The following is a 57,671-nucleotide window of genomic DNA, read 5'->3' on the forward strand; positions in this document are numbered from 1 at the left end:
CAGAAAAAGCGATAACAGCTTTAAAAGGTTCCCCTTTCTCTTTTAGTATTTTTTGAATGGCAAAAAAATATTTTATTGCTGATTCTATACTTTGCGTCACAACCATTGCCTTGGCTTTCCCTTTTAGCTTTTTAGTATTTACAATTCGATTTATAAAATGATCAACAATGATATCTGCTTTTATGGCAATAGTTTGCTTGTGTTGCTCAACAAATGCCTTTAGTTTTTTTTGAGCTTTATTAGTGTCAAACAAAGGATTATCTTCTATAGATTTCTCAATCTCATAGTAGCTTTTATAGGTGGTATAATTAGCTAAAACATCAAGAATAAAATTTTCTTCAATAGCTTGTTTCATTGAGTATAAATGAAATGGCTTGAATTTTCCATCTTCTTGTTGCTCTCCAAATTTTTCCAGAGTATTTGATTTAGGAGTAGCTGTAAAGGCTAAATAAGAAGCATTCTTGCTCATCTTGCGAGAACGCATGATTTCGATGATCTTATCTTGAGGGTCTTCACTTTCTTCTTCATTGTTGCTTCCCATAGCACGGTTCATATTGTCCGCAGCTGAACCACTTTGACTACTGTGAGCTTCGTCTATAATTACAGCAAAACGTTTATCACTTAAATCGGCAATTCCGTCAACAATAAAAGGAAATTTTTGTATAGTAGTTATAATAATTCGCTTTCCGCTTTCTAAGTTTTCTTTTAATTCTTTTGAAGAGTAGGCGGGAGCCACAATGTTTTTTACTTCTGAGAATTCTTTGATATTATCTCGCAATTGTTTGTCTAATAATCTTCTATCAGTTACTACAATTACGGAATCAAAAAGCGGATTTGTCGTTCCTCTACTTCCAGGAGTAGTTTCACTTTCAGGATATGTTTCTATTAGTTGATATGCCGCCCAAGTGATAGAATTAGATTTTCCAGAACCTGCGGAGTGTTGAATTAAATATGTTTGTCCGACACCTTTTTTACTAGCATCTGCTATTAATTTGCGAACTACATTCATTTGATGATAACGAGGGAAAAATAAATTCTTTTTATTAAGAGGATCATTTTCTTTACCATCAAAACGAACAAAATGCTGAATGATATTGGCTAAGCTTTCACGGGTTAAGACTTCATCCCATAAGTAAGATGTTTTATGACCAAAGGGATTTGGAGGATTCCCTTTTCCATAATTATGCCCTAAATTGAAAGGTAGGAAGAAAGTGTTTGCACCATCTAGTTTTGTGGTCATATATACTTCATCTGTATCAACAGCAAAATGAACAATACAACGACCAAAATTTAATAAAGGCTGTGTAATGTCTCTTTTGGTTTTGTATTGGTTTTGTCCGTGAACTTTGGCATTTTGCCCTGTCCAATGGTTTTTAAGTTCCATTGTTGCCAAAGGAATGCCATTTACAAACACTATCATATCAATTTCTTCCCTCTGATTGAGTAAAGAATATCTAATTTGTCGAGAAACGCTAAATTCATTATTTTCAAAATTAGCTTTAGCAGAGGCACTACTGCTGGCTAGAGGCAAGACATATAATAATGTAAAATGGGCATCATCTACTTCTAAACCTTTACGAAGTAAACGCAAAATGCCGTACTTTTTTACCAAACGATCAAAACGTTCCAGAATTTTGAGTTTCCAATCATTTTGTTTTTGCAGTTTAGCAAGTTCTTCTGGTTGTGTAGTTTCTAGAAAATGCCAAAAACGAACTTCATCAAGAGCATATTTTGTATTGAAATCTGAAGCATAGCCAATGTAATAGCCATTACCTGAACGATACAATTCTCTACGGTCTTGTATATCTCCTTCTTCCTTTAAATCTTCCAGACAAGAACCTGTGAGTTTTTTTTCTATTGCAGATTCTAATGCTTGTTCGTTGGTTTGGCTAGGCATGGTATTTTAATTTTTTGAAATTTCTAGATAAACTAAAAAATCATTTGTTACAACTTCATATTTACTGTTAGTAAAGAAATCTTTAATAGGAATGATGTTCTTTTTATCATTTACTAACCAAATTTCATAATCCTCTTTATTGTTAAATCCGAAATCAAATTCGGATTTAGTAAGATGAAAATAACTGTTGTCAAACGTTTTAACTTCAACATATTTTACAATGTTTTGATTATCAGTATATCTAATATCATAATGTAAACCTTCATTATCTTCACTTGCGAGATATACATCTTTATAATCAGAGCTATTTAAAAGGTAATTATAAACAAATTTTTCTGAAGTGTTTCCTATCTCCTTAAGTTTCTTTTCATCTTTAAATTGTGGTGTATAAACGCCTTTATTTTTACCTTTTACTTTATTGTTATTGTTTTTTGGTTTTAGCATTGCACTATCAATGATGATTGGATCTATTTTGACTGCTAATTCATTATTAGTTTTTTCCTTGTTTGCGTCCAAGATTTGTTTAGCCTTTAATTCATCTTTTTTAAGCTCATTTTTTAAAGTTTCAATGGCAGATTTAAAATAAATCAAACTTTTATATCTCTCACTCTGCGAAATTGCAAGCTTTTGAGTATCATTAAAATTCTTAAGATTCTGATTTTTATAATTATCAATATTAATTTCCTCGCAAATTTTAATTTCACCATAAATTGAATTTATATATTCTTGAAATATGGTTTCTGGATTTAATGTAAACTTCAACTCATTTTCCACGGAATAATTAATTGCAAAATCTTCGAAATTTTCGAATTTATTAATTTCATTTAAAAATTTCGCTTGATTTTCGACCTCGTTATCACTAAGAAGTTTCCAAATAGTACTTTTAAGGATCTTTTTTTTAGATAATAGACAATTTTTTATAAAACTGAAGTGTATCTTTTCCATTGAAATTTTATAAAAGAATTTCTTAGAGAAATCCTCTAATTCTATACCCAACGATTCAAAAAGAGATTCTACTTTTCTTAATTGAACTTCTTCATTTATATTCTCATAATCTAAATCAGATAGATTAAAAACAATCCCGAAATTTTCATTAATCAAACTTTCTAATGATAAATCATCAATGTGTTCAAGATATTGAAAATCTTTAACTTCAAATAAGGCTTGCCAAAACGCATGTTTGTAGTCTGTAAGTCCCAATAATTCTCTTGCTTCTAGCAATGTATCATCGCCATAATCATTTTTTACATTTTGTAGAACATAATCGAAATCATCTCTAATAATATGTTTGAATTCATTTTTTTCACCACTTATATCAAAAGATAATGATAAAATATCTGAAAAACTTTCGATAAAACTGAAGTTCTTACGGAGATTATTTATTGAATCAAAATCTTTAATCTTTATGAAATATGTATCATCATCATGGTGTAAAAATTCATAATCTGCTACGTTATATACATTCTCTTGAACTTTGTATTTTATTTCAGAACATAAAATGATTTTAATTTTATTACAAATTGAAGCTTGTGTTTTTCTTTGTTTATTATCTTCTATTACATTGATTCTATGTGTTAGAATTATAGGCTTTAATTTATCTAAATAGTTATTGAAATTATTTGAGATTTCCTCTAATGGGCTATGAGATAAAATTTCAACGTGTACGATTTTTAAATCATTAATGCCGAAAAATTTAATAGCTTCGACACCGCCAGCTCTAACAGGAAAGTTAAATATTGGATAATTTTGTTTTAGGCGTTTAGGCAGTTTTATTTTATCATTAAAATACACTTCTTTTTGAGGATACAACTTCAAACCAGAACCATTATCTGCAAATAAATTTAATGGTTTTCTTAAAATTTTGTTATTAGCTTTATAATGATTTAAAGCTTTTTTATAAAATGATTGCGACTTTTTGCCGTCAGGAAATTGAACTGCAATTTTGTTGATAATATCAGCAACTTTAGATGTTGAAATATAATTGAAATCATCTTTTGCTCCCAATAAAACCAATATTTCATTAATATTGGTTTTGGTTAATCCATTCTCTGTAAATTCTTTATCTCTATGATTGATATTGATGTCATTAACCCAATAGTAACGTTCATCAATCAATAAATTTTTAAAGTCAACATTATACTTTGTGTTAATAATGAATTTAATATAGGAGGGCTTATCATTAACTGGATAAGAGCTGTAGTAGAAATTTTTTACAACATCCTCGTTTAATATATCACTAACTTGTTTTTTTAATTCCTCATCATAATGAATCCAAAGTATCAATTTGTTTAACTTTATTTTGTTCAAAATAACTTCTAGATTTTCAATGGTTTTGAAATTAATATTTCCGCCTGTTGAATCGTTAATATTTTTACTTTTCAGAACAAAGTTGAAATACCCATCTAAGTTTCTGGTATTATCTTTATTATACTTCACGAACTTGTTGACACCTAACCATAAGAAGAAATTTTCTACTTCTTGAATATCGTCAAATTCATCTATTCCATTTTCTTTTGGTGAACCTAAATAATTGTTCCTATCAAAAACATTTTCAAAAATCAAAGTTGTTTTTACACCGGTTGGGTAATCATTTGAAAGCGATAACTCCTCCGCAACTTTTATCTTTTTACTTTTTGCAATTGTATGCACTTTTGCCTGAATAGGTAATTTCTTTGAATCATCATCTGTCTTTTTGTAATTGAAATATAAACAATTGTTCATCTCTCTTACGAACTCTGGGGCTTTATTAGGAACTTCTTTTATTACATTATTAGTTTCACTAATTATTTTTAAAGCAAGCGTAGTTGGCTCGTAACTATGAATGTTACAATATCCTTTTAATTGGTCATAAAAAAACCTGCTTTTGTTAGAATTTTCTTTAGAATTATAATTAAGTAACCCTATCAATAAGTTATATAAATTTTTGTTGACAAACTGAATCTTGGTGAATTCTGGAATTTTTAATTCGTTATTTTGTGTAATTGGCGTGTAAATATATTCATCACTTTGAATGACTTGACCACTTTCATTAACCAATAAATTTATTTTCTTTTCTATATTGTTTTTTAAGAATTGACATTCTTTTACAATTTGGCTTACGAATAATGCTCTTTCATAACTACTTAAATTTAAATCACTTATTGTGTTGATAATGTCCGCAACATTATCAAAGACATTTAATGATTTATCAATTTCTTTTTCTATTCCGAAATCTGAAAGTTTATTGTCTCCTAAAGGTAATAAATGAACCGAAATTATATTATTAGCTTTTATCCGGTTAAGCATGTTTGCAAAATCATCACTAATGTAAATTACTTCATCAAGCTTTTTATAGGTGTTATTTAAACAAGGAAAAACATCTACTGTTCGGATGGCTTTTTCAACTAAATCATAATATCCTAAATTATCTAATGTATCTGCTTTGTGCTTGTGATTTAGTATTTCTAATGGTTTATAACTTACTGTATCTTTTGTATAATATTTAGCGACATCGATTGTAAAATCTACAATTTTGTCAAGAATGAATTTGTTTTTTCGTGAATTGTTTACCTGATTTCTTGTTGCATCCAAATCGAATGTTGCATGTAGTACATATGGTTGGTTGAGCTTTATATTTGTTGGGAAAAATGAATATAAATAAGACGATGTTTGTTTTAAATTTTCTTCAATTGCAATTTTTATTTGATAAAATTCCTGTTCATCTTTATTAGATTCGGATAGTTCAACGGGGACTTCTTTTTCTTCTTCAAAAATGAACCAAGTATTGTCTCTGAATGTTATTTTTTCTTTTGGTGTAAAATCAGTGCTTGTTTGATTTATAGTTTCTCTCTTGCAATTGATATTGGCTTTATCTTCAAAACCTTCAAATATAATTTCTTCTATATTTCGTAAAAATAAAAATGTTTCTGGAGTAATATTATCGATTTGTTTTTGGATGTTTTCAAACTCTGATTCTTTGTAATGAATCATAATTGTTGTTACATATCCATTTTCAATTGCTTCACCAAAAACAGGCATACTTAAAAAAGGCATTGGAATAATGTCTTTTTTGAAATTTCGAGTTTTAATAAAATGCTTTTGTTCTTCTTGATTGAAAAGTTCGTCAAAGACACCTTTTCTATTTTCCTCTGTATAGGTTAGTGAAATTGAGTTGCTGTGAATTTCTATTGCATTGCTCCAATTTATGATAGATCTAAAACCTAAACCTTTATTACCTATGTATTTTTTAGAAACTTTTGAAGAATAATCTGACGTAAATAAAGATTCATATCCTTCTTTAGAAAAAGGAGTTCCGTTGTTACTTATGCTAATTATTTTTTTGGAAGTGTCTAATTTTATGAATACTTCTTTTGAACCTTCATCATCGCAATTTTGCAACAATTCTAATAGCTGCCTACCATTGTAGCCCGAAATTGTTTTTAACTCTCTGTCATAAGAAGCAATCATCTCTTTAGAATGATTTTTAAAAAGTTCTTTTTTTTCAGTTATTAAGTGTTTTACAAATTCTTCCATACTAACAAACTTTTACCTTACCAGTTACAACTGCATCTATCAAACTCGTCTTATACTCCTTCAATTTCTCAATTTCTTGTTCTTTTAAGGAAATGGCAGTGTTGATTTTTTTGCTCATTTTTTCGATAAATTTTACAATTTCTTTTTGTTCTGAAAGTGATGGTAAACTTATATGATAATTCCCTAAAGACTCTTGAGATATACCTGAAAATGTTGCCCCTGTACCGTTGATTTTTACATAGTCTTGAAATTTTTGACACATCATATGGTAGAACATAAACTTTGGAAAATAAATTGGTTTTTCACCTTTCTGTATTGGTCTAAATAGTAACAAATGACTATTTAAACAAGCTAAACCTGGTAAACTTTCTACAAATGCTAATTTGCCCATATTTGCACCATCCTTCATTAAAAGGATGTCTCCAATCTTTAATTGAATGTTTTCATCCATTAAATAGCGTTTTATTGAAACTCTGGGACATTTAGACCAATCTATAATATGATTATTATAGTGCGCACTACTCAAGACATAAGGTCCTTCATCAGTGTATTCATTAACTTTTAATCCTTGCCAACCTTGTCGAGCTTTCATTGATGAAATAAATTTCATTTTAGAAACAATCTCCCAATGTTCTGGAATTTCTCCAATCCATTCAATGTTACTATTTTTTAATTTTACATTTGGATTTACACCTTTAATAACTGCTTTATTAATTAAAGAATGTTTATGTTCTTTTAGAAGTTCTATTTGTTTTTGTTTGATAGTAATTGCTTGATCTATTTTAGCTGTTTTGTTGTTAAGGAAATTAGCTATTATTATTTGTTCGTCGATTGGAGGAACAAATGTTTTGAAAGAAAAGAACTTGTCTTTTGAAATAGTATTTCTTAAACCAGTATACAATGATTTCATTCTTTTTCCTTCATCTAAATTTAAATAGAAATAGTATAAAAAAACTTTATCAAATTGTTTGTTGACTTGCATAACCGTGTAGGCACCGGTTATCATTCCCTCAAAATTTGAAAGTCCCACTGTTCTGGGAGTCTCGTCGACATCAAATAAACAGAAAATAAAATCTCCTTTTTTAACTTCTTGATAGGTATCAAATTCGGCAGGAAATTTTCCTTGTGGATTTTCCATGTCACGTTTGATGACACCATTTAAAGTCAATGAAAGTAAATCATATTCGGATGATTTTTTTCCAACTAAATTCTTTTTTAATTTAAAAATATACTTATTGGATAAAGCTTCCCAATGCTCAGGAATCTCAACTAACCACTCCACACCGCTATTTTTATACTTGTCGTATTTTCTCATATTTTACAAGCTTAAAATTTCGGCGATTAAACCATCGCTTAATTTTTCTAAATCAACTATGTCTTTGGTAACTTCTACAATATTTCGCAAAGGTTTGTGCTGGTAGAAATATTTGTTAAAACTTATTTCATAACCAATTTTTGTAGCATCCAAATTTATCCAAGATTCATCTATATGTGGTTTTACTTCTCGTAAAAAATAAGGATAAATAGCTTCTTTTAGCGGAATGTTTTCTGTGTCACGTAAGTCACTTTCGGTTTCATAAGTGATGTACTCACCTTTTTTAGCAGTTGTATAATAACCGTAATTTGGCAATTCACTTTCGGAACAATCCAAGTGTTCTAAAACCTTTTTTAGTTTGTCTCCAGTAAGCTTTACTATTCCTTTTACTACTTTTTCAGCATCAGCATCATACCAGCTGACCGCATTAAGTATTGCATTTTTCTCTGAAGCAGATAATTTTAATTTTTCAGATTTAATAACTTTATCTACTTGTGTGCGAAATGAATTGAAATCAGTGAATTCTTTTGTTCCTATTTTTTGGAGTAATAGCAAACCATTGTCCAATAAAGACTTTTGTTTTTCCCACAAAGTTTTAGTTGTTAAGGCTGTTTCTTGTTTACTGTTTAAATTAAGTTCCTTCTTTTCTGCCCAATGCAAAATCTCTTTTTTATGTTTGACAATATCAGTATAGACTTCTTCACCATAAGTTTCATAAGTGTAGATCATGACATCTTTTAACGACTTATCGTATCGCAGTTCTTCAATTTTTTCTTTAGTGAATTGTGCTTTTAAGCGTTTCGGTCTTTCAATGGTTACTTTATGATAACCAAAATCACTATTGTCGAATACTTTTGAGGCAATACTGTTTTCTGTTTTACGTTCAATAGCTTCTAAATTAGTATAGGTATTTACAATTTCTGTAATATGTTCTGGAGCAAATTCACAATTTTTATTTCCTAAATTCTTGCGTAGTTTTCGGTATAATTGTCCAGCATCAATAAGTTGTACTTTACCTTTTCTATCAGCAGTTTTGTTATTACTTAAAATCCAAATGTATGTTGTGATTCCAGTATTATAAAACAAGTTATTTGGCAATTGTACAATTGCTTCCAGCCAGTCATTTTCTATAATGTGACGACGGATATTGCTTTCGCCCCCGCCAGCATCTCCAGTAAATAAACTACTGCCGTTATGTACTGAGGCAATTCTTGTTCCGGTTTTACTGTGGGAAAGTGGCTTCATTTTACTAACCATTTCCATCAGAAATAACAATTGTCCATCTGAAGAACGTGGAATTGCATCAACAGATTCCTTAATTCCCCAATAATTTTTTAATTCTATTTTAAAACGAGAATCAATAACATCTTTTCCGTCCTTGATATATTTTTGTTCACTCGCCCAAGATTTCCCATAAGGAGGATTTGATAACATAAAATCGAAAGTAGTTCCTGCAAATTCATCCGTAGATAATGTCGAACCAACACGAATATTTTCAGGATTATTCCCCTTGATCATCATATCTGATTTACAGATTGCATAGGTTTCATCGTTGATTTCTTTTCCATATAGATAGACATCACCAGTCGCACGAATTTCGCCATCCTCATCTTTAATGAAATTTTGAGATTCAGTCAGCATTCCACCGCTCCCGCAAGCAGGATCATAAATAGTCATTACTGGAGGTAAATTATTCTTGATGGGATCAAAAATAATATGTGTCATTAGGTCAATTACTTCGCGAGGAGTAAAGTGTTCTCCCGCTTCTTCATTGTTTTCCTCATTGAACTTTCTTATTAGTTCTTCAAACACATACCCCATCCCTAAGTTTGATAGGGCAGGAAGTTTACGTCCATTACTGTCGTTTTTCTCAAAAGGAGTTAAATTAATGTCTGAAGATGTAAATTTTTCTAAAACATCAAGCAAAACATCTTTGTTTGCCATATGTTTAATTTGGCTTTTTAGTTTGAATTTTTCGATGATTTCCTTAACATTATTACTGAAGCCATTTAAATAGTCTTCGAAATTTGCTTGTAATAATTGCTGGCTATTGGTCGCAGTATCATGTAAACGTTGTAAAGTCCATTCACTAGTATTGTAAAATACATATCCAGAAGCAGCGCGCAACCCATTTTCATCCCATTCTGTAAAACCTGCTTCATCGCGTTGAAAGAATAATTCTTCCATAACAGCATCTTTAGTTGGTTCTAATAAGGCATCTAATCGGCGTAAAACAACCATAGGTAAAATTACATCACGATATTTACCTCGAACGTAAACATCTCGCAAACAATCGTCTGCTATTGACCAAATGAAGGAAACTAATTTATTGTGTACAGATTGATTCATTAATTATTTTGTTATTCTCGTAATTTATTTTAGAAGATGTAAATCTATAAATTTCAAGGTTGTTAACCTAAGTATGTTTGTATAGATTAGCCTTGTCTGTAGAAATAAGTTTTAGTTTTTACTCTAATTTACGGTTTATCGTATATCCGTTATTTTTTGTGCTCTTTAAGTTTTTTAATGAGTTTAATGACTTTTATAAAATATGATAAAAATGAAAAATTCGAAGAATCGAGTACACTATTATTAGCTGGTTATCTTTTAAATGTTTTATCAAAAATATTAATTAAGTCTTATCGATAATTAGGTAAAAGTACCTGTTTAAATATTTTTAGATAGAATGATAATTACGATTTAAATTATCTTTTCTTAATCCTCAATTTAAAATGGAATCTGAAATTTGATTAAGTAATTTCTTTAAATAATTAATGAAACGTTATTATGAAATCAAGAAGTAATAAGTCATTAAAAAAGGTAGAAGTAAAAAGAAAAGAGAAGGAAAAAGAAGATGCTTTAGTTCAGTGGTTTATAAAGATCATTGTAGCACGTACCTTAAAAGAGCTTAAAGAAAAACAAGAGGGTAAATCGGAAGATGGAGATTCAAATGCGTAAAAAAGTAAATCTATCGAACACCTTTTTAAGTTGCTGTTGTTTAGTGTTTTAGGGTGTTCGATTCCCGTAGACTCATTTTTTGGTTTTTATCGTTTTTGATTTATGAGCCAGCTGTTTTTGTTAAAATAATAAGAATAACAGTGTTTTAGAATGTGAAGATGAATATTTTTTTGAGAATTAAATAAAAAAGGAAGGTGTTCGACACCTTCCTTTTTGTGGAGTCGCCGGGAATCGAACCCGGGTCCAAACAAGCAACTAAAGAGCTTTCTACACGCTTATTTCCTGATTGAGTTTTCGATGTTGAGCCAGGCCAGAAACAGCCACCCAACACTTATCTTCTTAATTTTCGAAATCCACCCGAAGCTCATGGAAATCTAGGTTTATTTTTACGGTTCCCCTGTAAAGAACGCCACAAACCAAGGCTTTCAAGGAGAATCCAGCTTCCCTACCTTGTAGAGACGTGGCGCAATCGTACTATGATTCGGATTATGCAGCTAAAGCGTAATTATTTTCGCCGTGTAAAAGTTTGAGATCTTATATTTACGAGCAAGGTCTCAATGCTCGACGTGCTTACTGTTCAATTCGACTCGCTGTCAAAACCAGTCGACCCCAAAAATAAGTCTGCAAATTTATACTATTTGAAATTACTTTCTATTAAAATTTTCAGAAAAATTGTATTATTCAGTTTAGTCCAAAATCGAAAGTTGTAAAGTTTTCAAAGTCAGATGTTTATTTCTTGCTACTTCTTTTTGTTTTTACTCAATTGGTGGTGTTTATAAAAGAATAAAGTGAATTGGACAGCTGCTTTTAGACTTATTATTCCTCTTCTTTGAAATTAAATGGATAATCTCCAAAGATCGGCGCTAATTTACGAACTGCATACGTGTTTCGGGTCATTTTATTAGACAGGGCAATAATAGTAACACCTTCTTTCATCAGTGTGATATAAGAAGAAGTATAACCGTGCCACCAGCCGTTATGGAAATAAAAGTTCTGTCCTGTTTCCCAATTGATCATTCGGATACCTAAACCATAATTCTTAGTTCCTTTACGTTCGTTGCTGTATCCTACATAAACCTGTTTTAATAATTCCGGTTTTAAGAAATCAGGCGATTGTCTTGCACGGTCAAATTTTAAAAGGTCACGCGGAGTGGAAAAAATGTTTTTGTCACCGTAAACCGCATCCATATAATCCAGACCAATTTCGACACCGCTTCCTTTATAAGAAGGGACAATTGTTTTTTTATCTTTTTCAAAATCAAAAACAAATGTATGTGTCATGCCTAATGGTTTAAAAATCATTTCGGTCATGGCTTCTTTATAAGTAAGTCCTGTGATCTTTTCGATAATTAAAGCGAGCATGGCATAATTGGTATTACAGTAAGCAAAACGGGTTCCGGTTCTGGATTCAAGGCCTATATCTTTTGTAGCCATAATTTCCAGAATGTCTTTATTCGTCAGCTGGTTGTGTCTGTCCCAGATCGATTTATCACGATCCGTAAAATACGCATAATTACGCATACCGCTGCGGTGGTCCAGGAGCATACGAACCGTACATTCCGGATACGGAAACGTTTTTAAAATAGTATTGACTTTTTGGTCAAGATCAATTTTACCTGCATTTACCAGTTTGAGCACAACAGTCGCCGTCAGAACTTTACTGACAGAAGCAATATGAAGCGGTGTATCGGCATTGATGGTGGTTCCTTCGTTTTTATCGGCAAAACCATTATAGCGTTCAAAAATAATCTGTCCGTTTCGGGCCACTAAAAAGCCTCCGTTCATCGTATTATTAGGCCAATTTTTGTTATAAAAATGATTAATTCGGCCGGTTACAGAATTTTTATAGGCTTGTGAAATTTTCTTTTCAGGGCCTAACGGCTTCATTTTAGGTAAAGTATCTTCGACTATTTGGATGGCAGCAGGTTGTGTTTTGTTGTCTTTACCACAAGAGCTTAAAACCAGTACGGAGAAAAGTATTTGTGGTATCTTTGTTTTTTTAAGGAAAATCATTTGCATCGTTCTTTAAAAACAAATATATCGAATTCAATTTTGTTGTTTTCTCAATTTAAAAGGTTTTGAGGGCTTCTTTTTAACATAGCCTTAACAGTTGTTTTGGCTAGGTGTTTGTTTTTCAGGTTTTAACCGTTTTTAAACATTCTAAATAGTAATTTTGAAACAAAATTTTAACTAAATTTGTTATATTTGAAACAAATACGATTCAAAAAGTTATATTATTTAATGTTTTAAATTTATCTAGATGAAGTTTGGAATTATAAAAGAAAGAAAGAATCCGCCGGACCGCAGAGTAGTTTTTTCACCGGATGAACTGGCACAGCTGAAACAGACCTATCATGAAGCGGCTGTAGAGGTAGAAAGTTCGGATATCAGGATTTTCCCGGATGCCGACTATAAAAATATGGGAATCACGGTTACAGATGATGTTTCGGGCTGTGATGTTTTATTTGGGGTAAAAGAAGTTCCGGTTGAGAATTTAATTCCAAATAAGTCTTATTTCTTTTTTTCGCATACCATAAAAAAGCAGCCGCATAACCGAAAACTGCTTCAGGCCGTTTTAGAAAAAAACATTGATTTGTATGATCATGAGACGATTGTAGACGAACATGACCGCCGTTTGATTGGTTTTGGAAAATATGCCGGAATGGTTGGGGTTTATAACGGAATCCGTGCTTTTGGGATCAAATTTGAATTATTTAAACTGCCAAAAGCTGAAACTCTTTCGGGAAAAGAAGCGCTGATCGCACAGCTGAAACGTATTACTATGCCGGCCTTAAAATTTGTGGTGACCGGAACCGGAAAGGTGGGGAGCGGAGCAAAAGAGATTCTGGATGCTATTAAAGTAAAGGAAATTACAGTTGAAAATTACCTGACTAAAAAGTATACTCAGGCCGTGTTTGTTCAGCTGGATGTTTTGGAATATAACAAACGTATTGACGGACAGGTTCTGGATTTTACTGATTTTGTAAACCATCCGGAAGCCTATACTTCCGATTTTGAAAAATTTACCAAAGTGTCGGATATTTATTTTGCCGGACATTTTTACGCGAATAATGCTCCCATGATTTTAACAAGGGAAATGCTGAATGCGAGCGATTGTAAACTAAAAGTAGTAGCAGATATTTCCTGTGATGTTAACGGTCCTATTGCCTCGACGATTCGTTCTTCGACCATTGCAGATCCGTTATACGGTTATTTTCCGTTTGAAGATAAGGAAGTGGATTTCTTTCATCCGGCAGCAGTTGCTGTTATGGCGGTGGATAACCTTCCGTGCGAAATTCCAAAAGATGCCAGTATCGGTTTTGGAGAACAGTTTATGGAACACGTAATACCGGCCTTTTTCAACGGAGATAAAGACGGAATCTTAAAACGGGCCAAAATTACCGAAAACGGAAAACTAACAGAAAGATTCCGCTATCTGCAGGATTATGTAGACGGGAAATAAGTTAGGAGTTATGAGTTAGGAGTTAGGAGTTTTGCTCTTGAAAATAAAAAGGCGGTAAAACATTCTATGTTTTGCCGCCTTTACTAATATAGATTAAGTATCAGATTATAACGCTTAACTCATAACCTACAACTTAACTTTCAAACTAAACCATATCTTCAGGTTTTACCCAGGCATCAAAATCTTCCGGGCTTACGTAACCTAGACGAACAGCTTCTTCTTTTAAGGTTGTTCCGTTTTTATGGGCGGTTTGTGCAATTTCAGCGGCTTTATAATACCCGATTTTGGTGTTTAAAGCAGTAACCAGCATCAGTGAATTGTCTACCAGTTCTTTGATGCGTTTGTGGTTAGGTTCGATTCCCTGAGCGCAATGTTCGTCAAATGAAACACAGGCATCTCCCAGTAAACGTGCCGACTGCAGAAAGTTGGCCGCCATAACCGGTTTAAAAACATTTAATTCATAATGCCCCTGCATGCCACCAACGGCAATGGCCATATCATTTCCGATAACCTGAGCGCAGACCATCGTTAAAGCTTCACATTGTGTTGGATTTACTTTTCCGGGCATAATAGAAGATCCGGGTTCGTTTTCAGGAATATGGATTTCCCCAATTCCGGAACGAGGACCAGACGCTAACATTCTGATATCGTTAGCTATTTTATTTAATGAAACGGCCAGTTGTTTTAAAGCTCCGTGTGTTTCTACTATAGCATCGTGTGCTGCTAGAGCTTCAAATTTGTTTTCGGCAGTTACAAAAGGATGATTCGTGAATTTTGCAATATACTCAGCTACTTTTACATCGTATCCTTTCGGGGTATTAAGTCCGGTTCCAACGGCAGTTCCTCCTAAAGCAATTTCGGATAAATGTGCTAAAGTGTTTTTTAGGGCTTTTAGTCCGAAAGCCAATTGTGCAGCATAACCTGAAATTTCCTGTCCTAATGTTAAAGGAGTGGCGTCCATTAAGTGTGTTCGTCCAATTTTAACGACATCTTTAAATTCGGCTGCTTTTTTAGCCAGAGTCGCATGCAGTTTTTCAACTCCCGGAATAGTAGTTTCGACTACCATTTTATAAGCTGCGATATGCATTCCGGTTGGGAAAGTATCGTTGGATGACTGTGATTTATTGACATCATCATTGGCTTTAATGAATTGTTCGCCTTCACCAATTTCATGCCCCTGAAGAACCTGGGCGCGGTTGGCAATTACTTCATTCACATTCATATTGCTCTGCGTACCGGAACCTGTCTGCCAGATCACTAACGGAAACTGATCGTCCAGTTTTCCTTCAAGGATTTCGTCGCAGACTGCGGCAATGGCATCTCTTTTTTCTACGGACAAAACACCTAAATCGTGATTCGCATAAGCAGCCGCTTTTTTCAGATAAGCAAAACCTTCAATAATTTCCTGAGGCATCGATCCCGAATTCCCAATTTTGAAATTGTTTCTGGAACGTTCTGTCTGCGCACCCCAATACTTATCGGCAGGGACCTGAACTTCGCCCATGGTGTCTTTTTCTATTCTGTATTTCATTTTGTTGTAAATATGTTGTTTGTAAAAATGTATTCTGTGAAATGTTGATTGAGATATGAAATCTGTTGGGTAACAGGAATACTTATGCTGCTGATTTTCTTCGTAAAGGCGCAGATTAAAACGGATTCTTTATTTGGTGTTTAAATCTTTCCTGAAACCGAATGACAGCCCCGATAGAAGTGAAAATCCTTTTATGTTTTTTCTTTAAAAACATAAAAGATTGCAGCGGATAGCGGGAAACAGCTCCTAAAAATACCCATGTTGTTGTAATTTAAATAGTTGAATAATACGCTGAAAAAATCCTTATTTAAAATGAGTATAAATATACGTATAAATGTTATTTCACGAAAATTGATTTGGATTTTATTGGTGAGAAAAAATATATACGCTACATTTGTGGTAACATTCAAAAATTCCGGAAAACATGTTTGAATTTTCACAGTACTTAGGCTTTTTACTTTTCTTAACCATACTTACTATAGGGTTTTGGTTAATGTTTTTCTTAGTTGGTTTCGTATCTTATTGGGTTACGGGAGCGAGCTGGGAAATGATTAAAGAGAAAAGAGCTAAAAAAAGACAAGAAGAACAATCTATCTAATTTTAGATTGATGTCATAAGAAAAGAACCTTTTTAGGTTCTTTTTTTTTGTTCCCCAAAAAAAAAAAGAAATTCCAATCCCGAAGCCTCGGGAGAAATTCCAAATTCCAATACTTTGCGTTTATAACTTTGTCAAAGTTTTAAACTTTGATAAAGTTGGAAAGCTGATTAAGAAGGCTTAAAAGAAAAAATCCAAATTCCAATTGTAAAGTTGGAATTTGGAATTTTATAATTGTTTGTTCCCTATCAAGATTGGGATTTAACAAATGTTATCCTGGAAAGTCTCCACCGCCTTCACCGCCGCCATCATTGTTTTTAGGCATGTTTTTATCCCGTTCACCTTTTGGTTTGTTGAAACGGTAAGTGAATGATAAATTGAACTGACGTTTACGGAATTGGAATTCACTATAAGAAGTTACATTATCTAAATACGTATCTGATCTCATTTTTCTGGAATTGAACACATCGCTGATATTGAACGCAATAGTTGCTTTATCTTTCATAACATCTTTGCTAAACGCAGTATTCATTCCAAACTGGCCTAAGTTTTTACCCTGGGCTGTTTTTTGTTCTCCGTTGTACATAGCAGTTAACTGCCAGTCAATTTTGTATGGAAGTGTTAACTTGGAATTTATTCTGGCAAACCATGAATTGGCCTGATTGTCTAAATCCTGAACAATCACGTTTCCTTGGGTGTCTGTATAACTATTTTCTCCAGTTGTTTTTACATTAAAGAAATTGAAGTTGCTGTTCAGTTTCCACCATTTGTAAGGTGTATAGTTGAATGTGAATTCGAAACCAAATTTTTGTTCTCTTCCTAAGTTAATAGGGGAACTTTTGATTACGGGAGTACCTTCTACAGTCTGACCTGGTTGTGGAGTCACTACTTCACCGTCAGGAGTAACCACGTCACCCGTAGGAGATCTTACAAAGCTGAAAACGTCTTTTGTGTTTTCAAAATAAGCCGAAGTATTAAAGGTTACTTTGTCCCATCTTTTGATATAGCCAATATCGTATTTATCTGTTAAAGAAGGATCCAAATCCGGATTTCCCTGAAAGATATTGATGTTACTGGCATAGTTTACCGCCGGATTCATAAAACGTCCTCTTGGTCTTGATAAACGTTTACTGTAACTGGCAGAAAAGTTGCTCTGATCTGAAATTTCGTAACTAATAAAAGCACTTGGAAATAAGTTGTTGTATTTTTTAGTATTGAAATCGTTGTTGTCTAATAGGTTAACCTGTATGTTAGTGTCTTCCCATCTTAAACCAAATAAATAAGAAAATTTGTTTACTTTAAAGCCATACTGCGTATAAAGTGCATTGATATTTTCTTTGTACTCTAAAGTATTGGATAAATTTGGATTGGGTACACCGCTGTTTGTAATATCATAAATGTTGTTCAAATCGCCAAAGCTTCCTTTGTAACCTGCTTCAAACTGACTTCCTTCTCCTAATGGTAATACGTAATCTGCCTGAAACAAAACTTGCTTTTGAATCTGATTGTTTAATGTGTTATCAAAGTTTGGCGAATCTGTGATCGTGCTGTTGCTGTCGTCTGTATTTCTGGAAATAGAAAAATCGGCAGTAAGTTTGTGTCCTTTATCATTAAAATTTTTGATCAGGTTTGATGTGAATTCTATGTTTTCACTTCCTGTATCAGCATTGTTTAAACGATAAGTAGTTCCTGTAAAATTATGACCGGCATCATAATTATAATAATTGATCAAATCACGGTCGTCACCTGTATTTTTTTGATAATTAATGGCGTTTGTCCAGAAAGTGGTCGGAGTAAGTGTCCATTCAACCCCGGCTCTTCCGTTAAATCCGTTTCTGATACGTTTGGTATCACGGTTTTCGTCTAAGAAACTTTTTGTGGTGCCGTCCGGATTTAAATATTCAGAATTTGTTTTTCCGGCTCCTTCTGTTGTTCTGTAGTTGTAACCGGCAGTGGTAAAATAGTTTAATTTTTCTGTTTTATAATTCACATTGGCGCTTAAGCCATACGTTTCCGGCAGACCTGTTGAAGCGATCAAAGTTCCGTTAAATCCCTGGTTTTTACCTTTTTTAAGAATAATATTGATGATTCCTGATCCTCCTTCAGCATCATAACGTGCAGAAGGATTGGTAATAACTTCTACTTTATCAATGGCATCGGCAGGCAGCTGTCTTAAAGCTTCAGCCATGTTTATGGCTTGCGAAGGTCTTCCGTCAATTAAAATACGAATGTTGTCACTTCCTCTTAAACTTACATTTCCTTCAGTATCCACAGAAACAGAGGGTACGTTGTCCAGAACGTCGCTTACGCTTCCTCCTTTTACAATCATATCCTGACCAACATTGTATACTTTTTTATCAAGCTTAATTTCAACTGTTGATTTTTCAGCACGAACTACCACTTCATTTAGCTGGGCTGCGTCCTCAGATAAGTTTACGATTCCCAAATTAGTATCGTCCTGAATGTTTTTTTGTTTAAACTCAGTTGATTTAAACGAAATGAATTCTACTTTTATATCGTAAGTTCCCGGAGCAACTGCTACTTCAAATTCGCCTTTAGGATTGGTTATTCCGCCGGCAATAACTTTAGTGTCATTTGGGGCCATAATTGAAATAGTAGCATATTCCAGCGGCTGTCTGCTTACTTTTTCAAAGACTTTTCCAGTGACCTTAACTTTGTTTTTAGCAGGAGGCCCCTGCTGAGCATAGTTGTAAAAGCTTGTAAAGAATAATACAAGCATTACAGCAAAATTGATTTTTTTCATTTTTCTGGTTTCTTTTTCTTCTTAGACGGCAAATGTACTTTTTGGTTTAAAGAGAAAGATCACAAAAAAATGTTAACAATCTATTTTAGAATCAGTCTAAAAAGGAAGCTACCTTTTCCAGGTCTCTGCCAATAATAGCTTTTCCGTCTTTTATAACGATGGGACGTTCAATTAAAATAGGATGATCAATCATGGCCTGTATCGTTTCATCGGAGCTTAAATCTTTTCCTTTGTAGTTTTCGATCCAGATTTTTTCTTTGGTTCTGACCAGTTCAAGAGGATTTAAATCTAGTTTTTTCAGAAGATCTTTAAGTTCGTCAAAAGTTGGAGTTTCAGTTAAATAGGGGATTATTTCGTATTCCTGGTTGGTTTGTTCAACAAAAGCCAGGCAATTTCGTGATTTTCCGCAGCGGGGATTATGGTAAATTTGTATCATTTTGCTATATTTAATGTCTTATTTAAAATCTGCCTTTGCAGAAAGGGATATTTTACGATAACAAAAATAGGATTTACAATTTAAATCAAATTCTCATTTTAAAAATTTTAGATATATGTTTTTAGAACAAGGAGTAAAACCTGAAAACCATTTTTGGAAATACCTTTTAGGATCCGTTTTTATCATCACAGCGTCATTTATAGGTCAGATTCCTTTTTCTATTGCGGTTCTTTATAAAAGTTTTAAAGAAAAAGCGCTTTTCCCCACAGATAATGATTCGGCGCTAAAAATGTTTGAGCCTAACCTGACTCTGTTTCTGGTGATGCTTTCGTTTGTTTTTGCTTTTGCCGGGATTTATTTTGTGGTTAAATACCTGCACAATCAGACACTTGTATCCATTACTACAGGACGAAGAAAAATTGACTGGAGCCGGATTGCGTTTTCTTTCTTTTTATGGTCTTTTTTTTCCATAATCAGCTTTTTTGTTTTGTATTTTCAGGTTCCCGAAAAATTTGTCTGGAATTTTAAACTCGTTCCCTTTTTGCTTCTGGTTTTGATTGGAGTCGTTTTTATTCCGATACAAACCAGCACGGAAGAATATGTTTTTAGAGGCTATCTTATGCAGGGATTTGCTAATCTGGCCAAAAATCGCTGGTTTCCTTTGATGATGACTTCTTTGATATTTGGCTCTATGCATATACTGAACCCGGAGGTAACCAAGATGGGGTATATTATTATGGTTTATTACATAGGAACCGGTTTGTTTCTGGGGGTTATAACATTGATGGATGACGGAATGGAACTGGCGCTGGGATTTCATGCAGCCAATAACCTTGTAGGGGCTTTGCTGGTTACTTCTGACTGGTCGGTATTTCAAACCCATTCTGTTTTTAAAGATATGTCAGAGCCTTCTGCCGGAGCTGATGTTATTCTGCCGGTTGTAATCGTGTATCCTGTACTGCTTTTTATTTTTAGTAAGAAGTACAAATGGAACAGCTGGAAAGAAAAATTAACAGGCACGATTAAAGAAGAGAATAATGAAGTAACTGAATTTTTAAACTTAAACTAATGCAGTCATGCTAAACTTAACTCATAAAAAAGTACATAATTATTTTAAATTAAATGGTTATCATTTAAATGCAGCCGATTTATGCCGTGTTGGATATAGCTTTATTAAAGAAGGGGATGTATACGAACGGGCTATAGGAGAGTTTTTTCTGGACTGGTTTGATAATAAGGACTATATCGAAATGACGACTTCCGGAACAACAGGACTGCCAAAACTGGTAAGACTGGAAAAACAGGCTATGATCCAGTCGGCACTGGCTACCGGAGATTTCTTTGGTTTGGAGCCGGGAAACAAAGCGTTATTGTGTCTGCCTACTCAGTTTATCGCTGGAAAAATGATGCTGGTGCGAAGCTTAATTTTAGGTCTGGAACTGGATGTCGTTGTACCCAGTACAGAGCCTTTGGCGTATAATAACAAAACTTACGACTTTGTGGCAATGGTACCTTTGCAGGTTCAGAATTCGATTGAGAAGCTGGGTAATATAAAGAAGCTTATTATTGGAGGGGCCAAAATAGACAGTGCTTTGGAAGAGCAATTGCTTCCATTGAAAAAAACGGAGATTTATGAAACGTACGGCATGACCGAGACCATAACTCATATTGCGGCTAAAAAAGTAGGAGAGTCTGCTTTTTCGATTCTGCCAAATGTAAAAATCGGAAAGGATGACAGAGGTTGTCTGGTGATTAATCTGGCCTCTGTTTCTGATGAGCCAATCATTACAAACGATCTTGTGGATCTTGTAAATGATAATCAGTTTGTTTTTTTGGGAAGGATTGACAATGTAATCAACAGCGGCGGAGTAAAACTTATTCCGGAGCAAATTGAAGCTAAGCTGACAGGAAGAATTACAAACCGTTTTTTTGTGACAGGAGTGCCTGATACTGTTTTGGGAGAAAAACTGATTTTGGTAATTGAAGGGGAGAAGTATGATTTTTCTTCTGACTTTTTTAATGTTTTAGGTAAATTTGAAAAACCTAAAGAGATTGTTTTTGTTCCGAAATTCAAAGAAAACGAAAACGGAAAATTATTGCGGAAACCTAGTCTGCAAGAGTAAAATTCTAAAATAAAAAAAATCCAAATTCCAAATTTGAAACTGGAATTTGGATTTTTAGTATTGAGTTATTCCAAAGCAGATTGGAATTTGGAATTTAAAATATTGGAATTTAGCTCTTAAGCTTTTCTTTCTAAAAGGGCCATATAGAATCCGTCAAAGCCAGATTCAGAAGCCAGTAGTTTGTGGTCCTGAATAAAAGTAAATTGTTTTCCGATTTCGGTTTTTAGGAATTTTTCGACCTGTTCCTGATTTTCTGATGGTAAAACAGAGCAGGTAGCATATACCAGTTTTCCTCCCGGTTTTACAATTTTAGAATAACTTTCTAAAACTTCACTCTGTACTTTACGGATATTATCGATAAATTCAGGCTGTAATTTCCATTTAGAATCCGGGTTTCTTTTTAGTACCCCTAAACCGCTGCAAGGTGCATCAATTAAAACACGATCTGCTTTTTCGTGCAGTTTTTTGATCACTTTGGTAGTATCAATGATACGGTATTCAATATTGAAAGCGCCGTTTCTTTTGGCTCTTAATTTTAGCTGTTTCAGCTTACTTTCGTATAAATCCATGGCAATCAACTGCCCTTTGTTTTCCATTAAAGAAGCAATATGCAGTGTTTTTCCTCCGGCACCGGCACAGGTATCTACAACACGCATTCCCGGTTTTACATCAAGGAATTGGGCAACTAATTGGGAGTTAGCGTCCTGAACTTCAAAAAGTCCCTGTTTGAAAGCGTCTGTTAAAAAAACGTTGGCTCTTTCTTTTAAAACTAAAGCGTCCGGCTGGTCTTTTAAATATTCGGTTTCAATATTTAAATCCATTAACGTATTTCTCAGGCTTTCTTTAGTACCTTTTAAAGTATTGGTTCTCAAAATAACTTTGGCTGGCTGGTTTTGAGCTGTAATTTCTTTTGCCCATACTTTTTCTCCCAGTTCTTTTACACCCAGTTCGTCCATCCAGTCCGGGATAGATTCTTTTATAGCTCTGGTTTTTGAAAGTTCGTCAAAACGTCCTTTTATTTTTCTTTCCGGAGTTCCTTCCAGTTGTCTCCAGTCCGGGATTGGGTATCCTCTTAAAACAGCCCAAACCGCAAACATTCTCCATAAATTATCACGGTCGTACGGTTCTTTTACTTCGGCAATTTCAGCATACAGACGTTTCCAGCGTACAATCTCGTAAATTGTCTCAGCAACAAACTTCCTGTCTGAACTTCCCCAGCGTTTGTCTTTTTTTAAGGCTCTTGCTACCACTTTGTCGGCATATTCCCCTTCATTGAAAATCGCATTCAAAGAATCGATGGTAGTATAAACTAAATTTCGGTGTAATCTCATTTTTAATATTTGAGCTGCAAAGGTACTATTAATTGGTTGAAAGTTAAATTTTTAATTCCGGCTTTCTTTTTAAAAGAAAAAAACACTCTGATAAATTTTAAAAGAGTGTTTTCTAAATAGTTCCTGCAGGCAGTTTTTATTTTGTTATTCTCGTTAATCCGATATTTTCAGGAGCATGAAGCACCATTGGGAATTTCTCTATTTTTACAGAGCTGCTGTCCAGACCAAAAGCTCTTTCTTCAGACAAACTCAGCTTTTTAATGAAGAAATAAGAGTTCATGATAATGTTTTCATGCCATCTCAGGTCGTTATCATTCGATAAGAATTTCTCTGATAAGACAAACTTAAAGTCCCCGATAATGTTGTTTTTATTAAGGGATTCGTAACGGCTCGTAATATCTACCTCACCTCGTTTTACCATATCACGGATAACTTCCCTGAACATCAGATTGATTTTGGTAGGTTCTCTGAATCCTAAATTAAAGTCAATTCTGTAGATATCGTCTTTGGCAATCTCCGTAACTTTATATTGTGTTTTATAAGGTTCTGTAAGGATGTTTACGTGTACAAACCAGTAGATGTCAGCTCTTTTTGGACGTTTTTGTAAAATCGAATAAATTACTTTTTCCTCCAGTTCATCAACACGGTTGGCATTGGTCATATAAACCAGGTGCGTTGCGTATTTTGGAATGGATAAGTCTTTGCTTAATTCGACCAGTACTTTCTTGTAGTCTTCAATCTTAACAATTTTAGTGTAATTTTTATTGATTTTCTTAGCCAGATACCAGATCGTCATAATTGAGATAAGAAGAATCGCAATGATTAAAGTTACATAACCGCCTTCGGCAAATTTTGTGATGTTGGCAATTAGGAAGCTGAATTCAATTAGTAAATAAATCGTGATAAGCGGCACCATGAAGTATAGTTTTACACGCTTCATGATTAAATAATAATTCAGCAGTATGGTAGTCATGATCATACATAATATGATGGCCAGCCCATACGCATGTTCCATATTTCCTGATTTTTCAAAGTGTAATACGATTCCAACACAGCCAAAAAACAATAACCAGTTAATTGATGGAATATAAAGCTGGCCTTTAACTTCAGTTGGATATTTAATTTTTACTTTAGGCCAGAAATTCAGACGCATGGCTTCGTTGATCAGGGTAAAAGAACCGCTGATAAGAGCCTGAGAGGCAATAACAGCTGCTAAAGTAGCTACCACAATTCCGAATGGCAGAAACCAATGCGGCATGATAAGATAGAACGGGTTTCCGTTTTCTCCGCCCAGCTGCTGTAAAGTACTTCCTTCATGGTGAATTAAGTAAGCAGCCTGTCCGAAGTAATTTAATACCAAAGTCGCTTTTACAAAAATCCAGCTGATTCGGATGTTTTTTCTTCCGCAGTGCCCCATGTCTGAGTATAAGGCTTCAGCTCCTGTAGTACATAAGAATACGAATCCAAGAACAAAAAAACCGTCAGGGTGGATAGAAAGTAAATGATAAGCATAATATGGGTTGATCGCTTTAATAACTTCCGGGAAGTGTATAATTTGAATAATACCCAGAGTTCCCAGCATGGCAAACCAGATAAGCATCATTGGAGCAAAAAACTTTCCAACAAGTTTTGTCCCAAATTGCTGTATGGTAAATAAGATGAATAAAATAGTCAGTACAATGTAAATAATGGTTTTAGTTTCCATTGTAGGGTAGAATGCCCTGATACCTTCTACTGCTGATGAAATCGAAATAGGCGGTGTAATTATACCATCGGCAAGCAGTGCACTTCCTCCAATAATGGCGGGAACAATGAGCCATTGTATTTTGGTTTTCTTAACCAGAGCATAAAGGGCAAATATACCGCCTTCGCCATGGTTATCTGCACTTAAAGTAATAAGGACATACTTTATAGTAGTCTGCAGTGTTAAAGTCCAGAAAACGCAGGAAATACCTCCTAAAACAATATCGGCATTTATGGTGTGGTCGCCAAGTATGGCTTTCATTACATATAATGGAGAAGTACCGATGTCTCCATAAATTATCCCCAATGTTATCAATAAACCCCCAATAGACAACTTACTATGTAAGTTTTTATGCGATGCGCTCATGTATAGTTTTAATAAAAGACGGTTGCAAATTTACTGTTTTAAAACAAATTAGCAGCAATAATAATTAAAAAGATAAAAAAAAGCACAATCCCCAAATTGTGCTTTTTTTTATAAGTAAAAATTGAAATATAAGAATTATCCTCTTCTCCCGCCTCCTCTTGAGTTTGAGCCGTTTTCTCGCTGTGGCTGAGCGCCTCTGGATTCCTGGCTCACACGTGGAGATTCAGAACGCTGTACATTTTGAGTTCGGGCTGTATTAGATCTGTTTTCTGAGTTTCCTCTGCTTTCAGAATAATTTCTTGGAGCTTCTGTTCTTTGTGGTGCAGCTGCTCTGTTAGTGTTTGCTCTGTTTTCAGAATTAGCTCTTGATGATTCATTTACCGGTGAAGAAGTTCTGTTGTTGTAATTTCTGTTTCCGGAATTTTCTCTGGGAGCAGCAGAAACAGAATTGTTTCTGCTGTAATCTGGTCTTTGAGTGTTTTCTGTTCTTGATGGCGTATTTGCCGGAGCAGTATTTTCTCTGTTATTTGTTGAAACACGGTTAGTGTTATTGTAACTTCTGTCAGGTGAAACTCGGTTTTGAGTATAATTTCTGTTTGTTCCTCTGTTTTCAGTCGTAGCAGCTCTTCCTGTATTGTATCGATTAGAGTTGTAGGTATTTTGAGATCTGTTTGATTCTCTGCTGGCAACTCTTCTTTGGTCCAGGTCGTATCTGTTGTTTACATTAGAATGTCTTTCAGCAAAACTATAGTTAGGTCTCATTCTTTCATAGCCATAAGTACGTCTTGTTTCGTAAATAACAGGAGCTCTGTAACTTCTTCTTGTGTTTACGTAATTATAGGTATTGTGAACATTAATACATACGTTAATGTTGTTTCTGTATCGATAAACCGGATAAGGTCTCCACGCTGTATAATAGGTTGGATAATACCCCCAGTACCAGGTTGAATAATATGGTCTGTAGTTAGTAACCCAGAATGATGTGTAAATTACGGGAGCAACGCTGTAAACCGGTTCGTAGATATAGTTGGTTCCGTATAAATAGGAGTTACCCACAATCTGAACACTTACTTTGTTGTAATTGTCTCTTTCTACATCAATTGTAGCGACGTCCTGATACACATCACGGTCTAATACCGCCTGAATGATCACTACGTGGGTTCTGTCTTCTACAGATTCAATAACACGTAAGTAATCTACTTCGTCATCACCATTTAAATCAAGATTGGATATCTGGTATTTAGGATCGTTTAATCGTCTTTCAAAATCCTGAAGATTGGCAGATTCTCCAAACATCGAAGCTACCGCTCTTAAATCTAAATTATCACTGATATCTGAGTTTTTTGCATAAACAGTAGCTTGACTTTGTGCGGCACAAGAACCAAAAACTAATGCTGTAAGCGCTATTAAAAGTAATTTCGTTTTCATGATAAAAGCATATTAAATTATTTGTATTAGCCAATATCCAATTACTGTGCCACAAATTTGTTTTATGGGTTTTGTGTTTTTAAGTTGTTGTTTATTAGCGATTTGTGTTTTTGTTCAATTCTTCTTTGGTTTTGATTGAACAATGGGGTGTAAAAATTATTGTTTTCTGAAAAAACAAAAAAGCTGTTTGAAATGTTATAAATAATTGTATTTTAGCATTAAACAAATTCTAATTTTTATGAAAAAACTAATTTTATTTGGAGGCGTTTTTATTTTGTTAATGTCTTTTAAAATGCCTGATAATAGTGAAGCCTTGTTCAACGGTGATTTTACATCATTGAAAATCGATACCTTATTTCAGGATAAAATTAGTATTAGGGCTATTGTGGTTGATAAAAACAGAATTTGGTACGGGGCGGATAATTCCCGTTTTGGATATTTTGATCTGGATAAAAAAGAAAAATTTGAAGAACGAATTTATCGTGATACCCTTAATTTAGAATTTAGAAGTATTGCACAGACTTCAAAAAGTATTTTTTTACTAAGTGTTTCTAATCCGGCCTTGTTATATGCTGTTAATAAAAAAGACAATAAATTTAAACTGGTGTATAAAGAAGTGAATCCAAAAGTGTTTTATGACAGTATGCAGTTTTGGAATGATAAAGAAGGAATTGCGATTGGAGATCCTACCGAAGATACCTTTTCAATCATTGTGACCCGTGACGGAGGGGAAACCTGGACCAAAATATTGTCGGATAAACTTCCTACTAATGCAGTTGGTGAGGCAGCTTTTGCAGCCAGTAACACGAATATAGTTGTAAAAGGTGATGATACGTGGCTGGTTTCAGGAGGAAAAAAAGCACGTGTTTTTTATTCTCCGGACAAGGCCAAAACCTGGAAAGTGGTTGAAACACCAGTAATTCAGGGAAGGCCTATGACAGGTATTTTTACGGCTGATTTTTATGATTCTAAACACGGGTTTATTGCGGGAGGGGATTATGATAATCCTAATAAAAAATCAGATAATAAAGCGTTTACTAAAGACGGAGGAAAAACATGGGAATTAATAGGGCAGGATATGGGGTTTGGGTATGCTTCATGCATACAATACGTTCCGGGAGGAAATGGGAGGGAAATTATTTGTGTAGGTTCTGAAGGAATACAATATTCCAGAAACGGAGGAGAAAACTGGACTCAGCTGTCTACCGATTCTAAACTTTTTACAGTTCGTTTTGTAAACAGGAATACAGCAATTGCTGCCGGACATAATAAAGTAGTCCGCTTAAATTTTAAATAAAAAAATAAGAACCCTGAATAATAAAGTAAGTATTATTATATAGGGTTCTTATCACTGTTGTTTGGTATGGCAATTAGTTTTTGCCTGCTTTATCCCGGTATTGTTTCAGTAGTTTTCGACTGAAATCGTCTTCTGATTTTTTAAGCTTTAATATTTTTTTTGCCGGTAATACTTTTTTTACGTTTGTCATGAATTTTTCGCGTAAAAGGTATAATTCTTTATCTGTGCTCTCAATTTGTGATAATAGTACAGCAGCTTCTTTTTCTGAGAGTGAATTTAAATTGTCATCATCTAGTTTACGCAGGTACGTTTTCATCTTTTCATGCCGCAATTCAAACTGTTTATCATCATACGCATTGTAAATCGGCCAAAATTTCTCAGCTTCTGTTGGTGTAAGTTCCAGTTCTGTTGTTAAAAACGAAACTTTGAATGCTTTTACCTTTTCCCGTTTTTCATCAAGTTTATCATTTTGGGCATAAAATGAAAAAGTGATTAAAAACAGAAGTAATGCTAATATATTTTTTAGTTTCATATTGATATAATTTTGTTTTTATTCAGAAATTAAGTTTTCAATGTTTGGGTTTGAAGCCAGAATGTCTTCTAGTGTTTCTTCTTCAAGAGCTACATTTTTGCTGAGTTTATCAATGTCTTTTGTATCCAGTTCTTTAATCAGGTCATATTGATTCAGATTAGACTGATATGCCAGATAAGTTTCTAAAGTAGCTTCATCAAGTTCTTTTGAGGATTTGTAATAATGAGTCGCTGTCGGGATTAAGAAAGCAATGAATACAGCCGCCGCTGCGGCTATAGAAATTACTTTTTTACGTTTGTAAAGCGGAATTACTTTTACCTCTCTTTTTTCTTCTTCTATCTGTTTTAAAACTTTTGCCGAAAAAGTATCAAAATAAGCATCCGGTATCTGAAATCCGGATTTTATTTTCGGCTGGTTTTCTAATTTAAATTCTTTCATAATGCTTATAAGATAAGGTTTGCTATAAAAGGTTTAATTTGATGTAACATATAATTCAATTTTTTTGACAGCATGGTGATAAGACGCTTTTAATGCTCCTACAGATGTTCCTAAGATTTCGGCTATTTCCTCATATTTTAATTCTTCGAAATACTTCATCCTGAAAACCAGCTGTTGTTTTTCTGGTAATGTAACGATCGCTTTCTGAAGTTTAATCTGAATTTCGTCACCGTCATAATAAACATCCGATTTTAAATTGTCAATTGTTTTATTCTGAAGATCTTCGGAAGTTATACCACTTAATTTGGCTTTTTGGTTTAAAAAAGTCAGTGCTTCATTTGTGGCAATGCGATACATCCAGGAGAAGAGTTTACTTTCTCCTTTAAAGTTTTTTAAATACTGAAATACTTTGACAAAAGTGTTTTGTAAAACATCGTCTGCATCGTCATGGTTCAAAACAATGTTTCGAATATGTGCGTACAGTGGTCTCTGATAATCGGATATGAGTTTTTGAAACGCTGCATTCTGCGTTTTAGGATTTAATAATTGCTGTATAAATTCCTTTTCGTCAATCAAATTTCCTGATTTATCAACTTTATAATCAGTTAGAGTATAATTTATTGAAAAGGTTTAATTAACCCTTAAAAAAAATTAGAATTCAGAGTCCTCTTCAGGAGTTGCAGCCGGAGTAGTCACTGCTGGCTTTGGTGCTGCCGGTTTTGGCGCTGCGGGCTTGCTTACGGCTGGTTTTACCGTTGCAGGTTTCGGTTCTGCGTATGGATCTTCCGTATTATATACTGGCGTGGCAGCCGGATTGGCAACAGCAGCTGCCGGAACCGCTTTTGGTTTTATAGGGAAATAAATTTCAGTGATTAATTTAGACGGGCTTTTTACGTCTAATTTGCTTACAGATAGAATTTCTAAATGTGACCAGCTTAATTCCGGAAATATTTTTTCATTGTTAATATAAGCAGTGGTTTTGGCGATCGCTTCAGAAGTGTGCGAATAGTCTCCATTTAAAGTTGTTTTTACAGCGTCAAATCCGTTTAATTTGCCAGCCAGGATATCACTTCCTGAGCTAATAGAGATTTCTTTGTTGATAGGTAAACAAATTGAAATTTTAGCCAGTCCTTTTGCTGTGTCATAAGTGTGGTAAATGATAAACGGTTTTCCGTTGGCATTTAAACCGTTATTTTCGCTGAACTGAATAAGTTTGGGAATTACAATTCGGGCGTTTTTGTTTATTTTGGCTATTTCGCTTGTGAAAGTCTGTTTGATATAAGGAGTCTCGGTTTTTTTTACTACTCCGTTTACTTTTACCGCATACGTTTTGGTTTCGTAATCTAAGTTTTTGTCAATATTTACAAGGCTTTTTTCGTAAATAGTTCCAATTACTTTGTTTGATCCTCCGTTTAAAGCGGCATATATTTTAAATAAAAAACTCATGGTGCCTCTGGCTTTCCAGGTTACTTTTGTTTTTCCTGCCAGTGTATCTTTAAACGTCCAGACAACATCTGCTTCGGTACCGTCGTATTTCATTTTTTGTTCAATACTTTCCCCGTCTTTTGTTTTTAGTGTAACAGCATTCCCTGATCCTTCTTCGCCAGTCCAGTAAAAAGAGCCTCCATTGCCTGTTGTTTTGGCCGGATAGGTAAATTGTAAACTTGAATCTTCAACTGCCCAGGATTCGAAGTCTTCATAATTTCTAAAATCATTTACATAATTATAAACAGTCGCTTTTGGTGAATTGATTACCTTGCTTCTTTCAACAGAGAAACCCCCTTTTTGGGTAGCAACAAACACGGTAAGGGCGATTAAGCTTAATAACAGTAAAAGAAATAAATATTTAAGAATCTTCATTGGTGCAGGTTTTTCGTAAAGTTATAAATTTTATCGGGAGACGAAACTAATAACTTAAAATAAAAAATAGATTGTTATCTTTTTAAAAAGATTTTGATGACAAACAAAATGACAATAAAAAGAAGAAATACAAGCAGTACTTTGTAGTTTCCTTTGTAAAAAACTTTATGAAGGGCTAAATCTTTACGATAAGCAAAAATCATTACGATTACGAATGCGATAAAAAAACAGAGACCGAATATTAATTGTCCTTGACTAAACATAGTGAAATTATTTTTGGCAAATTTAGAGAATTGTATACGAATTGTTGCTAATTTGCCGTCTCATTTAATAGAATAAAAACATGAAAAAACAACTTGATGCGGTTACTGAATTTCATACTGCTTTTAAAATTGGCCACAGCCAGACTCCAATAGCTGATTTGGGTGAAACTAAAAAGCTGCTTCGTTATAATTTAATGAAAGAAGAAAATGAAGAGTATCTGGAAGCAGTAAAAAATAACGATCTGATTGAAATTGCTGATGCTCTTGGTGATATGATGTATATTCTGTGCGGAACCATTATTGAGCATGGTCTGCAGGATAAAATCGAAGCTGTTTTTGATGAAATTCAGCGTAGTAATATGAGTAAATTAGGAGAAGACGGTCATCCAATTTATAGAGAAGACGGAAAAGTAATGAAAGGTCCTAATTATTTTAAACCGGATTTTTCAAAATTATTCTAAAATAACAGATATAAATTTTATTGTGCATAGAAAATAAGTTTAAGTAATCGTATAAAAGATATTTTACGAACATACTATTTGTTGGAATTCTTTTTTTTACAAAAAAAAGCTGTATTTCTATGTGTATAGATTCAAATAAAAAACCCGATAAAAATAAATTTATCGGGTTTTTCTTTTATATGGTTTTGGATTATTGAACTTTAACTGTCCATCCGTAAGTGTCTTCAGAAAGTTTGTTTTGAAGACTCGTTAGTTTTTCTTTTAAGAATGAAGCATATGAATTTTCGATTGGAGCCATTTCAAAATATTCATCTTTATAAGAGAATCCTTTGATTACACTGATAACAGCAGCAGTTCCTGCACCAAAGATTTCTTTTAATGATCCGTTTTTCGCTGCTTCAACTAATTCCGAAACAATAACCGGACGAACTTCTACATTTAATCCTTCTTTTTCAGCCATTGCAATTAAACTTTTTCGGGTAACACCATCTAAAATTCTTTCGCTTGTTGGAGCTGTTAGTAAAGTATCGTTAATTCTGAAGAAAACGTTCATTGTTCCGGCTTCTTCTAATTTTGTATGCGTAGCGTCATCAGTCCAGATAACCTGCTGGAAACCGTCTTTATTAGCTAAATTAGTCGGGTAAAACTGTGCTGCGTAGTTTCCTGCCGCTTTTGCAGCACCAATTCCTCCGTTAGCAGCACGGCTGTAATGCTCGGCAATAATTACTTTTACTTCACCTCCGTAATATGCTTTTGCAGGAGAAAGTAAAATCATGAATTTATATTCGTCAGAAGGGTTTGCAATAACACCAGGTCCTGTTGCAATCATAAACGGACGGATATACATACTGGCTCCGTTTCCTCTCTGAATCCATTCCTGGTCGATTTTTAATAATTCATTTAAGCCTTCCATAAAAATGTCTTCAGGAACCTCCGGCATAGCCATACGAACCGCTGAATTGTTGAAACGTTTATAGTTTTCATCAGGTCTGAACAACCAAACATCATTGTTTTCGTCTTTGTAAGCTTTCATTCCCTCGAAAATCGCCTGCCCGTAATGAAAGACTTTAGAAGAAGGATCCATTAAAATCGGTGCATAAGGCTTAATGACCGGAGTCTGCCATTGTCCGTTTTTGTAATCACATTCGAATAAATGGTCTGTAAATACAGCACCAAAACTTAAGTTTTCAAAGTCTACAGAGCTTATCTTAGAAGAAGTAGCTTTTCTGATTTCAATTTTGCTTGTTTGAGTTGTACTCATAATTATGTAAAGTTTTTATCTAATTTGTATTCTTTCAGATGGAAATCTAATGTAATGATCTGGTGAAGAATAGGTTTTACTGAATGCAAAATTACGGAAAAATATATAATTTGCTTGGTAAAACTGCATTAATTCCTGCGTTTGACTGAGATTTATTTATCTTGTAATAAACCTGAAATATTAGCGAAGTTTTATAAAGAATTTATGAAAAAACTATCGTTTTTTAAGGCTTTACGCATTTGTTTTAATTAAATTTGACTGATAAAAAAGACTGAAAATCAGTAAAACGTCATTGTAAATTTCGAAAAATTGTGAAGAGGGAAATAATAAAAACGCTAGATGGTTCAACTACAATTCATTTGACAGAATGGAACGAGAGTTATCACTCCAAACACGGAGCAATTCAGGAAGCTAAACATGTCTTTATTAAAAATGGACTGTCTTTATTTGAGGATAGTCCTGTAACTATTCTTGAAATTGGCTTTGGTACCGGTCTGAATGCTTTTATCACTTTTTTAGAGTCTGAACACAAACAGCAGACAATTGATTACGTAGGAGTGGAGGCGTACCCTGTAGCGGCTGATGAAGTTTTGGCTATGAATTATGTTGATGAGCTCGACGCATTGGAATTCCATAACATTTTCGAGAAAATGCATAAAAGTGAATGGAATGTAAAAAACGAAATTAGCAGCCGTTTCTCGTTAACCAAAAGGAAACAATTTTTTGACGAAATAGACGATTTTGAAGTTTTTGATTTGATTTACTTTGATGCCTTCGGATACAGGGTGCAGCCGGAGCTTTGGAGTACTGAAATTTTTCAGAAAATGTATAATAGTCTAAAACCAAATGGTGTTTTAGTTACTTATGCAGCTCGGGGAGTTGTAAAGAGAAGTATGATTTCTGTTGGTTTTACAGTCGAAAAATTAGCTGGCCCGCCTGGAAAACGAGAGATGTTTCGAGCCTTTAAGAAGGTTTAAATGAGTTATTTAGAATAGTTCTATATTGATTTATATGTACTAAGAAAACGTATTCGTTACTAAAGTTTTTAAAAAAATAAGTTAAAATGAAACTTTATATGTGAATTATGTTTACATTTGGTGCGAGTTTAAAAATATAGATAACCCCCAAAAATCTTATTTTATTATGTCAAAAATGATGTTTGATTACACGAAATCAATACTTGAAAGAGTTAGTTTCGATCCGGTACTTTTCTGCAAAGAGCTAGAAAAAGCTATCAAAACACTGTTACCTTATGAAATGGAACAATTGCAAGAATGGTTGTTGAACTTCATAATCGAAAAACCAGAATTAAAACAAAGTCTACTACTAATTAAAGTATAAAAAAAAGGAGCCTCACCGGCTCCTTTTTTATTTTATTGCTTTTTTTGCAGCGGACTAATGATTTGAACATTCTGAAAAACAATTGCTCCTTTTACAACGCCGGCAATTGTAGACCGGAGGGCGTCAATAATCTGCATTTTTAATTCACTTTTTGGATAAATCAAACTTACCTCGCGGGCAGGTTTTGGTTCCTTAAAGTTTCGAAGTTTCAGCCTGTCGGATTCTTTTAAGTCAAGAGTATGGAGGTACGGCAGTAAAGTTGTACCCAGACCTTCATCGGCTAGTTTGATTAAAGTTTCAAAACTTCCGCTTTGAATCTGAAAATTATTCTGGTCAGTGTCAGAACCGTTTTTACACAAATTCAAAATACCATCCCTGAAACAGTGACCGTCCTGAAGCAGTAAAATTTCGTTCAGGTTTAAATCGGTAACCTCAATTTCTTCTTTTTGAAAACTGGCATGGTGTTCGGGTATGTAAGCTACAAAAGGCTCAAAGTACAGAACAATCTCTTTTATTTTTTCATCTTCAAGCGGTGTAGCGGCAATAGCGGCATCCAGGTGTCCGTTTTTTAATTTTACAATAATTTCTTCTGTGTTAAGCTCTTCAATTAAAAGTTTAACCTTTGGATATCTTTTGATAAAATTATTTAGAAACATAGGTAATAATGTAGGCATAATCGTTGGGATAATCCCTAAACGAAATTCACCCCCAATATATCCTTTCTGCTGTTCGACTATATCTTTGATCCTGTCAGCTTCGTTTACAATATTTTTGGCCTGATTGACAATTTTCTGACCAATATCAGTCAATTGAATCGGTTTCTTGCTTCTGTCGAAAATTAATATATTAAGTTCTTCTTCAATCTTTTGAATCTGCATACTTAATGTGGGCTGAGTAACAAAACATTTCTCTGCAGCAAGGGTGAAGTTTTTGTGCTCTGCAACCGCTAATACATATTGTAATTGAGTTATCGTCATTTTGATAGTAATTTTTGATGCAAAAATAAGGAAATATAATTTTTTTTTATGTTTTTTTTAAAGAACTTCCTTTAAATTTGTAGTAAACTTAGGATAAAAAATAGAAAATTATGAAAACAAATATTTTAGGATTACCTGTAAAAGAGTCTGAACAGTTAGTAAAAGAATTAAATGTACTATTATCCAATTTTCAGGTGTATTACCAAAACTTAAGGGGAATTCACTGGAATATCCGCGGAAAACGTTTTTTTGATCTTCATGTAAAATTTGAAGAATTATATACAGATGCCCAGCTAAAAATAGATTTGATCGCAGAGCGTGTTTTAACTATCGGGGGAACACCACTGCATACTTTTGAAGATTATATCAAGAATAATAAACTAGCAGTTGGTAAGAATATTTCTAACGATGAAAAAGCAGTTCAGTTAATCGTAAATTCTTTATCGGATCTGTTGAAAATTGAACGGGAAATTCTTGATAAATCAGGGGAAATTAATGACGAAGGTACGAATTCTATGATGAGTGACTTTATTTCAGAGCAGGAAAAAACGATTTGGATGATGAATGCCTGGCTTGACGAAACTTTGTAATGAGTTGTTTATTAATATATTGTAAAGCAGATTGAGCAGTTTTGATCAGTCTGCTTTTCTTTTTTTGTTAAAGTTGTATAAAAATTTTGCTCTCCCGCTTTGATTTTATTTGTTTAACGTTATTTTTGTTTCGATGAAAATATTAGCACGCATATTATTATTCATATTTATTGCTTTCTTATCGACTCCGACCATAGTTCAGGCGATCAAGAAAGGGAATAATACCTGCATGTCTTTTAGTTTTGCTGAAGAAGAAGTTCATAAAGAACTAAAATCAGTGGTACATCCCGCTATTTTAGAACATGAAGTTTTAATTCCGCTGTACATTGAGAAAAAAACGATTGTTTCTGAAAACATCGTAAAACTGGATAATATTTCGCCGAGCATATTTGCTCCACCTCCCAATTTAATATAATACTTCCGATTATTAGAAAAACAACTGTATTTTGTACAAATGCGGTGTGTCTTTAATGTATCCATTTTTAGTATTGTATTATGACAAAAAAAATCAATCTTTTTGCCAACCTTAAATCTGACTTTGCTTCAGGTTTAGTGGTTTTTCTGGTGGCTCTTCCATTGTGTTTAGGTATTGCAATGGCTTCCGGCGCACCGTTATTTTCCGGAATTATTGCAGGTGTTGTGGGTGGTATTGTGGTAGGTTATCTAAGCCAGTCCCATATCAGTGTTTCCGGGCCTGCGGCTGGTTTAACAGCAATTATTTTAACCGCTATAACAGATTTTGGCGCTTTTGATGTGTTTTTACTGTCGGTTTTTATTGCAGGAATACTTCAATTAGCATTAGGATTTTTAAAAGCCGGAAGTATATCGAATTATTTTCCAACAAACGTAATTGAGGGAATGTTAGCAGGTATCGGGATTATTATTATCCTGAAACAAATACCTCATGCTTTTGGTTATGATGCTGATTTTGAAGGTGATCAGGCTTTTGTCCAGAATGACGGAAGCAACTCTTTTTCCTTTTTATTTGGTATTTTAAACCATATTCATTTAGGGGCGGTTGTAGTGTCTTTAATTTCTTTCGCTGTTTTAATTTCATGGGATAAAGTTCCTTTTTTAAAGAGGTTAAAACTAATTCCGGGAGCTCTTGTAGCGGTTATCCTGGGTGTATTATTAAACGAATTTTTTATATCTTCAGGAAGCTCACTGGCAATTGCAAAAGAACATTTGGTTTCTTTGCCTGTTCCAAAATCTTTTGACGAATTTAAGTCTATCCTTATTCTGCCCAATTTTGCTGCGGTTAGTAATCCACAGGTTTGGGTTGTAGGGATTACGATTGCCATTGTTGCTTCTATTGAGACTCTTTTATGTATTGAAGCTTCTGATCGTATGGATATTCAGAAACGTTATACAGATACCAATGTTGAACTTCGTGCACAAGGAGTTGGAAATATTGTAAGCTCACTTTTAGGAGGTTTGCCTATGACATCTGTAGTAGTGAGATCATCGGCTAATAATAACGCCGGCGCTAAATCTAAAATGTCAACCATTATTCATGGTGTGCTTTTAATGATCAGCGTTTTGTCGATTCCTATGATTTTAAATAAAATTCCATTAGCAACACTGGCGACCGTTTTAATATTGGTTGGATATAAACTAGCAAAGCCAGCCACTTTTATGCATTTCTGGAAAAAGGGAAAATACCAGTTTGTTCCTTTCATTGCAACTTTGGTCTTTGTTGTTGCGACAGATTTGCTTAAAGGTGTTGCTTTGGGAATTATTATCAGTATCATTTTTGTGCTCAGAGGAAATCTAAAAAGAGCTTATATCTTTAAGAAAGAAGAGTACGAAGACGGCGATATTATTCATATTGATCTGGCTCAGGAAGTCTCTTTCTTAAATAAAGCCGCAATCAAACAAACGCTTAGCGAAATCCCTGAAAATTCTAAAGTAGTGATTAATGCACATGATACAGAATATATCGCACACGATGTTCTGGATTTGATACGTGAATTTAAGGAAACCCGGGCTATTGATGAAAATATCAAAGTAAAACTCAAAGGATTTAAAGATGCTTACGAACTGGAGAATACCCCGGAAAATAATAATCATGTTACGATAGAACATTATTATGATGTTGCCAAACGTGCCCTTGTACGAAAAGAAGAAGTAAAGGAAAATTTTTAAAACAAATTAGATCAATAAAGATATTTATCGGGTTTGAGAAATATTAAAATTTAGATAACTTTACAAAAAAAAGTCTTTTTGATATGCTTAAGCATTGATAATTCCAAAAAACCTAAAAGAAAGATGAGAAAGTTTTATGAACAAATACTGGAGAACAATAAAAAATGGGTCGAGGATTCGTTAGCAAAAGATCCTAACTATTTTGCTGATCTGGCAAAAGGACAACAGCCTCCTTTATTATGGATTGGATGTTCTGACAGCCGTGTTCCTGCAAATGAAATTATTGGGGCAAAACCAGGAGAAGTTTTTGTACACCGAAATATTGCCAATATGGTGGTACACTCTGATATGAACATGTTAAGTGTGCTGGATTATGCGGTAAATGTTTTGAAAGTAAAACATGTAATTGTATGCGGACATTATGGCTGTGGTGGTGTAAAAGCGGCTATGGGAAATCAGTCTGTCGGAATTATCGACAACTGGCTTCGTCATATTAAAGACGAATACCGTTTACACGATAAATACCTGAATTCGATTGAAGATGAAACAGATCGTTTTAATGCCTTTGTAGAGATTAATGCGAAAGAGCAGGTTTATAATCTGGCTAAAACTTCAATTGTGCAGGGAGCCTGGAAAAGCGGTCAGGATTTGATGCTGCATGGATGGGTATACGGATTAAATTCAGGTTTTGTAACGGATTTAAATGTTACCATTAGTTCAAATGAAGAACTTGATCAGGTGTATCAGCTTGATCTTTAACAGATAAAAGAAAAAATCGCCTTTAAAAGGCGATTTTTTTTATTCGTTTTCGTCCAGATTTTCATTAAAAGCCGACGGCAGCATAGTTGGTATAAATTTGATAAGGATTGGCAGTAGTAAACTTCCGCCCGGGAGTAAAAAGATCGTCAGTGACGGGATTGTTTTACAAATGTCTAAAAGCTGCTTTTTTACCTTTTTCTTTTCTTTTGGATCTAAATCTCTTGTCGTAGAATAGGCGAGCAGTACCATTAATTCTTTACTTTGTACAATTTCTTTAATAAGCCTGTTTTTATTTCGTATGATGAGTTTTACAACACTGTGTGTCATCTGATCATAAAAGTGTTTTACAGGATTTGAATAATTAAAGTACGGTATTTTCTTTTTATGAGTTGTAATAAAAGTATTGGTTGTACTGATACTTTGGCTCACAAAATCGTCTGAAACGCCCATGGTCGAACCCAATGAATACAAAAAGTATGATTCCTCATTTTCGACAACACCATCACTCCATAAAGCCATTCCGGCCATATCGATTAAATAATAATGTTCCAGTTTGTTTTTGAAATAATCAAGCTGTAATGTTTCTAAGGTTTCAACGGTAACTTTTGAAAATTTGGAATAACGTATAGAAGCTTCAAATAACTTTATAAGTAAATCGTCGTGCTGCGATTTTATGGTTTTGGTCTTTAAAGCCAGACCTACGATACCTAAAACAGTTTCTTCAATTCGTTTTAGATATTTTTCAGGTATTTCTCCGTGTTCTAAATATTGTCTGAAGGCCAGAACATCAATAAATAAAAGCGCATTGGTTACTAAGTGCGAAAAGTTTTTACTGATAATACTGTCGTTGGTCTGTACCCTTTCGTCAATGATACTTTCAAGGGATAGGGAAGGGGTATCTTTAGGCAGTAATATTTTAAACAGGTTAAATCCCTCCGGATTCATCTGTTTGTAAAACTTTAAAACTTCGGCAATAAAATTTTTAGGTTCGGAGTTTCTTTTTTCCAGACAAAATACATGATATAGTGTATTTAGTAAGGCTACTTTGGAAATTTCGGTTTTGAACCAGCCTTTTATCGGAATGGGAACCTGGGAATCAATCGCAATGATATGTCCGTAGATAAAACCGGTTTCCCTTACTTTATAGTAAAAAGAATCTGTAGTTTCAAAGGGAATTGCCTCTGAAAACTTCTGTTCACTAAAAAATTTATCTATCCAGCCGTGCGCTGATGGGTTAATCATTGAATTGAATTTATAGCTGCAAAGCTATATCTTTTTTCTTGTTTTAGAACCAACTAAAAATAAAATAACCACTATATTTTTGTGAAATGCAGTGGTTATCGATTTTTTTTATTATTTAATGATTCCTGCACAGGCTACACGTCCGCCGGCATTTCCGGTTGGCTGTGTTGTAAAATCATCTGTTCCCTGATGAACAATTAAGCCTTTTCCAAGAACATCTTTGGTTTCATCGCCGCAGCCAATACACCATTCGTCAGTTGTTAGGGTAATAGTTCCGTTACCTTTTTCATCAGCGGTAAAGTTTCCTATATCACCTTTATGGTATTCACCTACACCCCATTTTCCGTGTTTTTTAAAAGTCGGGTTCCAGTGTCCGCCGGCAGAACTTCCGTCTGCAGAAGTACAATCTGCTTTTTCATGAATATGAATGGCATGAACTCCAGGCTGTAAACCTGAAACTTTTGCAGTAAAGGTAACTTTGCCGTTTTTTTCGGTAAAAGTTGCGGTTCCGCCTACTGTGCTGTTGCTTTTTGGCTCCAATGCTATAGTAAGGTTTTTAGCATCATTTGATTTTGTATTGGTCTTACAGCCAACAATTAAAGCTGTAATTATAGCGAATGATACAATCAGTTTTTTCATATTATATGGGCATTTAAATTAAAGATTAAGTAAATTTAACATAAAATAATGGAATACTTTGTCTCTAAAAGTTAAAAAAAAGTCAAACTATACGTGGTAATTTAATGGCAATTGAGCACACAACCCAAAAATATTATGTAAATTCGTAGTAGTTTTAGTGCAAAAAAACTAATATGCCACTTTTCTAATTCGTTCATATTTAATTCTTTAATGTTATGATGAAAAAGATTTTATTGCTCGTTTTTTTTAGTTCACTAGTACTTTCATGCAAATGCAAAAAGACAGATACGGTTTCGAAACTTGACGGAACCTGGGAACTAAATTATATTACCGGTCCAAGGATAACTTTTGATGGTTTATATCCCAATAAAAAGCCCACGATAAATTTTGATACTAATGAAAATCGTGTTTCAGGAAATAACAGCTGTAATACATATACCGGAAAATTAGCTGTTGACGGAAATAAACTTGATTTTACCCAGCCAATGGCCGTTACCAAAATGATGTGTCTTGACGGACAGCAGGGCGAACAGACTTATATGCAGACACTTCAGAAAATAACTTCTTATGATATAACAGACGAAGGTAAAACACTGAATCTGATCTCAGGTGATATTGCCATGATGCGATTTACCAGAAGGTGATCTTTTTTTTATTGTTTAATGCAAACGGATGAAAGATGAAAACGATATTATACAGTGTAGTTTTATGGTTTACGGTGCTGAATTTTTCAGTTTCGGCTCAGGAAAAAACAAAAAAAGAACTGAAGGCTGAAAGGGAATTACAACAGCAGAAAGAAACGGAAGCTTTGATTGATTCAAAAAACTTTGTTTTTGAAGCCCAAAAGTTAACTCCTCAGGGCGGAAGGCTCATTAATCTGGATTACGGCATTTACTTTTTAAACTTCAATGCTGAGAAAACAACCTGCGATCTTCCTTTTTTTGGGCGCGGGTTTAATGTGGGGTATGGAAGTGATGGAGGAATCAAATTTGAAGGTAAACCCGAAAATATAAAAATTGAAAAGAAGAAAAAAAGTTATATCCTTAAAACGACAGTTAAGGGGAAGGATGATGTTTATGATCTGACGTTTACTATTTTTTATGATAAAGGAACTTCGCTTTCAGTAATTAGTAACAATCGTGCTCCAATTTCGTACGACGGAGAGATAAGTGCTCCAAAATCATTTGACAATAAAAAGTAAGCGTTTTTATAATCATCGGGTTTTATTTAAAATTAAGATTTTCAAAATCAAAATATTTGGACTGCATAATTATTTAGAAACTAATTTAAAAATCAAAACTATGAAAAAATTAAGTCTTATTTTTATGATTGCCTTTGCCGTGTTTTCATCTTATGCACAATCTTCCTTTAAAGAAGATGTAGATGTTTTGCAAAGTCTTTATGGAAAAACCAAAAGTGATCTGGTAAAACAGTATATGAATTTGTCCGATACGCAGTCAGCTGCTTTTGTAAAAGTTTATGATGATTATGAGGCACAGCGAAAAGCTTTAGGACAGATTAAATTTCAGCTGATTAATGATTATGCGGCTAATTATGAAACCCTGACTGATGCAAAAGCAGATGAGCTGGCCAAAGGAACTTTGAAAAATCATATTGCTTATGAAAAGTTATATTGTAAAACGTATTCAAAAGCTAAAAAAGCGATAGGAGCTATAAATGCAGCAAAGTTTATTCAGCTGGAAGTTTATCTGCAGACAATTATTCGAAGTGAAATTCTGGAAGCGATTCCGTTTATCGGAGAATTAGACAAATCAAAAGTGCAATAAGAATTTTACTTCTGATAAAAATAGAAAAAGGCAGTTCTTTATAATTCAACTGCCTTTTTTTATTTTTTTAAGCGAATTATTTTGCTGTTTTAACTTTGTAAATTTCATTTACCATTCCGTCACGGAAACTATCTAAAGTCAGTTCCCAGAACATGATTCCTCCTAGTTTTTTTGTTTTTACATATTCTGCTTTCGCTTTGATGGATTTAAGATCATCTGAAGTAGCAAAAGTTTTAGTCGAAGCATTGTACCAGTAAGGTGCCCGTGCTTTTTCGTCCCAGAAATATTTCCAGCCGTTTGCTTCAGTATATACCGATGCATAGTTTTTAAAATCAACGCCCTCAAAGTGTTCTCCCGCCTGATACAATCCGTTATTGATATTTTCTACGTTTTTCCATTGTCTGGTGTAAAATGCACCGCCAATTACTAATTTTTCAGCAGGGACACCTTGTTTTAATAAAAATTCTACAGCTCTGTCTGTTGATTCTTCTTTTGGATTTGTACTGTATAAAGGAGTGTGGTGGCCTGTAACTTTTGAATAGCCGTTTACTAAATCGTAACTCATGATGTTGATACGGTTTACCAATGGCGTAACTGCTTTCCAGTCAATAGATTCGTCTAAATATTTCTGAAAACCTCCTGCAGCAAAGCTTAATTCGTATTTTTTGCCTAGTGTGGTACGTAATATTTTCAAGAGTTCAGTAAAGTTAGGTTTGTCAACAGCCTGATATAAATGACCAGGAAGTCCTTCGATTGCCGGATATTCCCAGTCTAAATCTAATCCGTCTACTTTATAAGAATCACTTAATTCTTTTACTGATTTAGCAAATTTCAATCGCCCCTCAGCCGTCGAAAATGCATTTGAACAAGGTTCGCATCCGCCCCAGCCGCCAAGTGACACAATAATTTTTAATTGCGGATTTTTAGCTTTTAAAGAAACTAAATGTTTAATTGTAAGAGAATCTTTAGGAGAATCCACTGTTAATTTACCATCTTTTAAATGACAAAAACTGAAAATAATCTGATTGAGTTTGCTGACTTCGTACTGGTCAATTAATTGAGAATCGCCTGTGTAATAAGCGATAATGTCCATTTTTTTATTTTTCTGCGCAAAAAAAGTTGTGGAAATCAGGCAGCAAAATAAAAGCGTCCATAGGTTAATTTGTTTCATTTTATGTTTTTTGAAGTTTTAGAACGCTAAATTTATAACATTAGAATTTAAATTTTGCTATGAATACTGTATCAAAACCTCAATTTTAATAAATATTTGTGAAATGATTAAGTGATCTAAGTCATCTAAGTTTATTTTAGACTGACTATAAGATTACTAAATAAGTTGGGTCAAAGTTTTGAAATTAGACAAGTTAATTGCTAAAAACAAATCTTTTTTTAATGAACTTATGCTGCTTATCTTGTTCAAAAGAACAAAAAAATAAACCCGCACAGTTTCGGACTTGTGCGGGTTTATAACAAATTAAAAGCTAAAAACTATTTTGAAATTAGAAGCAGTAAGTGTTTTCTGCAACTAATTTTTCTGCGATTTTTTCTCTAAGTGCCACAACATTTGGCAGGTTCGTATATTTAGTGAAACGTTTCAATCCCATTAACATCATACGCTGCTCGTCTCCTTCAGAGAAAGAAGCGATTCCTTCTTTTCCTCTTAAGTTTACGATATCAACAGCTTTGTACAAGTATAATTTTGCCATAGCGATTTGCTCTTGTACTTTATCTTCACCTTCTTTTTTAGCCAATTTCTCCGTTCTCAAAATTGTACTTTCTGCCATGTAGATTTCGATTAAGATATCGGCAGCTGCCATCAATAATTGCTGGTGAGAATCTAATTCTGGACCGTATTTTTGAACAGCGCTTCCAGCAACCATTAAGAAAACTTTTTTCAAGTTAGCTACGATTACTTTTTCTTCAGAGAACAACTCAGAGAAGTCTGGAGTATCAAAAGATGGAATTCCCATTAATTCTTCTTGAACTTTCATTGCTGGTCCAAGTAAATCAACGTGTCCCTTCATTGCTTTTTTGATCAGCATACCCACAGAAAGCATTCTGTTGATTTCGTTTGTTCCTTCGTAGATACGAGCGATACGAGCATCTCTCCAAGCACTTTCCATTGGTGTATCTTCAGAGAATCCCATTCCACCAAAAACCTGAATACCTTCATCAGAACAGTTTTGAACGTCTTCAGAAACCGCTACTTTCAAGATAGAACACTCGATAGCGTATTCTTCAACACCTTTCAATTCTGCTTCTTGATGAGAAGTTCCTTCTGCTTCACGGGCAGCGATTCTGTCTTCGATGTCTTTTGCAGCACGATAAGAAGCACTTTCTCCAGCGTAAGCATTAGTTGCCATTTCAGCTAATTTAGAACGGATAGCACCAAAAGATGCGATAGGAGTGTTGAACTGAATTCTTTCGTTAGCATATTTTACAGCTCCAGAAGTAACTCTTCTTTGAGCATCTAAACAAGCCGCAGCCAATTTAATACGACCAACATTTAAAGCATTCATTGCGATTTTGAAACCATTTCCTCTTTCAGATAACATGTTTTCAACCGGAACTTTTGTTTCGTTGAAGAAAACCTGACGAGTAGAAGAAGCACGGATTCCTAATTTATGCTCTTCTTCATTCATAGAAATTCCGTTTGCTGGATCATTTTCTACGATGAAACCTGTAATATTTTTATCATCTCCAATGCGAGCAAAAACGATGAAAACGCTACAGAAACCTGCATTCGAAATCCACATTTTTTGTCCAGTGATAGAGTAGTATTTTCCGTCTTCAGATAAAACCGCTTTAGTTTTTCCTGAGTTAGCATCAGATCCTGCACCTGGTTCCGTTAAACAATAAGCACCAAACCATTCTCCAGAAGCTAATAACGGAACGTATTTTTTCTTTTGTTCTTCAGATCCGTAAAGTGTAATTGGCATAGTTCCAATTCCGGTGTGTGCACCAAAAGCAGTAGAGAACGAACCTGTTGCTCCAGAAATGTAGTCACAAACCAACATTGTAGAAACAAATCCCATTCCTAATCCGCCATATTCTTCCGGAACTGCAACGCCAAGAAGTCCAAGTTCTCCAGCTTTACGCATAGAAGATTCTGTATAAGCGTAATCTTTTTTCTCAAAACGATCTTTATGCGCCCATAATTCTTTGTCTACGAACTCTTTTACAGAGTCACGCATCATTAATTGCTCTTCCGAGAAATCTTCTGGTGTGAAGACATCTTCGCATTTTGTTTCTTTAACTAAAAACTGACCACCACGAGTCACATTTTTTTCGATTGTATCTGCCATGATTATGTTTTTTTATATTTTGTTTTTGCTCAATTTTTGTCATTTCGACGAAGGAGAAATCACACTAGAAGCTCCGCAACGTAATGTGCCAATCTTTGTCGATTCTCGAGTGTGATTTCTCCTTCGTCGAAATGACAAATAGGAGAGAATACTTTCTTATAATACCTCGTAGATCCCAGCACTTCCTTGCCCAGTCCCCACACACATCGAAACGATTCCGTATTTATTACCTCTGCGTTTCATTTCGTCGAATAACTGAACAGAAAGCTTAGCTCCAGTACATCCTAGAGGGTGACCTAAAGCAATTGCTCCACCGTTTACGTTTACGATTTCTGGATTAATGTTTAACTCACGAGTAACTGCTAAAGCTTGAGAAGCGAACGCTTCGTTTAATTCAATTAACTCGATATCGTTCAATGTTAAACCTGCTTGTTTTAGTGCTTTCGGAATTGCTTTTACAGGCCCGATACCCATAATTCTTGGCTCAACACCAGAAGAAGCAAAGTTTACCAAACGTGCGATTGGCTCAAGGTTTAATTCTTTAACCATTTCTTCGCTCATGATTAAAACAAAAGCAGCACCGTCGCTCATTTGAGAAGAGTTACCTGCAGTTACACTTCCGCCAGCAGCGAAAACCGGTTTTAAACCTGCTAAAGCCTCTTTAGAAGTTCCAGCTCTTGGACCTTCATCTTTGTTTACAACGTATGATTTAGTTTCTTTTTTACCATTTTCATTGATGAAAGTCTGCTCAACAGTAATTGGAACGATTTGTTTGTCAAATTTTCCTTCTGCCTGAGCTTTCAACGCTTTCATGTGAGAGTTGTAAGCAAACTCATCTTGATCTTCTCTAGAGATTTTGTATTGGTTCGCCACAGCTTCAGCAGTTAAACCCATTCCCCAGTAGTAATCTTCGTGACCTGCAGCAGCAACTTTATAATCCGGAGTTGGTTTGTAACCTCCCATCGGAATATAACTCATACTTTCTGCACCACCAGCGATGATACAATCTGCCATTCCTGATTGGATTTTAGCAGTCGCCATCCCGATAGTTTCTAATCCAGATGCACAGTAACGGTTTACTGTTACACCAGGAACGTCTTCAACTTTTAATCCCATTAAAGAGATCAAACGTCCAACGTTCAAACCTTGTTCCGCTTCCGGCATGGCATTTCCTACCATAACGTCATCGATACGTTTTTTGTCAAAATTAGGCAGTTCATCCATCATAAACTGAATGGTTTCAGCTGCTAATTCATCAGGTCTTTTAAATCTAAAAACACCTTTTGGAGCTTTTCCAACTGCTGTTCTATATGCTTTTACTATATATGCTGTTTTCATAAATGAGTGTATTTTGTATATTGTATATCGTATTTTTGTATACTGTAATTTGTAAAATGTTTATTTTGTATCTAAAGAAGCTTGAAGCTTAATGAGCATGTTCTGTATATGCTGGATTTCAGATTCTAAAAAATTAAAAACTTCTTGTTCCATATAACCGATATTTTTACAAATAATCAGTTGTGTTTCAAACTCAAAAGCAGATCCTAATGAAATTCCTAAAAAGTTATTAAAATCTTTTGGAGATTTTCGACCACATCCTTCAGCAATGTTTGATGGAATAGAAACTGCACATCTTCTTATTTGTGAGGTTAAACCATAAATCTCTTCCTTTGGAAATGTTTGAGATTTTAAGTAGGTATTAGTCACAAGTTCAATTGCTTTTTGCCAAACTTTCAATTCTTTAAAATAATTCATCTTTTACTTTTATAATGTATTACTGTATTTTGTAATAATGTAAAATATATCAAGTATTGACAGATGAAGACTGTAAATACAGTATACATTTTACAATATACAATCTAGTTACGAAGTGGTTTTCCTTTAGTCAACATGTATTGAATTCTTTCTAAAGTCTTACGCTCTGTACATAAACTCAAGAAAGCTTCACGTTCGATATCTAATAAATATTGTTCAGATACTAAAGTTGCTTCAGATAAATCACCACCAGCCATTACGTAAGCCAGTTTGTTGGCAATTTTCTTATCGTGCTCAGAAATGTATTTTCCAGCTTCCATTTGGTCAGTTCCAACTAAGAACATTCCCAAAGCTTGTTTTCCTAAAACTTTAATGTCATTTCTTCTGATTGGCTGTGTGTAACCAGCTTCTGCCATTAATAAAGCATGTTTTTTAGCTTCAGCGATCTGACGATCTTTGTTTACTACGATAATGTCTTTTCCGTGTTGTAAAAGTCCAGTGTCAAAAGCTTCATAACCAGAAGTTGAAACTTTAGCCATAGCGATTGTCAAGAAATATTCTTGAAGAACATTCAATTCCACATCATTTTTGCGGAATAAATCTGAAGCTCTTAAAGTCATTTCTTTAGAACCACCACCACCAGGAATAACTCCAACACCAAACTCAACTAATCCCATGTACGTTTCTGCAGCTGCCACAACTTTGTCAGCATGTAAGCTCATTTCGCATCCACCACCAAAAGTCATTCCGTGAGGAGCCACTACAACTGGAATAGAAGAGTAACGAACACGCATCATAGTGTCTTGGAACAATTTAATGGCCATATTCAATTCATCATATTCCTGCTCAACTGCCATCATGAAAATCATTCCGATATTGGCTCCAACAGAGAAATTCGCTGCTTGGTTACCAATAACTAAACCTTGGTGTTCTTTTTCTGCTAATTCAATTGCTTTATTGATTGCCGAAAGAACGTCACCACCAATAGTATTCATTTTAGATTGGAATTCTAAGTTTAAGATTCCGTCTCCTAAATCCTGAATAATTGCTCCACTATTGCTCCAAACTTTTTTGCTTTCGCGAATGTTGTTCAGAATAATAAATGAATCCTGTCCAGGAACTTTTACTTGTGATTTTGTTGGAATATCGTAGAAATAAGTAGCGCCTTCTTTTACTGTGTAAAAACTCTTGCTTCCAGAAGCTAACATGTCGTTTACCCATGCAGCAGGCTCTAAACCTTCTGCTTTCATGATTTCGATTCCTTTTTCAACACCAATGGCATCCCAGATTTCGAATGGACCATTTTCCCATCCAAAACCAGCTTTCATGGCGTCGTCAATTTTGTAGAATTCGTCTGTGATTTCAGGAACCCTGTTTGAAACGTAAGCAAACATTCCAGCGAAACTCTTACGGTAGAATTCACCCGCTTTATCCGTTCCTTTTACTAAAACTTTAAAACGATTGATTGGTTTATCGATAGTTTTAGTTAGTTCTAAAGTTGCAAAATTTGCTTTTTTTGCAGCGCGATATTCTAATGTATTTAAGTCTAAAGAAAGAATATCTTTATCTACTTTTTTGTAGAAACCTTGCCCAGTTTTGCTTCCTAACCAGTTATTCTCCATCATTTTGTTGATGAAATCAGGAAGTTTGAACAATTCGTGTTGTTCGTCGTTAGGGCAGTTTTCGTAAATACCGTTAGCAACGTGTACCAAAGTATCTAAACCAACAACGTCAACCGTACGGAAAGTAGCCGATTTTGGACGACCAATTACTGGTCCAGTCAATTTATCAACTTCTTCAATCGTTAATCCCATTTCTTTTACCAAGTGGAATAAACTTTGGATTCCGTAAATACCAATTCTGTTTCCAATAAACGCCGGAGTATCTTTAGCAACAACCGAAGTTTTTCCTAAGAATTTAGATCCGTAATCGTTTAAGAAATCCAATACTTCTTTTGAAGTTTTTGGACCAGGAATAATTTCAAATAATTTTAAGTAACGCGCAGGATTAAAAAAGTGAGTTCCGCAGAAATGCTGTTGGAAATCTTCGCTTCTTCCTTCACTCATAAAGTGAATTGGAATACCAGAAGTGTTTGAAGTAACTAAAGTTCCTGGTTTACGGAATTTGTCAATTTGTTCAAAAACCAATTTTTTGATATCTAAACGCTCTACAACAACTTCGATAATCCAGTCAACATTGGCAATTTTTGCCATATCATCTGTAGTATTTCCAGTAGTGATTCGGCTTGCGAATTTCTGACTGTAAATAGGAGATGGTTTTGATTTTAATGAATTCGCCAAATGGTCGTTTACCACACGGTTACGAACGGCTTTACTTTCAAGTGTTAATCCTTTTTTAGCTTCAGCTTCGGTCAGTTCACGCGGTACGATGTCCAGAAGTAAAACTTCGACACCAATGTTAGCAAAATGACAAGCTATACCTGAACCCATGATTCCGGATCCAATTACAGCAACTTTTTTAATTGTGCGTTTCATATTGTTATTATTTGTTTGTAGGAGAAAATAAATGCTTTTTAAAAACTATTTATTTTCTGTGTTTTCTGTTTGCTTCGCCAGTTCGCTGGCGCTCGTGTGATTAAATATGTTTTTATCCTGAATCAATTCGTTTATGATTTCAGAAACCTCGATAAAATGATTCAGCTTTTCTTCCGAAACATGTTTTCTAACGCTTTCATTAAACTTTAGAACTGTATTTTTAGATAAATCTCTTTTTTCTTTTCCAAATTCGGTCAGGTAGATTAAAACACCTCTTCCGTCACTAGGATTTTTTTTGCGAACAATTAAACCTTTTTCTTCCATAGATTTTAATGTTCTCGTCAAGCTTGTAGCTTCCATTCCCATTCTTGGCCCAAGAGCTGTTGATGGAGTTCCTTCTTCCTTATCCATACTTAAAAGAGCAAATCCCGTTGCCATTGTCGCATCGTATTTTGCAGCTTCTTCGTTATACATTCTTGAAACAGCTTGCCATGTCGCTCTTAAAATATAATCTATCGTTTTGTCTTTCATAGGTAACTATATCGATTTCAAATATAATTAAAAAATACTATGCACGCATATAATTTTTTAATAATTTTTTGGTTAGTTATAAAATATCCCTGATTTAGAGGGTTTTGGTTGTTTATTTTAAGTGTAATATACTATTCTTTTTTTAGATTTTAACATTTTAGATGCGGTAAAAATCCTTTTTTGGTTTTTAAAACGCATTTAATTCTGTATTCTTTAAAAAATTATGCATTTAATTCAGTTTTGTTTTCAGAATCATAACGCAAAAGTGCCTCTTGAAGTACCTTTTTCATACGATTTCTCAGACCTTCGGGCCTTAAAATTTCAAGACAGCTTCCAAAACCTAACAGAAGACGTTCCATTTCATAATTGGGTATTACATATATATGTATAATAACACTTCCGTCTTCATTTTGTTTAATTAATCGTTGAGAAGTATGCAAAGGTTTTGTGAGTACATAAGGCGCATTCGAAGCGTCAATCCACACTTCGATACATCGGGGCTGTAAACCCGAATTAACAGTTACGCCAATTACATCCTTATAATAGATATCGGCATCAAAATCTTCTTCTATATAAGGAAAGTTAAAATCGTAATCTATGGAAACAATCCTATCCAAAGCCAGATTAGTAATAGGCTGAGAAGCATTTTTCTTTCCAATTAAAAACCAGCGATTGTTGAATTCCTTAAGAATGTAAGGATGAAAAGAAAATCTACTTTCTTCTCTGGATTTAAAAGATTTATAAGTAATTATCAAAACCATCTTCTTGATAATCGCCTGATATATTTCATCCAGATAATGAAGTCCTTTTAGTTTCTCATTTTTATCCAGATAAATTACGGGTTTGGTATGCGACTTTTCGGCGTAGATTTTATCCTCCAATCGCTGTAGAATATCCGAAACATCATTAAATAAAGAGAAATCTTTAAACTGCTTCAACATCGAAACCGTTTCTGTCAAAACATTCATATCAGTTTCCGTCAGCGGAATATCGGTTATTGAAAAATCTTCGTCTTCATATTTATAATACTTTTTATCGTAAACCACGATTGGCGCATTATAACCGAGTTTTTCGCTTCGCATCAGCTGAATATCCATCTGAATGGTTCGTTTGCTGATTGGGTTCTGACGGCCTTCGTATTCAAATAAAGCTTCAGAACATTCTTCGATTAAATCTTCGAGCGTCCACTGCCGGTATTTATTCTGCAGACATTTGTCGATGGTTTTGTATCGGATTAAGGCATTTTTATTTTGTGACATAGTGATATGTTTTGCCGCAAAGGTGCAAAGACCCAAAGTTTTTTCGCAGCCTTCAGAGTTGTTTGAAAGACTGAAATTAAACTTTGATTTTTATACACCCTGTGAGATTTATAATAATAACTGGTGTTTACAAATTTGTTTTCTATGAATTGTAAAATTTGATTTTGTACTAAAATATTGATTTTATTATAATGCGCAATGGTACTGCGTACTAATTTTTCAAATCTTTTTTAAATGCGTATTTGTACTATTTTTTTGTGTAAAAAAAACGGCTACATTTACGCCCAATTTCATTTATTATTATATGAGGAAACTTTACTTACTGTCTTTCTGTTTTATTTTTTTTATAATCACTTCGGCACTTGCTTTTAATATCAAAAATGATGAAAATCTATCTTTTAAAGGCTATAACAGTACTGTTGCTCCTCCTACAGTTGATTTTACTTTTACTAATAACAGCAGCTGTTCCGGTACTCCGGTAACTTTTAATGCGACAGTAACCGGAGCCGCCCCTTTTACTTATAAATGGGAGTTTGGCGACGGAACCGTTTCAGAAGAAATAAATCCTAATCATAGCTTTACAGCGTTAGGCTGCGGGACTCAAAATTTTACGGTTAAGCTGACTGTTACAGATAAAAACGGTGAAGTTAAAACGGTAACCAAAACGGTAACTGTAAAACAAAAGCCGGATTTAAAATTTGTTGATTTAAATGCCTCGGGTTCTGCCAAACCTTTTGAACGATGCGGAGACAATAACTCCAATCCAAAGTATACGATAAGAGTAGGGAACAGTTCAGCATCTGTTTCCTGTATCACCTCTTATAATGTAGATTGGGGCGACGGAAGTTCTGAGACTAATGTTATTTTTCCGAAAAATCATGAGTATAAAAGTCTGGGATCTTTTAATATGGTGATTACAGCTTTAGGTACTAACTCCTGTAATAATTCGATTACCTATGTCGTTAAAAATTCCAACAATCCAATTGGGGCACTTATTGCACCCGGTAATACAACCAATTTTTGTACGCCGGTCCCGCCAATGGATTTTGCGATAGGTTCCTGGGGATTAAATCCATCAGACACCAACTATCAGGTAAATTATGGTGATGGTACATTTGAAACCTATACTCAGGCACAATTAGAAAGTTCTGTTTATTATAACAGTTTAAATCCGGGTGCCTCTCAGAATTTTCCAATTCCGCATACTTTTACCCGATTTAACTGTCCGTCAGGAAATACCGTGACTCTTACGATTACAACGTCCTGCGGAAGTACATATTTAACAGCAGGCCCTATTATTATTCTGGACGTCCCTGTTATAAGCTTTAATGTAAGCAGTATTGTATGTGCCAATACCTACACTCAGTTTAACAATACAACTATGGCGGGGTATACCAATGATTGCAGCACCTATAATGTATATACCTGGGATTTTGGAGACGGAACACCGGTTTCAAGAGAAGTAAATCCGGGGCATGTTTATACAAATCCGGGAACATATACGATAAAATTATCGGCTCAGACACCTTGCGGAATTGGCAGATCTACAACCAGAACTATTTGTGTGGAACCGGTTTTAGCACCAAGTTTTAAATATACGAAGGCCTGTGCGTCAGAAGATGTTCAGATAACCAATACTACTAATACCAGTTTAAGCTGCGGTACCGAAAGTTACTACTGGGAAATTGTGAATTATTATGAAGGCTTCTGCGGAAAAGGCAAAGGGCAGTATTATTTTGTAAACGGTCAGTTTTCTAAAGATCCGGTTATTAATTTTAGTAACCCGGGAACATACGAACTAAGGCTGAGAACCTTAAATTCCTGCGGCGTATACCAATATGCTTCACAATATATTGAGGTTAAAAAGAAACCGGTAATCAAATTAGATCCTATTTCTGATTTTTGTAAGTCGGCAACTATCAAACCGGTTGGTACAGTGGTAGAAACCTGTTCGCCAAGTTCCGAGATTACCTATTTATGGAGTTTTCCGGGAGGAACACCTTCAACCTCTACTTCGCTTAATCCCGGTTCGATAAATTATACCAAAACCGGAAATTATACCGCTACATTCAGTGTGACGAACAGCTGCGGAACAACGAGCGTATCAAGAAATTTTTCTGTAGATATGGTGCTTTCTCCTGTTATAACACCTAAAACAGCAAAAATCTGCAGCGGAAATTCATTTCAGATTACACCAGTCAGTAATGGTACTGATAATGTACCAGCCGGGACAACTTATGTATGGTCGGCTCCGGTAGTGTCTCCTGCAGGAGCAGTAAGCGGTGCTTTTGCCGAAACAACACCACGAACAAGTATAGGCCAGACTTTAACCAATCTTACTAATAATCGCGCAACGGTAACGTATACGGTTTCTCCAATTTCTAAAGTCTGCCCGGGACCTGATTTTACCATTACGGTAACGGTTGACCCTTTGATAAATGCAGTTGAAACTATTAAAAAATCTACTTGTTTTGGAGCCAATGACGGGGCGATTACTATTACAGTGGCAGGAGGTATTCCTTTTACAACAGGAGCTCCGTATACTTTTTCATGGACAGGGCCGGATGGTTTTACAAGTACCAGCCAGAACATTTCCAGTTTGAAGCCGGGTTATTATTATTTAACCATTGGAGACGATGGAAATTGCCCTTTCTCTAAATCATATTATGTGGCAGAACCGGGTAAATTTCAAATTTCAGGCGATTATAAACAAGATATAAGCTGCTTTGGTTTAAATGACGGTATCATTAATCTTACGATTTCGGGCGGCACAACTCCTTATACTTTTGTGTGGACTAAGGACGGAAATCCGTATACTGCTAATTCAGCAAACCTGAATAATCTGACTCCCGGAAAGTATGATGTAACAATTACGGAAACGAACAATTGTGATATACTTCACGCCAGTTTTACCATTACAGAACCACCTTTACTGGAAGTAAGTTTTGTAAGCAAAGTAGATATTTTGTGTTACGGATATTCGACAGGTGAAATTGATGTGGCTGTAAAAGGAGGAAGGGTAACCGAATATTCGCCGGGTGTTTACAGTTACCGTTTTTTTTGGAGAGGACCAAACGGTTTTACGAGTACTTCTCAAAATTTACGAAATGTTCCTGCCGGAACTTATGATTTAACAGTAAGTGATAATTCGGGCTGTATAGATAACCTGCAGGTTATTTTGCTTCAGAATGATGAAATAAAACTTGAATATACTAAAACGGAAATTGCCTGTTACAACTATTCAGACGCTTCGATCACAATTACCAGTATAACGGGCGGAGTGCCATTTACCACCGGAGATCCGTATATTATTAAGTGGAGCAATTTGGGAAGCGGACGGGTACAGAATAATTTATCGGCCGGAAGTTATACCATTTCTGTTACCGATGCTTTGGGCTGTCCAAAAGATTTTACGATTGTAATTGATAATGCCCCGATTTTTAGGATTGATCCCGATATCAAAAAAATATCCTGTCATGGCGAAAAAGATGCCCATATCCGTTTGAATCTGGTAGGAGGAAAAGCCCCGGTTTCTTTAGTGTGGGATGATGACGCCACAGCCGGAATCGAAAGAAATAATATTGGTCCGGGTAAATATTCAGTGACTATTACCGATGCAAAAGGATGTATCATAAAGGAAACTTTTATTATAGAAGATCCTTTATTACTGGAATTAAATGCCGATGTGGTGAATCCGCTCGACTGTCTGAATGCCAACACAGGGTCTATTAATCTCGTAGTGACAGGAGGGACACCGCCTTTTTCCTACGAATGGTCAAACGGAGCCCGAACAGAAGATTTAGACAATCTGATTCCTGGAAATTATACTGTAAAAGTGACAGATGCCCACAATTGTGCAAAATCTGAAACATGGAAAATCACCCGTTTCGAACAGTTAACCCCAACCATAGAAGTTGTAACAGACTTTAATTGTGATACCAAATATGTAAAACAGACTTTTATCGGACACGTAAAAGGAGGAATCCCGCCTTATACACTGAACTGGTCAGACGGCGAAGTTTCGGGAGCGAATAACGAAATTATGAATACCGACAATAACGGTCTGGTGATTTTTAGTGTAACAGATAGTTTTGGCTGTTCTGCCAATGTTTCCCATAATGTCGATACGCCGGTTTTAGGAACGGCTGATTTTTCTGTAAGTTCTTACGGAAAAGATATGTATGACCTGTATTCTATTTACGACCCGATTACTTTTACCAATATGGCGACAGGAACGTATACGCTTATTTCATGGGATTTTGGCGATGGCAATTTTTCTGATGAAGAAAATCCAAAACACATTTATACAAAAGTGGGGACTTATAATGTCAAACAAACGGTTACTTATCCTTTTGGGTGTCAGTATACCTATACCATGACATTAAAGGTAGAAAAAGGATACAGCCTTATTATGCCGAATGCGTTTACGCCAAATAATGACGGTTATAACGATACTTTCGTCCCTGTTTTTCTGGGGTTATCAGATATAACACTGGATGTTTTTGATACCTGGGGCGGAATCATTTATTCCGAAACCGGAACCAATATCAGGGGATGGAACGGAAAAGTAAAAGACATCGATGCCGAAAACGGGAATTACTACTATAAAATAACCTTAAAAACCTTTTACAATCATACCATAGTTGAAAAAGGCGCCTTTACATTAATTAAATAAGCAACCCAAATAACCAATGAGATTCAGACTATTTATTATAATTATTACAAGCTGCTTATTTTCTAAAGTACAGGCACAGGATCCTGTTTTTACGCAGTATTTTTTAGTACCCGAAACCTTAAATCCCGGATTCACCGGATTTATGGAAACGACTTATGCCGGAATTATTCACCGTGAACAATGGCCGGATTTGGATTTAAGGGTCGATACCGACTATGCTTTTGTAAATACGTGGAGTGATAAACTCAACAGCGGATTTGGGATCAGTTTTTTAAACCAGAGAGAGAACCTCACCAATTATAATTTTTCCCAGCTTAATGCCAGCTATGCTTACAGAGTAAGGTTAAACGACGACTGGTATCTGAGACCAGCCATTGAGGCCGGGTTTGGTTTAAAATCATTTGCTTTTCAGAATCTGCTGCTCGAAGACCAGATCAATATTCGAACCGGTGTTATCAATACCAGTTCTATGGACCCTTTACTACTCAACAGAAGAAGTACTTTTTTTGACGTTTCGGCGGGAATGGTTTTTAATAACGATGATGCGTGGATCGGGCTTTCTATGAAACATCTTAACAAACCTAATATTGCATTTAGTTCAGAAGGAAACGTACCGTTAAACACCTTTTTTTCGCTCAGTGCGGGTTATGAGTTTCTCGTTATCGATTATATAGATGTTTTACTGCTTCCTTACGAAACCAAGTTTTTTGTAACGTCGAATTATATGCAGCAGGGACGTTATAACCGACTTGACCTGGGGGCTTCTATATTGTTTGAAAAGATTTTCTTTGGAGCAACTGCGGTGACCAATCCGGCAAAAAACGGAATCAATGGCGATCTGCTGACTTCTGTAAACCTTTTTACAGGTCTGCAGTACCAGCATTTAAGATTTGGGCTTTCGTATGATTTAAATACCACCAAAATTGGGAAAACAGGAGGCGTTTACGAACTTTCTATGACGTATCAGTTTGATTTAAGCCGAAAATGTTTTGGCTGTCCTAATTATTCCGGGAAGTAACATTTAAATTTTTAGGGCGTGTCCCGCCGAAAAAGGCGGGCCGGGCTTTCCGTTTCAATCTTTTATTTTTTAAAGAAAAAAATAAAAGGATTTCCTCTTCAATCCCTCACGCAGACGGCTGCTGATATAAACTTGTCGGGTTTACAATATGCTTACAATAATAGCAAAATCTCTTTTTCAATATTAATTCTTGCTTTTTCTTCATACAAACCTCTGAATTCATTCGTCTGAAAAATAAAATCATTTTCCAGAAAATGCTGTAAAGCTTTCGCACGTCCGGGTTTGTACAAAAAATCAGGGTAAATGCGGTATTCTTTTCGAATTTGTTCGGAATAGGTTTTATAATCTTCCCAGTCACGGGCGAGAATTTTTAAATCAAAATCGATTAACCAGTTAATATCTTCATTTGTATGATGCAGATGCTGCTGCGTGGCGCAAATCGCATCATAAAGCAATTGTTTATTTAAACTGACATTTTCATGTAAAATAGATAAAGCATATTCAGCACTTTTGAGTTCGTTGTCTTTTTTGGAAGCCGAATACACTAAATCATGATAAAAAATAGAAAATAATATTTC

Annotated in this window: 45 protein-coding genes and 1 other RNA gene (2 of these 46 cut by a window edge); 18 read left to right on the forward strand and 28 right to left on the reverse strand. The window is 34.7% G+C overall.

Annotation, left to right across the window (positions count from 1 at the left end; all coding sequences use genetic code 11):
- The 4 genes in view from ACODST_RS17070 to ACODST_RS17085 are tightly spaced (at most 6 nt apart) and all read right to left on the reverse strand, a layout consistent with a single transcriptional unit that may run on beyond the window.
- On the reverse strand, positions 1-1,897 hold the 5' portion of the coding sequence (locus ACODST_RS17070; protein ID WP_488933313.1) for a type I restriction endonuclease subunit R. It extends 1,133 nt beyond the left edge of the window; the window shows 1,897 of its 3,030 coding nt (coding positions 1-1,897); it begins with the start codon at positions 1,895-1,897; its stop codon lies off the left edge, out of view.
- A 6-nt stretch (positions 1,898-1,903) separates the two neighbouring features.
- Positions 1,904-6,409 (reverse strand): sacsin N-terminal ATP-binding-like domain-containing protein, encoded by a 4,506-nt coding sequence (locus ACODST_RS17075; RefSeq protein ID WP_488933314.1) that lies wholly within the window; start codon positions 6,407-6,409, stop codon positions 1,904-1,906.
- A gap of 1 nt (position 6,410) precedes the next feature.
- Positions 6,411-7,724, reverse strand: coding sequence for a restriction endonuclease subunit S (locus tag ACODST_RS17080; RefSeq protein ID WP_488933315.1), 1,314 nt, complete (start codon positions 7,722-7,724; stop codon positions 6,411-6,413).
- Between the two features lie 3 nt (positions 7,725-7,727).
- On the reverse strand, positions 7,728-10,073 hold the full coding sequence (locus tag ACODST_RS17085; protein ID WP_488933316.1) for a type I restriction-modification system subunit M: 2,346 nt from the start codon (positions 10,071-10,073) through the stop codon (positions 7,728-7,730).
- A 438-nt stretch (positions 10,074-10,511) separates the two neighbouring features.
- On the opposite strand from ACODST_RS17085, the gene ACODST_RS17090 reads away from it, so the two are divergent.
- Positions 10,512-10,682: a hypothetical protein gene (locus ACODST_RS17090; protein WP_488933317.1), complete on the forward strand. Its 171-nt coding sequence runs from the start codon at positions 10,512-10,514 to the stop codon at positions 10,680-10,682.
- Positions 10,683-10,895: 213 nt separating this feature from the next.
- Here ACODST_RS17090 and ssrA read toward each other — a convergent pair.
- Both ssrA and ACODST_RS17100 read right to left on the reverse strand, forming a co-directional pair.
- Positions 10,896-11,293: a transfer-messenger RNA gene (gene ssrA, locus ACODST_RS17095) on the reverse strand.
- 205 nt (positions 11,294-11,498) lie between these two features.
- On the reverse strand, positions 11,499-12,701 hold the full coding sequence (locus ACODST_RS17100; RefSeq protein WP_488933318.1) for a serine hydrolase domain-containing protein: 1,203 nt from the start codon (positions 12,699-12,701) through the stop codon (positions 11,499-11,501).
- 241 nt (positions 12,702-12,942) lie between these two features.
- Between ACODST_RS17100 and ACODST_RS17105 the strand changes: the two genes are divergently transcribed.
- The gene (locus ACODST_RS17105; protein WP_488933319.1) at positions 12,943-14,145 is read left to right on the forward strand and encodes an NAD(P)-dependent oxidoreductase; all 1,203 of its coding nucleotides are present in this window, start codon (positions 12,943-12,945) and stop codon (positions 14,143-14,145) included.
- Positions 14,146-14,290: 145 nt separating this feature from the next.
- Here the strand turns inward: ACODST_RS17105 and fumC are convergent, their stop codons facing one another.
- Positions 14,291-15,676 (reverse strand): class II fumarate hydratase, encoded by a 1,386-nt coding sequence (gene fumC, locus ACODST_RS17110; protein ID WP_488933320.1) that lies wholly within the window; start codon positions 15,674-15,676, stop codon positions 14,291-14,293.
- Between the two features lie 424 nt (positions 15,677-16,100).
- Here fumC and ACODST_RS17115 point away from each other — a divergent pair, with 424 nt between their 5' ends.
- Positions 16,101-16,274 carry a hypothetical protein gene (locus ACODST_RS17115; RefSeq protein ID WP_044048118.1) on the forward strand — a complete coding sequence of 58 codons (174 nt, stop codon included), beginning with the start codon at positions 16,101-16,103 and terminating at the stop codon, positions 16,272-16,274.
- 268 nt (positions 16,275-16,542) lie between these two features.
- Here the strand turns inward: ACODST_RS17115 and ACODST_RS17120 are convergent, their stop codons facing one another.
- Positions 16,543-19,035 (reverse strand): TonB-dependent receptor, encoded by a 2,493-nt coding sequence (locus ACODST_RS17120; RefSeq protein ID WP_488933321.1) that lies wholly within the window; start codon positions 19,033-19,035, stop codon positions 16,543-16,545.
- Positions 19,036-19,126: 91 nt separating this feature from the next.
- Positions 19,127-19,471: an arsenate reductase (glutaredoxin) gene (arsC, locus tag ACODST_RS17125; protein WP_488933322.1), complete on the reverse strand. Its 345-nt coding sequence runs from the start codon at positions 19,469-19,471 to the stop codon at positions 19,127-19,129.
- Between the two features lie 115 nt (positions 19,472-19,586).
- Between arsC and ACODST_RS17130 the strand changes: the two genes are divergently transcribed.
- Both ACODST_RS17130 and ACODST_RS17135 read left to right on the forward strand, forming a co-directional pair.
- Positions 19,587-20,540: a CPBP family intramembrane glutamic endopeptidase gene (locus ACODST_RS17130; protein ID WP_488933323.1), complete on the forward strand. Its 954-nt coding sequence runs from the start codon at positions 19,587-19,589 to the stop codon at positions 20,538-20,540.
- Between the two features lie 7 nt (positions 20,541-20,547).
- Entirely contained in the window at positions 20,548-21,594 is a 1,047-nt protein-coding gene (locus ACODST_RS17135; RefSeq protein ID WP_488933324.1) for an AMP-binding protein, read from the forward strand.
- A 116-nt stretch (positions 21,595-21,710) separates the two neighbouring features.
- Here the strand turns inward: ACODST_RS17135 and ACODST_RS17140 are convergent, their stop codons facing one another.
- The 3 genes from ACODST_RS17140 to ACODST_RS17150 form a co-directional block, all read right to left on the reverse strand.
- Positions 21,711-22,925 (reverse strand): RsmB/NOP family class I SAM-dependent RNA methyltransferase, encoded by a 1,215-nt coding sequence (locus ACODST_RS17140; protein WP_488933325.1) that lies wholly within the window; start codon positions 22,923-22,925, stop codon positions 21,711-21,713.
- A gap of 136 nt (positions 22,926-23,061) precedes the next feature.
- Complete coding sequence (locus ACODST_RS17145) at positions 23,062-25,035, reverse strand: KUP/HAK/KT family potassium transporter (protein WP_488933326.1); 1,974 nt, start codon at positions 25,033-25,035, stop codon at positions 23,062-23,064.
- Positions 25,036-25,170: 135 nt separating this feature from the next.
- Positions 25,171-26,463, reverse strand: coding sequence for a hypothetical protein (locus ACODST_RS17150; protein ID WP_488933327.1), 1,293 nt, complete (start codon positions 26,461-26,463; stop codon positions 25,171-25,173).
- Positions 26,464-26,701: 238 nt separating this feature from the next.
- On the opposite strand from ACODST_RS17150, the gene ACODST_RS17155 reads away from it, so the two are divergent.
- Positions 26,702-27,760, forward strand: coding sequence for a WD40/YVTN/BNR-like repeat-containing protein (locus ACODST_RS17155; protein WP_488933328.1), 1,059 nt, complete (start codon positions 26,702-26,704; stop codon positions 27,758-27,760).
- Between the two features lie 73 nt (positions 27,761-27,833).
- Here the strand turns inward: ACODST_RS17155 and ACODST_RS17160 are convergent, their stop codons facing one another.
- The 4 genes from ACODST_RS17160 to ACODST_RS17175 all read right to left on the reverse strand — a co-directional run bounded on the left by ACODST_RS17160 (position 27,834) and on the right by ACODST_RS17175 (position 30,590).
- Entirely contained in the window at positions 27,834-28,292 is a 459-nt protein-coding gene (locus ACODST_RS17160; RefSeq protein ID WP_488933329.1) for a sensor of ECF-type sigma factor, read from the reverse strand.
- An 18-nt stretch (positions 28,293-28,310) separates the two neighbouring features.
- Positions 28,311-28,730: a hypothetical protein gene (locus ACODST_RS17165; RefSeq protein ID WP_488933330.1), complete on the reverse strand. Its 420-nt coding sequence runs from the start codon at positions 28,728-28,730 to the stop codon at positions 28,311-28,313.
- Between the two features lie 33 nt (positions 28,731-28,763).
- A complete protein-coding gene (locus tag ACODST_RS17170; protein WP_488933331.1) occupies positions 28,764-29,306 on the reverse strand; it encodes an RNA polymerase sigma factor in 543 nt (180 codons plus the stop codon).
- Positions 29,307-29,381: 75 nt separating this feature from the next.
- The gene (locus tag ACODST_RS17175; protein ID WP_488933332.1) at positions 29,382-30,590 is read right to left on the reverse strand and encodes an SRPBCC family protein; all 1,209 of its coding nucleotides are present in this window, start codon (positions 30,588-30,590) and stop codon (positions 29,382-29,384) included.
- Positions 30,591-30,933: 343 nt separating this feature from the next.
- Between ACODST_RS17175 and ACODST_RS17180 the strand changes: the two genes are divergently transcribed.
- Complete coding sequence (locus ACODST_RS17180) at positions 30,934-31,314, forward strand: pyrophosphohydrolase domain-containing protein (protein ID WP_488933333.1); 381 nt, start codon at positions 30,934-30,936, stop codon at positions 31,312-31,314.
- Positions 31,315-31,504: 190 nt separating this feature from the next.
- On the opposite strand, the gene ACODST_RS17185 is transcribed toward ACODST_RS17180, so the two are convergent.
- Positions 31,505-32,575, reverse strand: coding sequence for a branched-chain amino acid aminotransferase (locus ACODST_RS17185; protein ID WP_488933334.1), 1,071 nt, complete (start codon positions 32,573-32,575; stop codon positions 31,505-31,507).
- Between the two features lie 311 nt (positions 32,576-32,886).
- On the opposite strand from ACODST_RS17185, the gene mnmC2 reads away from it, so the two are divergent.
- Both mnmC2 and ACODST_RS17195 read left to right on the forward strand, forming a co-directional pair.
- The gene (mnmC2, locus tag ACODST_RS17190; RefSeq protein ID WP_488933335.1) at positions 32,887-33,552 is read left to right on the forward strand and encodes a tRNA (5-methylaminomethyl-2-thiouridine)(34)-methyltransferase MnmC2; all 666 of its coding nucleotides are present in this window, start codon (positions 32,887-32,889) and stop codon (positions 33,550-33,552) included.
- A gap of 166 nt (positions 33,553-33,718) precedes the next feature.
- Positions 33,719-33,916, forward strand: coding sequence for a hypothetical protein (locus ACODST_RS17195; RefSeq protein ID WP_057120884.1), 198 nt, complete (start codon positions 33,719-33,721; stop codon positions 33,914-33,916).
- A gap of 32 nt (positions 33,917-33,948) precedes the next feature.
- On the opposite strand, the gene ACODST_RS17200 is transcribed toward ACODST_RS17195, so the two are convergent.
- Positions 33,949-34,893 carry a LysR substrate-binding domain-containing protein gene (locus tag ACODST_RS17200; protein WP_488933336.1) on the reverse strand — a complete coding sequence of 315 codons (945 nt, stop codon included), beginning with the start codon at positions 34,891-34,893 and terminating at the stop codon, positions 33,949-33,951.
- Positions 34,894-35,003: 110 nt separating this feature from the next.
- On the opposite strand from ACODST_RS17200, the gene ACODST_RS17205 reads away from it, so the two are divergent.
- The 4 genes from ACODST_RS17205 (at position 35,004) to can (ending at position 38,387) form a co-directional block, all read left to right on the forward strand.
- Entirely contained in the window at positions 35,004-35,483 is a 480-nt protein-coding gene (locus tag ACODST_RS17205; protein WP_488933337.1) for a Dps family protein, read from the forward strand.
- 133 nt (positions 35,484-35,616) lie between these two features.
- Positions 35,617-35,898, forward strand: a complete 282-nt coding sequence (locus ACODST_RS17210) for a hypothetical protein (protein WP_488933338.1) — start codon at positions 35,617-35,619, stop codon at positions 35,896-35,898.
- A gap of 80 nt (positions 35,899-35,978) precedes the next feature.
- Complete coding sequence (locus tag ACODST_RS17215; protein ID WP_488933339.1) at positions 35,979-37,628, forward strand: SulP family inorganic anion transporter; 1,650 nt, start codon at positions 35,979-35,981, stop codon at positions 37,626-37,628.
- Positions 37,629-37,751: 123 nt separating this feature from the next.
- Positions 37,752-38,387, forward strand: a complete 636-nt coding sequence (can, locus tag ACODST_RS17220; protein WP_488933340.1) for a carbonate dehydratase — start codon at positions 37,752-37,754, stop codon at positions 38,385-38,387.
- Positions 38,388-38,426: 39 nt separating this feature from the next.
- On the opposite strand, the gene ACODST_RS17225 is transcribed toward can, so the two are convergent.
- Both ACODST_RS17225 and ACODST_RS17230 read right to left on the reverse strand, forming a co-directional pair.
- Entirely contained in the window at positions 38,427-39,629 is a 1,203-nt protein-coding gene (locus ACODST_RS17225) for an LETM1-related biofilm-associated protein (RefSeq protein ID WP_488933341.1), read from the reverse strand.
- A 111-nt stretch (positions 39,630-39,740) separates the two neighbouring features.
- Positions 39,741-40,268, reverse strand: a complete 528-nt coding sequence (locus tag ACODST_RS17230; protein ID WP_488933342.1) for a superoxide dismutase family protein — start codon at positions 40,266-40,268, stop codon at positions 39,741-39,743.
- 215 nt (positions 40,269-40,483) lie between these two features.
- On the opposite strand from ACODST_RS17230, the gene ACODST_RS17235 reads away from it, so the two are divergent.
- The 3 genes from ACODST_RS17235 (at position 40,484) to ACODST_RS17245 (ending at position 42,055) form a co-directional block, all read left to right on the forward strand.
- Positions 40,484-40,912 (forward strand): META domain-containing protein, encoded by a 429-nt coding sequence (locus ACODST_RS17235; protein ID WP_488933343.1) that lies wholly within the window; start codon positions 40,484-40,486, stop codon positions 40,910-40,912.
- Positions 40,913-40,947: 35 nt separating this feature from the next.
- Positions 40,948-41,469, forward strand: a complete 522-nt coding sequence (locus tag ACODST_RS17240; RefSeq protein WP_488933344.1) for a DUF4251 domain-containing protein — start codon at positions 40,948-40,950, stop codon at positions 41,467-41,469.
- A 100-nt stretch (positions 41,470-41,569) separates the two neighbouring features.
- Positions 41,570-42,055, forward strand: a complete 486-nt coding sequence (locus ACODST_RS17245) for a hypothetical protein (RefSeq protein ID WP_488933345.1) — start codon at positions 41,570-41,572, stop codon at positions 42,053-42,055.
- Between the two features lie 76 nt (positions 42,056-42,131).
- Here the strand turns inward: ACODST_RS17245 and ACODST_RS17250 are convergent, their stop codons facing one another.
- The 7 genes from ACODST_RS17250 to ACODST_RS17280 all read right to left on the reverse strand — a co-directional run bounded on the left by ACODST_RS17250 (position 42,132) and on the right by ACODST_RS17280 (position 51,400).
- The gene (locus ACODST_RS17250) at positions 42,132-43,226 is read right to left on the reverse strand and encodes a glycoside hydrolase family 18 protein (RefSeq protein ID WP_488933346.1); all 1,095 of its coding nucleotides are present in this window, start codon (positions 43,224-43,226) and stop codon (positions 42,132-42,134) included.
- A 328-nt stretch (positions 43,227-43,554) separates the two neighbouring features.
- Positions 43,555-45,360, reverse strand: a complete 1,806-nt coding sequence (locus tag ACODST_RS17255) for an acyl-CoA dehydrogenase FadE (protein WP_488933347.1) — start codon at positions 45,358-45,360, stop codon at positions 43,555-43,557.
- A gap of 156 nt (positions 45,361-45,516) precedes the next feature.
- A complete protein-coding gene (locus ACODST_RS17260) occupies positions 45,517-46,698 on the reverse strand; it encodes a thiolase family protein (protein WP_111366372.1) in 1,182 nt (393 codons plus the stop codon).
- Between the two features lie 60 nt (positions 46,699-46,758).
- The gene (locus ACODST_RS17265) at positions 46,759-47,115 is read right to left on the reverse strand and encodes a four helix bundle protein (protein WP_109194398.1); all 357 of its coding nucleotides are present in this window, start codon (positions 47,113-47,115) and stop codon (positions 46,759-46,761) included.
- Positions 47,116-47,219: 104 nt separating this feature from the next.
- Entirely contained in the window at positions 47,220-49,610 is a 2,391-nt protein-coding gene (locus tag ACODST_RS17270; protein WP_488933348.1) for a 3-hydroxyacyl-CoA dehydrogenase/enoyl-CoA hydratase family protein, read from the reverse strand.
- 45 nt (positions 49,611-49,655) lie between these two features.
- Positions 49,656-50,141, reverse strand: coding sequence for a MarR family winged helix-turn-helix transcriptional regulator (locus tag ACODST_RS17275; protein WP_488933349.1), 486 nt, complete (start codon positions 50,139-50,141; stop codon positions 49,656-49,658).
- 221 nt (positions 50,142-50,362) lie between these two features.
- Positions 50,363-51,400: a helix-turn-helix transcriptional regulator gene (locus ACODST_RS17280; protein ID WP_488933350.1), complete on the reverse strand. Its 1,038-nt coding sequence runs from the start codon at positions 51,398-51,400 to the stop codon at positions 50,363-50,365.
- Positions 51,401-51,704: 304 nt separating this feature from the next.
- Here ACODST_RS17280 and ACODST_RS17285 point away from each other — a divergent pair, with 304 nt between their 5' ends.
- Complete coding sequence (locus ACODST_RS17285; RefSeq protein ID WP_488933351.1) at positions 51,705-56,075, forward strand: PKD domain-containing protein; 4,371 nt, start codon at positions 51,705-51,707, stop codon at positions 56,073-56,075.
- A 16-nt stretch (positions 56,076-56,091) separates the two neighbouring features.
- Positions 56,092-57,093 carry a PorP/SprF family type IX secretion system membrane protein gene (locus ACODST_RS17290; protein WP_488933352.1) on the forward strand — a complete coding sequence of 334 codons (1,002 nt, stop codon included), beginning with the start codon at positions 56,092-56,094 and terminating at the stop codon, positions 57,091-57,093.
- 152 nt (positions 57,094-57,245) lie between these two features.
- Here ACODST_RS17290 and ACODST_RS17295 read toward each other — a convergent pair whose 3' ends face one another.
- Positions 57,246-57,671, reverse strand: the 3' portion of a protein-coding gene (locus ACODST_RS17295; protein ID WP_488933353.1) for an HD domain-containing protein. The gene runs 189 nt beyond the window's last position; only the last 426 of its 615 coding nucleotides appear in the window; its start codon lies off the right edge, out of view; the stop codon is at positions 57,246-57,248.

The organism is Flavobacterium sp. FG19, assembly GCF_057809475.1.

Bases quoted from the DNA above. Each gene is read 5' to 3' on its own strand.
- ACODST_RS17075 (WP_488933314.1), bottom strand. From the start codon at position 6,409: ATGGAAGAATTTGTAAAACACTTAATAACTGAAAAAAAAGAACTTTTT.
- ACODST_RS17080 (WP_488933315.1), bottom strand. From the start codon at position 7,724: ATGAGAAAATACGACAAGTATAAAAATAGCGGTGTGGAGTGGTTAGTT.
- ACODST_RS17085 (WP_488933316.1), bottom strand. From the start codon at position 10,073: ATGAATCAATCTGTACACAATAAATTAGTTTCCTTCATTTGGTCAATA.
- ACODST_RS17090 (WP_488933317.1), top strand. From the start codon at position 10,512: ATGAAATCAAGAAGTAATAAGTCATTAAAAAAGGTAGAAGTAAAAAGA.
- ACODST_RS17100 (WP_488933318.1), bottom strand. From the start codon at position 12,701: ATGCAAATGATTTTCCTTAAAAAAACAAAGATACCACAAATACTTTTC.
- ACODST_RS17105 (WP_488933319.1), top strand. From the start codon at position 12,943: ATGAAGTTTGGAATTATAAAAGAAAGAAAGAATCCGCCGGACCGCAGA.
- fumC (WP_488933320.1), bottom strand. From the start codon at position 15,676: ATGAAATACAGAATAGAAAAAGACACCATGGGCGAAGTTCAGGTCCCT.
- ACODST_RS17115 (WP_044048118.1), top strand. From the start codon at position 16,101: ATGTTTGAATTTTCACAGTACTTAGGCTTTTTACTTTTCTTAACCATA.
- ACODST_RS17120 (WP_488933321.1), bottom strand. From the start codon at position 19,035: ATGAAAAAAATCAATTTTGCTGTAATGCTTGTATTATTCTTTACAAGC.
- arsC (WP_488933322.1), bottom strand. From the start codon at position 19,471: ATGATACAAATTTACCATAATCCCCGCTGCGGAAAATCACGAAATTGC.
- ACODST_RS17130 (WP_488933323.1), top strand. From the start codon at position 19,587: ATGTTTTTAGAACAAGGAGTAAAACCTGAAAACCATTTTTGGAAATAC.
- ACODST_RS17135 (WP_488933324.1), top strand. From the start codon at position 20,548: ATGCTAAACTTAACTCATAAAAAAGTACATAATTATTTTAAATTAAAT.
- ACODST_RS17140 (WP_488933325.1), bottom strand. From the start codon at position 22,925: ATGAGATTACACCGAAATTTAGTTTATACTACCATCGATTCTTTGAAT.
- ACODST_RS17145 (WP_488933326.1), bottom strand. From the start codon at position 25,035: ATGAGCGCATCGCATAAAAACTTACATAGTAAGTTGTCTATTGGGGGT.
- ACODST_RS17150 (WP_488933327.1), bottom strand. From the start codon at position 26,463: ATGAAAACGAAATTACTTTTAATAGCGCTTACAGCATTAGTTTTTGGT.
- ACODST_RS17155 (WP_488933328.1), top strand. From the start codon at position 26,702: ATGAAAAAACTAATTTTATTTGGAGGCGTTTTTATTTTGTTAATGTCT.
- ACODST_RS17160 (WP_488933329.1), bottom strand. From the start codon at position 28,292: ATGAAACTAAAAAATATATTAGCATTACTTCTGTTTTTAATCACTTTT.
- ACODST_RS17165 (WP_488933330.1), bottom strand. From the start codon at position 28,730: ATGAAAGAATTTAAATTAGAAAACCAGCCGAAAATAAAATCCGGATTT.
- ACODST_RS17175 (WP_488933332.1), bottom strand. From the start codon at position 30,590: ATGAAGATTCTTAAATATTTATTTCTTTTACTGTTATTAAGCTTAATC.
- ACODST_RS17180 (WP_488933333.1), top strand. From the start codon at position 30,934: ATGAAAAAACAACTTGATGCGGTTACTGAATTTCATACTGCTTTTAAA.
- ACODST_RS17185 (WP_488933334.1), bottom strand. From the start codon at position 32,575: ATGAGTACAACTCAAACAAGCAAAATTGAAATCAGAAAAGCTACTTCT.
- ACODST_RS17195 (WP_057120884.1), top strand. From the start codon at position 33,719: ATGTCAAAAATGATGTTTGATTACACGAAATCAATACTTGAAAGAGTT.
- ACODST_RS17200 (WP_488933336.1), bottom strand. From the start codon at position 34,893: ATGACGATAACTCAATTACAATATGTATTAGCGGTTGCAGAGCACAAA.
- ACODST_RS17205 (WP_488933337.1), top strand. From the start codon at position 35,004: ATGAAAACAAATATTTTAGGATTACCTGTAAAAGAGTCTGAACAGTTA.
- ACODST_RS17210 (WP_488933338.1), top strand. From the start codon at position 35,617: ATGAAAATATTAGCACGCATATTATTATTCATATTTATTGCTTTCTTA.
- ACODST_RS17215 (WP_488933339.1), top strand. From the start codon at position 35,979: ATGACAAAAAAAATCAATCTTTTTGCCAACCTTAAATCTGACTTTGCT.
- can (WP_488933340.1), top strand. From the start codon at position 37,752: ATGAGAAAGTTTTATGAACAAATACTGGAGAACAATAAAAAATGGGTC.
- ACODST_RS17225 (WP_488933341.1), bottom strand. From the start codon at position 39,629: ATGATTAACCCATCAGCGCACGGCTGGATAGATAAATTTTTTAGTGAA.
- ACODST_RS17230 (WP_488933342.1), bottom strand. From the start codon at position 40,268: ATGAAAAAACTGATTGTATCATTCGCTATAATTACAGCTTTAATTGTT.
- ACODST_RS17235 (WP_488933343.1), top strand. From the start codon at position 40,484: ATGATGAAAAAGATTTTATTGCTCGTTTTTTTTAGTTCACTAGTACTT.
- ACODST_RS17240 (WP_488933344.1), top strand. From the start codon at position 40,948: ATGAAAACGATATTATACAGTGTAGTTTTATGGTTTACGGTGCTGAAT.
- ACODST_RS17245 (WP_488933345.1), top strand. From the start codon at position 41,570: ATGAAAAAATTAAGTCTTATTTTTATGATTGCCTTTGCCGTGTTTTCA.
- ACODST_RS17250 (WP_488933346.1), bottom strand. From the start codon at position 43,226: ATGAAACAAATTAACCTATGGACGCTTTTATTTTGCTGCCTGATTTCC.
- ACODST_RS17255 (WP_488933347.1), bottom strand. From the start codon at position 45,360: ATGGCAGATACAATCGAAAAAAATGTGACTCGTGGTGGTCAGTTTTTA.
- ACODST_RS17260 (WP_111366372.1), bottom strand. From the start codon at position 46,698: ATGAAAACAGCATATATAGTAAAAGCATATAGAACAGCAGTTGGAAAA.
- ACODST_RS17265 (WP_109194398.1), bottom strand. From the start codon at position 47,115: ATGAATTATTTTAAAGAATTGAAAGTTTGGCAAAAAGCAATTGAACTT.
- ACODST_RS17270 (WP_488933348.1), bottom strand. From the start codon at position 49,610: ATGAAACGCACAATTAAAAAAGTTGCTGTAATTGGATCCGGAATCATG.
- ACODST_RS17275 (WP_488933349.1), bottom strand. From the start codon at position 50,141: ATGAAAGACAAAACGATAGATTATATTTTAAGAGCGACATGGCAAGCT.
- ACODST_RS17280 (WP_488933350.1), bottom strand. From the start codon at position 51,400: ATGTCACAAAATAAAAATGCCTTAATCCGATACAAAACCATCGACAAA.
- ACODST_RS17285 (WP_488933351.1), top strand. From the start codon at position 51,705: ATGAGGAAACTTTACTTACTGTCTTTCTGTTTTATTTTTTTTATAATC.
- ACODST_RS17290 (WP_488933352.1), top strand. From the start codon at position 56,092: ATGAGATTCAGACTATTTATTATAATTATTACAAGCTGCTTATTTTCT.